This is a genomic window from Pseudomonas sp. KCJK9000, from assembly GCF_046230725.1.
GTDB lineage: Bacteria > Pseudomonadota > Gammaproteobacteria > Pseudomonadales > Pseudomonadaceae > Aquipseudomonas > Aquipseudomonas promysalinigenes.
The window spans coordinates 1-55919 of record NZ_JBJJLN010000017.1; the positions used below are offsets into that span (position 1 = coordinate 1).

The window sequence follows — 55919 nt, forward strand, 5'->3', positions numbered from 1 at the left end:
GGGTTGGGAACAGTTCCGGCAGCAGCGCGCCCATCGGCGCGAAGGTTACCCCCATCAGGAACAACTCGATGGCCAGGAACAGCGCCACGCCAGCGGTGGAGCCCGAGGTCAGCAGTGGCTCCATGGCAAAGCCTGAGGCCACCGCCATCAAAGCACCGACGATCAGCACCGGCTTACGCCCAAAGCGGTCGCTCAGCCAGGCTGACAGGGGGGTCGCCAGGGCCATGAACACCACGGCAAAGCACAGCAGGCCCAGGAAGGTTTCGCGGCTGTAGCCCAGGGTCGTCACGCCGTAGCTCAGCGAAAATACCGTGGAGATATAGAACAGCGCGTAGCACACCACCATCGCAGCTGCGCCTAGCAAAGTCGGCAGCCAGTATTTGGCGAACAGGTCTACTACCGGAAGCTTCACCCGCTCATGGCGAGCAACAGCCTTGGCGAACACTGGGCTTTCCTCCAGTTTCAGGCGGACGTACAGGCCCACCAGCACCAGCGCTGCGCTGAGCAGGAACGGAATGCGCCAGCCCCATTCACGGAACTGTTCGTCACTGAGCAGCATGGCCAGGGTCAGAAACAGGCCGTTGGCCGCAAGAAAGCCGATCGACGGCCCCAGTTGCGGGAACATGCCAAACCAGGCGCGCTTGCCCTGCGGTGCGTTCTCGGTGGCCAGCAGCGCTGCACCGCCCCATTCACCGCCCAGGCCCAAGCCCTGGCCGAAGCGCAGCAGGCAGAGCAGGATCGGTGCCCAAACCCCGATGCTGTCATAGCCCGGCAACACGCCTATCAGCGTGGTCGACACGCCCATCAGTAGCAGTGACGCCACCAGCGTCGATTTGCGCCCGATGCGGTCACCGAAATGGCCGAACAGCGCTGAGCCCAGTGGGCGGGCGAGGAATGCGATGCCGAAGGTGATAAATGCTGCAAGCATCTGCGCGGTGCCCGATTCGGACGGGAAAAACACCGGGCCGATCACCAGTGCGGCGGCGGTGGCGTAGACGTAGAAATCGTAGAACTCGATCGCGGTGCCGATGAAGCTGGCGGTGGCGACTCGCGCAGGTGAGTTGACCGGCGTGGCAGGCGCCTGGGAGTAAGTGCTGCTGGTTGTCATTAAGTAGGTCCCTAACAGTCTGATTGGCTCCAGGGGCATTTGCCTGCAGCACGTGCAAGAAACCTAGGCAGGCAAGGCACGGCATGGCGGGCACCGGAGCGCATTGTTTTTGTGTTCGCTGGCTGACGATAGCCCAGAGGGGATAAGGATGGGAGCGGGTACTGTTTCGGGGTATTGAAGCAGGACCGCGGAGGGCGTCAGTGCAGCGGACTGGCCGAGTGGCGCCGAGTGCGGGTAGCAGGCGTTGCGGCGGGGCTGGGTAAGCGTGACCCGAGTATAGCTACCGGGTCACGGTCCATACCAGTACCTTGCTGGCGCAATTGTCCTCGGTTTCGAGAATTTCCAGGCGATAGCGGCCGATTTTCAGGCAAACCGCACTTTCCGGGATGCTTTCCAAGGCTTCGGTGACCAGCCCATTGAGGGTCTTCGGCCCGCCATCGCACGGCAGGTGCCAGCCCAGGGTGCGGTTGATTTCCCGCAGCGAGGCAGCACCTTCGATAACGAAAGTACCATCAGGCTGGGCATGCACATGGGGGTTGTCCAGGGTCTGCTCGTCTTCGAACTCGCCGACGATTTCTTCGAGGATGTCTTCCAGGGTGACGATACCCAGCACCTCTCCATACTCGTCTACCACTACGCCCAGGCGGCGCTGTTGCTTGTGGAAGTTCAGCAGCTGCATCTGCAGCGGGGTGCTTTCCGGGACGAAGTAGGGCTCGTAGCACGCGCCCAACAGTTGCTCCTGGGTCAGCTCGGCCTTGGGTAGCAGGTGGCTGATGAGCTTGGTGTTGAGGATCGCTTCTACCTGGTTGATGTCGCTGTGGTAGACCGGCAGGCGGGTATGTCGGCTAACGATCAGTTGCTCGATGATGTGCCCAATGGGCTCATCGAGGTTGATGCCGTCCACCTCGTTGCGTGGGACCAGAATGTCGTTGACGGTGACCTTGTCCAGTGACTGCAGGCCGTCCAGCAGGCCATGACGCGGCGCCTCATGGGGGGCGTCCTCGTCGAACTCGTCCTCTTCCTGCGGGTGCAGGGCCACTGCCGTAGGCTGGGCCCGAAACGGCCGCAGTATGAGCTTGGCGATGCCGTCGAACAGGCAAGCCAGCGGTTGCAGCAGAGCCAGAGGAAACGGCCTCAGGCTCAGGCCTAAGCTGATGAAGGCTTGAGGGTTGCGGCGGGCCAGGCGCCGTGGCAGAAACTCGGCGAACACCAGCAACGCTGCCACGGCGGCCAGGCCAGCCAGCCAAAAGCCGTGCTCGCCGCTCTGCCGCTCGCCGATCAGGCAAGCCATGCCCAGCACCAGCAGCTTGCCCAAGCTTGCGCACAGCACCAGGGCTGGCACCGGCAGCGGTGGTTGGCCCTCATCGCCATGGCGCGGTGAGGCGTTGATCAGCAGGCGGGCGGCATCCACGGCGGTGAACAATGCCGACCACAGCAGTGCCAGTGCCAGAATGCCGAGTAGCGGTGCGTACGGCAGGGTGTCCATGGGCGGCCGTCAGATATGCAGGATGAATTCGCGGACCAGCTTGCTGCCGAAATAGGCCAGCATCAGCAGGCAAAACCCTGCCAGGGTCCAGCGGATCGCCTTGTGGCCGCGCCAGCCCAGGCGGGTGCGGCCCCAGAGCAGCACGCTGAACACCACCCAGGCCACGCAGGCCAACAGGGTTTTGTGCACCAAGTGCTGGGCGAACAGGTTTTCAAGGAACAGCCAGCCGGAAATCAGCGATAGCGAGAGCAGGCACCAGCCTGCCCAGAGAAAACCGAATAGCAGGCTTTCCATTGTCTGCAGCGGCGGGAAGTTACGAATTAGCCCCGAGGGGTGCTTGTTCTTCAGTTGGTGGTCTTGCAGCAGCAACAGTAGCGACTGGAACACCGCGATGGTGAATAGGCCGTAGGCCAGAATTGACAGCAGAATGTGCGCGAGGATGCCGGGCTCTTCGTCGATTAGTGGCACCGTGCCGGCTGGGGCGAACTGCGCCAGCAAGGCGGTGATGGCGCCAAGCGGGAACAAGAGCACCAGCAGGTTTTCCACCGGGATGCGCAGGCATGCCAACAGCGTCAAGGCAATGACTGCGGCCGCAATCAGGCCGGCGGCGCTGAAGAAGTCCAGGCTAAGCCCCAGTGGGGTAATCAGCTGGAAGAACAGCGCACCGCCCTGGGCGAGCACGGCAAGGGCGCCAAGCAGGCCCAGCAGGCGTTTGTCGGCCTTGCGACCCTGGGCCAGATGGGAGCCCTGATAGATCGCCGCGGCTATATAGAGGCCGGCGGCGATCAGATTGGGAATGAGGCTGGGTGAGGAGACCATAAGTCCTGGTTGCAGAGCCCTGAAAGAGACGGAGTTTGGCATAGAACGACACCGGCCATCCAGACCGATCGGTAGCGAGGTGTGCGCCGTCGGCTCACTTGGTTATAATCGCCGCCTTGCTGTGCCTGGCGGGTGTGCATTTGCCCCGCAGGCGCCTGACAAACCTCGGCTTTTATTGGGCCTGAAAGGATCACCATGTTCGAAAACCTGACCGACCGCCTGTCACAGACGCTGCGCCATGTCACCGGCAAGGCCAAGCTGACCGAAGACAACATCAAGGACACGCTGCGCGAAGTGCGCATGGCCCTGCTCGAGGCCGACGTTGCCCTGCCGGTGGTCAAGGATTTCGTCAACAGCGTCAAGGAACGTGCAGTCGGCACCGAAGTGTCGCGCAGCCTGACCCCGGGCCAGGCCTTCGTGAAGATTGTCCAGGCTGAGCTTGAAAGCCTGATGGGCGCGGCCAACGAAGACCTCGCGCTCAACGCCGCACCGCCGGCCGTAGTGCTGATGGCCGGCCTGCAGGGTGCAGGCAAGACCACCACCGCCGGCAAGCTGGCGCGCTTTCTCAAGGAGCGCAAGAAGAAGAGCGTGATGGTGGTGTCCGCCGACGTCTACCGCCCGGCGGCGATCAAACAGTTGGAAACCCTGGCCAACGACATCGGCGTGACCTTCTTCCCGTCCGACATCAGCCAGAAGCCGGTGGCCATCGCCGAAGCTGCGATTCGCGAAGCCAAGCTCAAGTTCATCGACGTGGTCATCGTCGACACCGCTGGCCGCCTGCATATCGATGCCGACATGATGGACGAGATCAAGGCGTTGCACGCCGCGGTCAAGCCAGTCGAAACCCTGTTCGTGGTCGACGCCATGACCGGCCAGGACGCCGCCAATACCGCCAAGGCGTTCGGCGAAGCCCTGCCGCTGACCGGTGTGGTGCTGACCAAGGTCGACGGTGACGCCCGTGGCGGTGCTGCGCTGTCGGTGCGTGCCATTACCGGCAAGCCGATCAAGTTCATCGGTATGGGCGAGAAGAGCGAAGCGCTCGAACCGTTCCACCCCGACCGTGTGGCTTCGCGCATCCTCGGCATGGGCGATGTGCTCAGCCTGATCGAGCAGGCCGAGCAGACCATCGACAAGGCCAAGGCCGACAAACTGGCCAAGAAGCTCAAGAAGGGCAAGGGCTTCGATCTCGAAGACTTCCGCGACCAGCTGCAGCAGATGAAAAACATGGGTGGCTTGGGCGGCCTGATGGACAAGCTGCCGAGCATCGGTGGGGTCAACCTGTCGCAGATGGGCAACGCCCAGGGCGCGGCCGAGAAGCAGTTCAAGCAGATGGAAGCGATCATCAACTCGATGACCCCTGCCGAACGTCGCGACCCTGACCTGATCAGCGGTTCGCGCAAGCGCCGTATCGCCCTCGGTTCCGGCACCCAGGTGCAGGATATCGGCCGGCTGATCAAGCAGCACAAACAGATGCAGAAAATGATGAAAAAATTCTCCGCCAAGGGCGGTATGGCCAAGATGATGCGCGGCCTTGGCGGGATGCTGCCAGGTGGCGGCATGCCCAAGCTGTAACACTTGTTTTTGGGCGCCTGCCTGCATCCAGGTGGGCGCCCGAAACCCCCGCTGCGGCGGGGGGACGGCCGCGCGATGCGTGGCTTAACCGGCAAATCTGGACGGTAGGGCATGCCTCTGCCGAAAAAGGCATTTGCAAATGTCCGTATATTCCCTGAGAATATGCGGCCTTTTGGGCACCCGTGTGCCTATTTGGCATTCAGATTTGCAGTACCAGCTGCTGTATGAACTGCAGCACCGACTATAGGAACGATGTTCACATGGTAACCATTCGTCTGGCCCGTGGCGGCTCGAAAAAGCGCCCATTCTACCACCTGACCGTGACCAACTCGCGTAACGCCCGTGACGGCCGTTTCGTTGAGCGCGTAGGTTTCTTCAACCCGATCGCTGCTGGCGCCGAAGTCAAGCTGTCGGTCAACCAAGAGCGCGTCAACTACTGGCTGAGCCAGGGTGCACAGCCGTCTGAGCGCGTTGCTCAGCTGCTGAAGGACGCTGCCAAGGCTGCTGCCTGAGCAGTATGAACGCGACGCCAGAAAAGGCTGACGACCTGATCGTCGTTGGCAAGATTTTTTCGGTTCACGGCGTTCGCGGCGAGGTGAAGGTGTATTCCTTTACCGATCCGATTGAAAACCTGTTGGATTATCCGCGCTGGACGCTTCGGCACGAAGGCAAGGTAAAGCAGGTCGAGCTGGTCAACGGTCGTGGCTCCCAAAAGGGCCTGGTCGTTAAGCTCAAAGGCCTCGATGATCGTGATGAAGCCCGTCTTCTGAGCGGTTACGAAATCTGCATTTCGCGGAGCCTTTTGCCCAACCTGGCTGCTGACGAGTACTACTGGTACCAGTTGGTGGGCCTCAAGGTCATCAACCAGGACGAACATCTGTTCGGCAAGGTCGATCACCTGTTGGAGACCGGTGCGAACGATGTAATGGTGGTCAAGCCCTGCGCAGGCAGCCTGGATGATCGCGAGCGTCTATTGCCCTATACGGCGCAATGCGTGCTCGATGTCGACCTGGAAGCAGGTGTGATGCGGGTTGAGTGGGACGCGGACTTCTAAACGATGGGTAACCTTCGCGTAGACGTCATCACGTTGTTCCCCGAGATGTTCTCGGCCATCACTGAGTACGGCATTACCAGCCGCGCGGTGAAACAGGGGTTGCTTCAGGTGACCTGCTGGAACCCGCGGGACTACACCACAGATCGCCACCATACCGTGGATGATCGGCCGTTTGGCGGTGGTCCGGGCATGGTGATGAAAATCAAGCCTCTGGAAGACGCACTGGTTAGCGCTAGGCAAGCGACTGGAGCATCGGCGAAGGTGATCTATCTCTCGCCGCAAGGCCGCAAGCTGACTCAGCAGGCGGTCAAAGGCCTGGCCGAACAGGAATCTTTGATCCTGATCGCCGGTCGTTATGAAGGCATCGACGAGCGTTTTATCGAGGCTCATGTCGATGAAGAGTGGTCGATTGGCGACTATGTGCTTTCCGGTGGCGAGCTACCGGCCATGGTACTGATCGATGCGGTTACACGGCTGCTGCCCGGAGCTTTAGGGCATGTGGACTCGGCGGAGGAAGACTCCTTCACTGACGGTCTGCTCGATTGCCCGCACTACACCCGGCCTGAGGTGTATGCGGATCAGCGTGTTCCCGACGTGTTGCTAAGTGGCAACCATGCACATATCCGGCGTTGGCGGATGAAGCAGTCCCTTGGTAGGACCTTCGAACGACGCGCCGATCTTCTGGAAAGTCGCTCGCTTTCTGGAGAAGAGAAGAAGCTGCTCGAGGAATATCTCCGCGAGCGGGACGATAGTTAAACGTATCGATGGTGGATCACGTATCCATCTTAGGAGCACAGCATGACCAACAAGATCATCCAGCAGCTCGAAGCAGAGCAGATGAGCAAGGAAATCCCGACCTTCGCACCAGGCGACACCATCGTCGTTCAGGTTAAAGTGAAGGAAGGTGATCGTTCCCGTCTGCAGGCATTCGAAGGCGTTGTCATCGCCAAGCGTAACCGTGGTCTGAACAGCGCCTTCACCGTGCGCAAGATCTCGAGCGGCGTAGGCGTTGAGCGTACCTTCCAGACCTACAGCCCGCAGATCGACAGCCTGGCCGTGAAACGTCGTGGTGACGTGCGTAAAGCCAAGCTGTACTACCTGCGCGACCTGTCCGGCAAAGCCGCTCGCATCAAGGAAAAACTGTCCTGAGTACAGTTTGCCTGGTGGCCTGAGGCCGCCTTGCGAGAAAAAAGCAGCCTTCGGGCTGCTTTTTTGCATTCTGAAACCTGTGAAGAGTGACGCCCATGACCAGTCGAGATCAGGAAATCCAGCGCCGCACCGAGCTTTCGGTGACCCGAGTAACCAAAGCGGTGTTCCCCAACACCACCAACCACCACAACACCCTGTTCGGCGGCACCGCGCTGGCGTGGATGGACGAAGTGTCCTTCATCGCCGCTACGCGCTTTTGCCGGCTGCCGCTGGTGACCGTGTCGACCGACCGCATCGACTTCAAGCACCCGATCCCGGCAGGGTCGATCGTCGAGCTGGTGGGCACAGTGATCAAAGTCGGCAATACCAGCCTGCAGGTGCAAGTCGATGTGTTCGTCGAAAACATGTACCTGGACGGCCGCGAGCGGGCGATTCACGGGGTGTTCAGCTTTGTCGCAATCGACGAAGACAAGCGCCCTGTGCCGGTGTTACCCGGCAGTTGAGCCTCACTGCTCGGGCTGGCCGTCTTGCCGCTGTGGGTCGATCAGCGAAACCAGCGTCCAGCCCGCTTGCGGGGTGAGCGGGGTGTCTGGACACGCGACATGTACCCAGCCGTTGGCGTCGCGGGCGAACAGCAAGGTCGCCCGCTCGCCATGCAGTGCTTGGTACTGTTCCCAGCAGAAAGCTTCAGTGAGCGTAGTGCTGAACAGTTCGCCCCCCAAATGTAGGCGGTTGGCCAGTTGCAGGTAGGTCATCGGGCTTGAACCGAGCAGTTGGCCCCTGTGTTGTTCGCTGGCGCGGTGTTTGTCGCTGCGTTGGTTTTCCAGGCCGCTGGCCAGCACGAACAGCCGTTTGTGGCCAAAATCGTGACGAAACCGTGCGCACGCCAGGGCATTGAGTTCACCTGCTGGGGAGAGCCCCAGCAAATGGCCCAGGCCCACCAGGTCCAGGTGTGCGTCGGCGTGCTGGGATGCCGGGTTGCCGAAGTAGGTCGTCAGGCCATCCATACGTGCCGCCCGGATGTTTTCCCAGCTTGAATCGGTCAGCAGCACGCGGCAACCCAGCTGTTGCAAAGCCTTGGCCAGAGTGCGTGCCGGCGGGTTGGCACCCACCAGCAGAAAGCCACTGGGGGCAGGCTCGGCAACCCTGAGCAGGCGCGCCAGCGGCCGGGCGGTAGCGCTTTGCAGCACCACCGTGCCAATGATCACGGCAAAGGTCAGTGGCACCAGCAGCAAGGCCGAGTGGTGACCGGCTTCATCCAGGCGGATGGCGAACACCGCCGACACCGCCGCGGCAACTATCCCTCGCGGCGCAATCCAGGCCAGCAGCGCGCGTTCACGCCACTTCAACGCGGAACCGGCTGTGGAAACCAGCACATTCAACGGCCTGGCCAGCAACTGAATGGCCAGCAGCAGGACGATGACCGCAGGGCCCAGTGAGAACAAGGCCTGCAGGTCAAGGCGGGCAGCCAGCAGGATGAACAACCCGGAAATCAGCAGGACGCTGAGGTTTTCTTTGAAGTGCAGGATCTGCTGCACATCCACTCCACGCATATTGGCCAGCCACATGCCCATCACCGTGACCGCCAGCAGCCCGGACTCGTGGGCGATCTGATTGGCAGCAATGAAGATGCCCAGCACCGCAGCCAGGGAGGCCAGATTGTGCAGGTACTCTGGAAGCCACTGCTCGCGCATCACCTGGCCCAGCAGCCAGCCACCGGCTGCCCCCAGCGCACTGCCGCACAGGATGACCCCGGCGAAGGTAATCAGGCTCTGGCTCAAGCCCTCACCGCTGCCACTGGCGATAATGAAGCTGTACACCACCACCGCCAGCAAGGCACCGATCGGGTCGATGACGATGCCCTCCCAGCGCAGGATATTGGCGATCGTGGCGTTGGGCCGGACCACGCGCAGCATGGGCACGATCACGGTAGGGCCGGTGACCAGGGTCAGGGCGCCGAACAGAATCGCCAGCGGCCACTCGAATGCAAGCAGCCAGTGGGTGGCGACGGCGATCACCAGCCATGTGGCCAAGGCGCCAAGGGTGACCAGCCGATGCACCACACTGCCGATATCCCGCCACTGCGAAAGATGCAGAGTCAGGCTGCCTTCGAACAGGATCAATGCCACGGCCAGTGAAACCAGTGGCATCAACAACGGGCCGAACAGTGCTTCGGGTGACAGCCAGCCCAGCACCGGGCCGGCAACGATACCGCACAACAGCAGGAACAAAATGGCAGGCAGTTTCAGCCGCCAGGCTAGCCACTGGCAGGCCAGCGCCGCCGCGCCGATGCCACCCACACTCAGAAGTATCTGCTGTTCGTTCATGCGGGCTCCCTATGCCGACGATGTTATGAAAGACTAAGCGCCATTATGTTGTTTGCCACTGTGAATTCATGCCAGCTCTTGACCATCCCCTGATCGACCAGTTCCTCGACGCCCTGTGGCTTGAAAAGGGCCTGTCAGACAACACCCGGGCCTCCTACCGCAGCGATCTGGCCTTGTTCAACGGTTGGCTACAGGAGCGCACGGTGGCGTTGCCGGATGCGGGCCGTGATCTGATTCTCGATCATTTGGCCTGGCGTCTTGACCAAGGCTACAAGCCTCGCTCCACAGCGCGTTTTCTGTCCGGCCTGCGTGGGTTTTTTCGCTATTTGCTGCGGGAAAGGCTGGTTGCTGTCGACCCCACTCTACAGGTGGACATGCCGCAGCTTGGCCGCCCTTTGCCTAAATCCTTGTCAGAAGCCGACGTCGAAGCTCTGCTGCAAGCACCGGAGCTGGGTGAGGCGATTGGCCAGCGCGACCGGGCCATGCTCGAAGTGCTGTATGCCTGCGGCTTGCGGGTGACCGAACTGGTGGGTTTGACCCTTGACCAGGTCAATCTCCGCCAGGGGGTGCTGCGGGTAATGGGCAAGGGCAGCAAGGAACGCTTGGTGCCGATGGGCGAGGAGGCAGTGCTGTGGATCGAGCGCTACATGCGCGATGGCCGCGCCGAGCTGCTCAACGGCCGCCCCAGCGATGTGCTGTTTCCCAGCCAGCGCGGTGAGCAGATGACCCGGCAGACCTTCTGGCATCGCATCAAGCATCACGCTCGGGTAGCCGGTATCGATAAGCCGCTGTCGCCGCATACCCTGCGCCATGCTTTCGCCACTCACCTGCTCAACCATGGCGCCGACCTGCGCGTGGTGCAGATGCTACTGGGCCACAGCGACTTGTCGACCACGCAGATCTACACCCATGTGGCAAAGGCTCGGCTGCAACAACTGCATGCCCAACACCATCCACGTGGATGAATGTTGTTCATGTTCCGCCGACTGGTCCTAGCAGGCCGCTTTATCAGTAGCGTGATGTGATAGTCTTGGGCGGTTTGCATCAAGGGCTGCACGGTCACCGGGTTTTTGCCGCAGCTGACGTTTCCGGCCCTTGTCCGCCTCCAGGAGTTTTCCATGCGCGTGACCCAGTTTTTCGCCGTCGCCATGTTGGCGCTGGCCAGCACCGTTGCCGTTGCCGCGGCCGATAGCAACACCAGCCCCGAGCAGGCCATTCGCAAGTCGTTGCAGAACCTTGAACTCGAAGTGCCCGTGGAGAGCGTCGGCAGCAGCCCGCTCAACGGTCTCTATGAAGTCAAGCTGCAAGGTGGTCGTGTGCTGTATGCCAGCGCTGATGGCCAGTATGTGATGCAGGGCTATCTGTACCAATTGCAGGACGGCAAGCCGGTGAACCTCACCGAGAAGGCCGAGCGCCAGGGTGTTGCCAAGCTCATCAATGGCATTCCTGCCGCCGAAACCGTGGTTTATCCTGCCAAAGGCGAAACCAAGTCGCACATCACCGTGTTCACCGACACTACCTGCCCGTACTGCCACAAGCTGCATGCCGAAGTACCCGAGCTCAACCGCCGCGGTATCGAAGTGCGCTACGTTGCGTTCCCGCGTCAGGGCCTGGGCTCGCCAGGCGATCAGCAGTTGCAGGCGGTCTGGTGTTCCAGCGACCGCCGCGCAGCGATGGACAAGATGGTCGAAGGCAAAGAAATCAAGGCCGCCAAGTGCGCCAACCCGGTCAGCAAGCAGTTCCAGCTTGGCCAGCAGATCGGTGTCAACGGTACGCCCGCCATCGTGCTCGAGAACGGGCACGTCATTCCGGGTTACCAACCGGCACCGCAAGTGGCCAAGCTGGCCTTGGCAGGCGAGCAGGCCGCCAAGTAATTCATACAGTACGCCGTCGTCATGGGGTGACGGCATGTTTCACGGTCGGTGAAGGCACCGGCCGTTCAATGGGGAGTTCACAGTGAAACCGGTCAAAGTAGGCATCTGTGGGTTGGGGACCGTCGGTGGCGGAACCTTCAATGTACTTCAGCGCAACGCCGAGGAGATCGCCCGCCGTGCCGGGCGCGGTATTGAAGTGGCACAGATTGCCATGCGCTCGCAGAACCCGAACTGCCAGATTACCGGTACCCCCATTACCGCTGACGTGTTCGAAGTGGCGAACAACCCGGAAATCGACATTGTCATTGAGCTGATCGGCGGCTACACCATTGCCCGCGATTTAGTGCTCAAGGCCATCGAAAACGGCAAGCACGTGGTCACCGCCAACAAGGCGTTGATCGCCGTGCACGGTAACGAAATCTTCGCCAAGGCCCGCGAGAAGGGCGTCATTGTCGCCTTCGAAGCGGCCGTTGCTGGCGGCATCCCGGTGATCAAGGCAATCCGCGAAGGGCTGTCGGCCAACCGCATCAACTGGCTGGCCGGCATCATCAACGGCACCGGTAACTTCATCCTCACCGAAATGCGCGAAAAAGGCCGTGCCTTCCCCGATGTACTGGCCGAAGCCCAGGCCCTGGGGTATGCCGAAGCCGACCCGACCTTCGACGTGGAAGGCATCGACGCCGCGCACAAGCTGACCATCCTGGCGTCCATCGCCTTTGGCATCCCGCTGCAGTTCGACAAGGCCTACACCGAGGGCATCACCCAGCTGACCACTGCCGATGTGAACTATGCCGAAGCGCTGGGCTATCGCATCAAACACCTGGGTGTGGCCCGCCGCACCGCCGAGGGCATCGAATTGCGCGTGCACCCGACGCTGATCCCAGCCGATCGCTTGATCGCCAACGTCAACGGCGTGATGAACGCGGTGATGGTCAACGGGGACGCGGCAGGTTCCACCTTGTACTACGGCGCTGGCGCCGGCATGGAGCCAACCGCTTCGTCGGTGGTCGGCGACTTGGTCGATGTGGTTCGTGCCATGACCTGCGATCCGGAAAATCGCGTACCGCACCTGGCCTTCCAGCCAGACTCGCTGTCGGCCCACCCGATCCTGCCGATCGAAGCCTGCGAAAGTGCCTACTACCTGCGCATTCAGGCCAAGGACCACCCAGGCGTGCTGGCCCAGGTCGCTAGCATCTTGTCCGAGCGTGGCATCAACATCGAGTCGATCATGCAGAAGGAAGCCGAGGAACAGGACGGCCTGGTACCGATGATCCTGCTGACCCACCGTGTGGTCGAGCAGGGCATCAACGACGCCATCGTCGCTCTGGAAGGCCTGCAGGACGTAGTCGGCAAGGTCGTGCGTATCCGCGTCGAACAGCTGAATTAATTTGCCACTCGGGCCGCTTGGCGGCCCTAGCATCGAAGGTTTGCACCCATGCGCTATATCAGTACCCGCGGCCAGGCACCGGCCCTGAATTTCGAAGACGTGCTGCTGGCTGGCCTGGCCAGCGACGGTGGCCTGTATGTTCCTGAAAACCTGCCACGCTTTACTCAGGAAGAAATCGCTTCTTGGGCTGGGCTGCCCTATCACGAGCTGGCCTTCCGGGTGATGCGCCCGTTCGTCGAAGGCAGCATCGCCGATGCCGACTTCAAGAAGATCCTCGAAGAAACCTACGGCAAGTTCGCCCACGCTGCGGTCGCCCCGCTGCGCCAGCTCAACAGCAACGAGTGGGTGTTGGAGCTGTTCCACGGCCCAACCCTGGCATTCAAGGACTTTGCCCTGCAACTGCTCGGCCGCCTGCTCGACCATGTACTGGCCAAGCGCAACGAGCGCGTGGTGATCATCGGCGCCACCAGCGGTGACACCGGCTCCGCCGCCATCGAAGGCTGCCGCAGCTGCGAGAATGTCGACATTTTCATCCTGCATCCGCATCAGCGTGTGTCGCAAGTGCAACGTCGCCAGATGACCACGCTGTTCGGCGACAACGTGCACAACATCGCCATCGAAGGCAACTTCGATGACTGCCAGGAAATGGTCAAGGCCAGCTTCGCCGACCAGTCGTTCCTCAAAGGCACACGCCTGGTCGCGGTCAACTCGATCAACTGGGCGCGAATCATGGCCCAGATCGTCTATTACTTCCACGCCGCGTTGCAGTTGGGCGGCCCAGCCCGTTCGGTGGCGTTCTCGGTGCCAACCGGCAACTTCGGTGACATTTTTGCCGGTTACCTGGCGCGCAATATGGGCCTGCCGGTCAGCCAATTGATCGTGGCCACCAACCGCAACGACATCCTGCACCGCTTCATGAGCGGCAACCAGTACGTCAAGGAAACCCTGCATGCGACCCTGTCGCCGTCGATGGACATCATGGTGTCGTCCAACTTCGAGCGCCTGCTGTTCGACCTGCACGGGCGCAATGGTGCAGCGCTGGCCGAGTTGATGGCGAGCTTCAAGCAAGGTGGCGGCTTCAGCGTCGAGCAAGACCGTTGGACCGAGGCGCGCAAGCTATTCGATTCGCTGGCCGTCAGTGACGAGCAGACCTGCGAAACCATCGCAGAGGTATTCGCTGCCACTGGTGAAGTGCTCGACCCGCATACCGCCATTGGCGTCAAGGCCGCCCGCGAGTGCCGCCGCAGCCTGGACACACCAATGGTGGTGCTGGGTACTGCGCACCCGGTCAAGTTCCCCGAAGCGGTGGAGAAAGCCGGTGTCGGCAAGGCCCTGGAGCTGCCGGCGCACCTGAGCGACCTGTTCAGCCGGGAAGAACGTTGCACGGTGCTGCCCAATGATCTGAAGGCCGTTCAGGCGTTCGTCAGCCAGCATGGCAACCGCGGCAAGCCGTTGTAAGGGCTTGAGTCTGGCGGCCGCGATGCGGCCGCCAAGACGAGTCTTTGGTTTTTTTGAGAATCGTCCTACATAAGCGCTTGGAAGATTTGCCTAGAGTGACCGCTCCTTGCCCCAAGGAGCTGTTCATGCGCCAGCCCTACGTGCTGATTCACCCTGCACACCCTTCCCATCAAATTCTTCTTCACCAGGCCTGCAACGCCCATGGTTTGTTCAACGTGCGCGTCACACAAGACCTGGCCGATCTGGACACCTGCCTGGCCCGCAAGCCAAACGCCGATTTGCTGATCGTCGAGCATGCCGCGGGCGATGGCCTGGCCTTGCTCGAGCGGGCCAGCAGCAGCCGCGCCGTGTTGTTCGTCGGGCACCCCGACGCGGGTTGCCCCAACCTTGCCGATGAAGCCAGGCGCCTAGGCCTGTGGGTGGTTGCCGATCTCCCTTGGCCACTGCCGGCCGGGCGCTGGCAACAAGCGTTGCAACGTATTCAAACTGTCACTCGCGCAGGGCACGCTCACTGATACCGCCACGGGCAGCGAACTTTCCGCTGCGCTTGCTGGTCAGTTCATTCATGTCCACTAATAAGCGAGTGATCCGGATGGAACGAATCTGCAGACTGCTCAACGACGCCCTTACTCCATATCAGGCCATGCTGGGCGCCCCAGATGCCAATGGCAACCGCCAATTGACCCTGTTTGACGCCCTGGGTGGCACCGCTTTAAAGCGCACCGTCAGTGCCCGTCAGTTACAAGAGCAAACCCTGCTGATCGACCTGGTGGATGGGTTGCATCGAGACCTGCAGATTGTCGAAGGGCGCCTGCAGCCCTGCGTGATCGCTGCCGTGCAGCAGCGTCAGCAGCCTCAGGGAACCTTTGCTTGAGTTACCTTTCCTAAATACCAAGCGCAGTCGGCCGGTGCTCAGCTCCGGTACTGGCCGGTGGGCGCGGTGAGTCCGTCAGGACTTTCGATTGGCCCCGGGCGTCCTCCCCAGCGTCCGGGGTTTCTTTTGTCTGCCGTTCAGCGTTTTTCGAAGAATCTTTTGCTGTCGATCAAGTAAGCTGCCCGCGATTGCGGGTCAAGCCAGCGCGCGTATTGGGCCGGCAGCGTATGCAGCCGTAACGCGGGTAAGAGTTGGTCGATGTGGCTGATTGCAGCATGCCCAAGCGGCGTATCCGAACAGCCCACGTACATGAACTGGTAGCGATCGGTACCTTGGATGGAGTGGAACTGGTAGTCGGCCGGCGAGCCTCCCTGTTGCTGAATCAGGTAGCGTAACTCTGGCCAATAGCCCAGCACCATTTGCAGGCGCCCTAACTGCTGCATCTGCAACAGATTTGCCGTGGCATCATTGCCGTAGTGGCGGCTTAAGGCCGAATCGGGCAGTTGGCGCAAGATCTCATCGACCTGGCTGCTGTAACTGCGTTCGGCGACGATGCCCAGCTTCAACGTCGTGTTGCCTAGCAGGCCTTTGAGATCGAGCTGCTGGTCTTGCAGCCAGTTCTTCAGCAACGCCTGCGAGGTATTGAGCGTCACCACGCCACTGCTGAGCACGCCCAGTGTCGGTTGCGAGAACTGCACGAATTTCGCTCGTTCGGCGGTCCACAGCAGCATGGGATCGCAGGTGAATGTGCGCGGGTCCTGAAGCATCTGCAAGCCGCGCGCGCGGTTTACCCGGACAATGCTATGGTCGTACTCGGGCATCTGCTCGATCAGCAGCGGCAGCATTTGATCAATCACCCCCTGGCCTTTCTCCGTGCCCTCGAACACGGTGAACGGCGGCAGGTCGCGCACCAGCCACAGCAGGCGATCCTTGGCCTGGGCAGGCGCAACTACCTGTGCGAGCAGCAATGCGCAGCACAGCGCCAAAGAGCGCATGGGCAGCAAACTCAGACAGTGCCCGCCTGGCGCAGGCTGGCAATCGCCGCCGGGTCGTAGCCCAGCGCCGCCAACACGCTATCGGTGTGTTCCCCAAGCGTCGGCCCAACCCAATCGGCAGACCCTGGGGTATCGGAAAGCTTTGGAACGATGCCCGGCATCTTGAACGGCTTGCCGTCAGGCAGCCGTGCCTGCAGGAACATTTCGCGGGCCAGGTACTGGGGGTCGTTGAACATGTCTTCGGCCGAATAGATGCGGCTGGCCGGGACCTCGGCGTCGTTGAGTACCGTCAGCATTCGCTCAAGCGGCACGCTGTTGGCCCAGCGGTCGATCACCCCGTACAGCTCGTCGCGCCGTGCGTCGCGGCCATCATTGCTGGCCAGGCTCGGGTCATCGGCCAGGTCCGCGCGGCCAATGGCCTGCATGAAGCGCTTGAAGATGGCATCACCGTTGGCACCTATTTGCACATGTTTGCCGTCGGCGCTGGTGTGGATGGAGGAGGGCGTGATGCCCGGCATGATATTGCCGGTGCGTTCGCGGATGAAACCGAACACGTCGAACTCCGGCACCATGCTTTCCATCATGGCGAAGATAGCTTCGTAGAGGGCTACGTCCACCACCTGGCCCAGGCCGCCGTTGACTTCGCGATGACGCAGCGCCATAAGCGCGCCGATCACGCCCCACAATGCCGCGATCGAGTCGCCAATGGAGATGCCCGTGCGCACCGGCGGGCGGTCGTCGAAGCCGGTGATGTAGCGCAGCCCGCCCATCGATTCACCGACTGCACCGAAGCCTGGCTGATCCTTCATTGGCCCCGTCTGGCCAAAACCCGACAAGCGCACCATGACCAGGCGAGGATTGAGTGCATGCAGCACATCCCAGCCCAGGCCAAGTTTTTCCAGCACGCCAGGGCGAAAGTTCTCGATCAGGATGTCGGCCTCACTCAGTAGCCGCTTGAGCACTTGCTGGCCTTCGGGATGCTTGAGGTTAAGGGTCAACGACTGCTTGTTGCGCGCCTGCACGAACCACCACAGGGAGGTGCCCTCGTACAGCTTGCGCCATTTGCGCAGCGGATCGCCGCCGTCGGGCGACTCGACCTTGATCACATCGGCGCCGAATTCGGCGCAGATCCGCGAGGCGAACGGCCCGGCGATCAAGGTGCCGAGTTCGATGACTTTAAGGCCGGCGAGGGGTTTGCTGGGCGTCGACATTGGGCATCCGTGGCAAGTGTTCAGAGCGGTGGTTTTAGCACAGCTCTGTGGCGCCCGATACTGCTGCGGCGCAAGCGCAGGCAGGATCGGGTAGACTAGGTGACTTTTCTCCAAGCACGAAGCCCCGTCGACCATGGCCCAGCCGTCAACCACTTACAAATTCGAACTGAACCTGACCGATCTTGATCGCGGCGTTTACGAAACCGTCCGCCAGACCATCGCTCGTCACCCTTCGGAAACCGAGGAACGCATGGCCGTGCGCCTGCTGGCCTACGCCTTGTGGTACAACGAGAACCTGTCGTTCGGCCGTGGTCTTTCCGATGTCGATGAAGCGGCGCTGTGGGAAAAAAGCCTGGACGACCGCATTCTGCACTGGATCGAAGTGGGCCAGCCAGATGCCGATCGCCTGACCTGGTGCTCGCGCCGTACCGAGCGCACCAGCCTGCTGGCCTATGGCAGCCTGCGGGTGTGGGAAGGCAAGGTGGTGGGGGCGGTCAAGGGCCTGAAGAACCTGAGCATTGCCGCTGTGCCGCAAGAAGTGCTGGAAGTGCTGGCGACCGACATGCCGCGTACCATCAAGTGGGATGTGATGATCAGCGAAGGCACGGTGTTCGTCACCGACGACCGTGGCCAGCATGAAGTGCAGCTGCAATGGCTGCTCGGCGAGCGTGGTTGAACCGACTGACATTTGACTGCCGAAGACCCCATGCGTATCGAACCCCGCCCATTACCAACGACCCTGCCGTTCCTGGGTAATCTGCCACCGTTGCTGACCCGCCTGTATGCAGCCCGCGGCGTACAGAACGAGGCCGAGCTGGACAAGAGCCTGGCGCGGCTGCTGCCCTACCAGAAACTCAAAGGCATCGAGGCCGCTGTCGACTTGTTGGTCGCTGCCATCGACCTGGGCCAGCGCATCCTCATCGTGGGCGACTTCGACGCAGATGGCGCCACCGCCAGCACCGTAGGGGTGCTCGGCCTGCGCTTGCTGGGCGCAGCCCATGTCGATTACCTGGTGCCCAATCGCTTCGAATATGGCTATGGACTGACACCTGAAATCGTCCAGGTCGCTCTCGAACGTCGGCCAGATTTGCTGGTAACCGTGGACAATGGTATCTCCAGCGTTGAAGGCGTTGCCGCTGCCAAGGCCGCCGGCTTGAAGGTGTTGGTCACCGATCACCACCTGCCGGGCCAACAGTTGCCCGACGCCGATGCCATCGTCAACCCAAACCAGCCTGGCTGCAGCTTCCCCAGCAAGTCACTGGCCGGAGTAGGGGTGATCTTCTATGTGCTGATGGCGCTGCGCGCACGCCTGCGCAGCCTTGGCCGCTACGAGACCCAGGCGCAACCGAATATCGGTGAGCTGCTTGACCTGGTTGCCCTCGGTAGCGTTGCCGACGTAGTGCCGCTGGATGCCAACAACCGCATCCTCGTGCACCAGGGCCTGGAACGTATCCGTGCTGGCCGGGCGCGCCCGGGGCTGAAGGCCATTCTTGAGGTGGCGCGGCGCGACCACCGGCGCATTACCTCCACTGACCTTGGTTTCATCCTCGGCCCACGGCTCAATGCAGCCGGGCGTCTGGACGACATGAGCCTGGGTATCGAATGCCTGCTGTGCGATGACCCGGCTCTGGCCCAGGCCATGGCGCAACAGCTGGATGAGCTGAACCAGGACCGCAAGTCGATCGAGCAGGGCATGCAGCGCGAGGCGCTGGCCCAGCTCAAGGACCTGCCCGTCGAGTCCATGCCGTATGGCTTGTGCCTATTCGATGCCGATTGGCACCAAGGCGTGATCGGGATTCTCGCGTCGCGGTTGAAGGAACGTTACCATCGGCCGACCATCGCCTTTGCCGACGCCGGCGACGGCATGCTCAAGGGGTCGGCACGTTCTGTGCCAGGCTTGCACATTCGCGATGCGCTGGATGCAGTCGCGGCGCGCCATCCGCAGCTGATCAGCAAGTTTGGCGGCCACGCCATGGCGGCAGGCCTGTCCCTGCCTGAAAGCCACTTCCCGGCATTTGCCGCGGCGTTCGACGAAGAAGTGCGCAGGCAATTGCGTGAGGACGATCTGACCGGGCGTCTGCTTTCCGACGGCAGCCTGGCGGTGGAGGAGTTTCACCTCGACCTGGCCAAAGCCTTGCGCAACGCCGGGCCTTGGGGGCAGCATTTCCCCGAGCCGCTGTTTCATGGCGTGTTCCAACTGGTGGAGCAGCGTGTGGTCGGTGAGCGGCACTTGAAAGTGGTGCTCAAAAGCGAGTGCGGCTCCGTTCGGCTGGACGGCATTGCCTTCGGCATCGACCGGGAGGTTTGGCCGAACCCGACGGTGCGTTGGGTGGAGTTGGCGTACAAGCTGGATGTCAACGAGTTCCGCGGTAACGAAAGTGTACAGTTGATGATCGCCCACATGGAGGCGCGCTGAGGGCTTGGGTGTAAGGTTCGAGGTCAAGGGCGGCTGAACGTGGGCGATGCTCGGGTGACCCTCAACCTGGAACGCCGCGCGCACCTTTGGGCGTAACCCAGCGATTGCACGGAACCTTTACCCCCACCAATCTGGTCTAGTCTGGTTAATGACCGGCACCGGGCCAAGGATGTGCTTCTGAGCGTCCGGGCCGGATCACCATTGGAGTCCTTGGGAGGTGCCCTCATGAGCCTGCTGCTCGAGCCTTACACCCTGCGTCAGCTGAAGCTGCCCAACCGCATCGCGGTCTCGCCGATGTGCCAGTATTCTTCGGTCGATGGCCTTGCCAATGACTGGCATCTCGTACACCTGGGCAGCCGCGCTGTGGGTGGTGCGGGCCTGGTCATCAGCGAAGCCGTCGCAGTGACTGCCGATGGTCGCATCACTGCCGAAGACCTTGGCCTGTGGAACGACGATCAGATCGCGCCGTTGCAGCGCATTACCCGTTTCATCACCGCCCAAGGCGCCGTGCCGGGCATCCAGTTGGCCCATGCTGGGCGCAAGGCCAGTACCTTCAAGCCTTGGCTGGGCAAACACGGTAGCGTGAAGATCGAGGACGGTGGCTGGCAGCCGGTGGGGCCGTCAAAGATCGCGTTCGACCCACAGCACACACCGCCGCGCGAGCTGAGCAAAGACGAGATTCAAGAGGTGGTTGAAGCATTCGTTGCCTCGACCGAGCGGGCACTAAAAGCTGGTTTCAAGGTGGTCGAAATCCATGCCGCCCACGGTTATTTGCTGCACCAGTTTCTCTCACCGCTGAGCAACCAGAGGCGCGACGAATACGGCAGTTGCTTCGAAAACCGCATTCGCCTGACCCTGCAAGTGGTCGAAGCCGTGCGCAAGGTCTGGCCTGCAGAGCTGCCGCTGTTCGTGCGTGTCTCGGCAACCGATTGGGTCGAGGATGGCTGGAACCCGGACGAAACCGTAGAACTGGCGCGCCGTCTGCGGCTGCTGGGTGTCGACCTGATCGACGTGTCCTCAGGTGGCACCTCGGTCAATGCCGAAATCCCTACAGGCCCTGGTTATCAGACCCGCTTCGCCGAGCGTGTGCGCAAGGAGGCCGAGATTGCCACGGGCACCGTCGGCATGATCACCGAGCCGGCGCAGGCCGAGCACATTCTGCGCACCGGGCAGGCAGATTTGATCTTCCTCGCGCGGGAGCTGCTGCGTGACCCTTACTGGCCGCTGCACGCCGATGACGACCTGGGCGGTAACAAGGCCACCTGGCCTGCGCAGTACCAACGGGCGACCAGCCGGGCCAATCCGATTCATGAGTCGGATCTGCGCGATTAGGTTTTTTACTGAGGGTTCAAGGCTGTAGTGGGGCGGTGTGGCGCAAATCGAGCGCCGCCCACGCGGTGCTCGAAGCTCGTTGGCATCGAGCACCCCATGGCCCAGCCGCCCCGCCCCGTCAGTGCTTGATCATCACATGCCGCACGCAGGTGTAGTCTTCCAGCCCGTACATCGACATATCCTTGCCATACCCGGAATGCTTTTGCCCACCGTGGGGCATTTCGCTGACCAGCATGAAGTGGGTATTGACCCAAGTGCAGCCATACTGCAAGCGCGCCGCCAGCCGGTGGGCACGGCCGGTGTCGCGGGTCCATACCGATGATGCCAGGCCATAATCGGAGTCGTTGGCCCATTCCAGCGCCTGTTCCTCGGTGTTGAAGCGCGTGACCGATACCACCGGGCCGAACACCTCGTTGCGCACGATCTCGTCATCCTGCAAGGCGTCAGCCAGCACGGTGGGCGCGAAAAAGAAGCCGTCCCCCGCAATGGCGTTGCCGCCGGTCACCAGGCGTATATGGGGCTGGGCGATGGCGCGCTGGACCAAGCCTGCGACCTTGTCGCGGTGCTGGGCACTGATCAGAGGGCCCAGTTCGGTATCCTCGGCATCCTGCACGCCCACCTTGAGGCTGGAAACCGCCTTGCCCAACTGCTCGACGAAGCGGTCATAGATACCCGATTGCACGTACAAGCGGCAGGCTGCGGTGCAATCCTGGCCGGCGTTGTAGAAGCCAAAAGTACGAATACCCTCGATGGCCGCCTCGACATCGGCGTCGTCGAATACGATAACCGGTGCTTTGCCGCCCAGTTCCATGTGCATGCGTTTCACGCTGCTGGCGGTGGCGCCGATGATGTGGGCACCGGTAGGTATGGAGCCTGTCAGGGACACCATGCGTACCTTGGGATGAGTCACCAGTGGGTTGCCCACCGTTTGCCCACGGCCGAACAGAATGTTGAGCACCCCAGGTGGCAGCAGCTGCTGGGCCAGTTCGCCCAGGCGCAGGGCGGTCAGCGGAGTCAATTCGGAGGGCTTGATGACCACGGTGTTGCCTGCCGCAAGGGCCGGGGCGATCTTCCAGGCCAGCATCATCAATGGGTAGTTCCAAGGTGCGATCGAAGCGACCACACCTAGAGGGTCTCGGCGGATCATCGACGTATGGCCCGGCAGGTACTCACCTGCCGCCGAGCCGCCGAGACAGCGCGCGGCACCGGCAAAATAACGGAACACATCGGCGATGGCAGGGATTTCATCGTTCAGGGCTGCGGCGAACGGTTTGCCGCAGTTCTGCGATTCCAGCCGGGCCAGCTCTTGGCCATGGGCCTCGATGGCATCGGCGATTGCCAGCAGCGCCATCGAGCGCTCTTTGGGGCTGGTCTGCGACCAACCAGCAAAAGCCTGGTCGGCGGCTCGCACGGCGGTATCGACCTGTGCCTCGGTGGCCTCGTTGATCTGTGCCAGGGCGCTACCCTCGGCGGGGTTGAGCACAGTCCATGCCGGGCCTTCGCCGGCTACCAGATGACCGTTGATCAGCATTTTGACTTGCATCGGGGGCTCCTTATGGGTCACTTGCCACTGCCCGCAACGCTTTCGCCGCCACGGGTCAGGTAATAGGCACCGAGAATCGGCAGCATGGTCACCAGCATTACCAGCATGGCAACTACGTTGGTCACTGGCACATCGCGTGGGCGGCTGAGTTGGTTGAGCAGCCAGATCGGCAAGGTGCGTTCGTGGCCGGCTGTGAAGGTTGTCACGATGATTTCGTCGAACGACAGGGCGAAGGCCAGCATGCCACCGGCAAGCAGTGCCGAACCCAGGTTGGGCAGGATGATGTAGCGCAAGGTCTGCCAACCGTCGGCACCCAGGTCCATGGACGCCTCGATCAAACTTTGCGAGGTGCGCCGCAGGCGGGCAACCACGTTGTTGTAGACGATCACCACACAGAAGGTGGCGTGGCCGACCACGATGGTGAATACCCCAGGCTCTATGCCCAGGCTTTTGAACGCCGAAAGCAGCGCAATGCCGGTGATGATGCCAGGCAGGGCAATGGGCAGGATCAGCAGCAGCGAGATGCTCTCTTTGCCGAAGAAGTTGCGCCGGTACAGTGCCGCCGATGCCAGGGTGCCGAGCACCAAGGCTATCAGCGTGGCAAGGCCAGCCACCTGCAGCGACAGTTTGATTGCGTCGAGCACATCGGGGCGGGCGAAAGCTGCGCTGAACCACTTGAGGGTGAAACCTTTTGGCGGGAAGCTGAACGCTGCGTCCTCGGTATTGAACGCATACAGGAAAATGATCAGGATCGGGAAGTGCAGGAACAGCAAGCCGCCCCAAGCCGCCACGCGCAGGCCCATGGATGCTTTTTCACAGTGCATCGAATGCCCCCAGACGTTTGACGATCGACAGGTAAACCGCGATCAGGACGATCGGCACCAAGGTAAAAGCTGCGGCCATTGGCATGTTGCCGATCGCACCCTGCTGGGCATAGACCATGCTGCCGATGAAGTAGCCTGGCGGGCCGATAAGTTGCGGCACGATGAAGTCACCCAGGGTCAGCGAGAAGGTGAAGATAGACCCGGCGGCAATACCTGGGATCGACAGCGGCAGGATGACCTGGAAGAACGTCTGGCCTGGCTTGGCACCCAAGTCTGCCGAGGCTTGCAGCAACGATGGCGGCAAGCGTTCGAGCGAGGCCTGGATCGGCAGGATCATGAACGGCAGCCAGATGTACACGAATACCAAGAAACGCCCCAGGTGCGAGGTCGACAAAGTACTACCGCCCACGCCTGGTACCGCCAGAATGGCTTGCAGCAGGGCATCCAGATGCAACTGCTGGACGAACCACTGGGCTACCCCACCTTTTGCCAGTAGCAGGGTCCAGGCGTAGGTCTTGACGATATAGCTCGCCCACATCGGCATCATCACGGCGATGTAGAAAAACGCTTTGGTCTTGCCGCGGGTGTAGCGCGCCATGTAGTAGGCGATGGGGAAGGCCAGCACAGCGCTGGCCAGGGATACCGCCACAGCCATGGCCAAGGTACGCAGGATGATGTCGAAATTCGACGGGTTCAGCAGCGCGACGAAATTGCTCAGGGTCAGCTGCGGGGTGACCGTCATGCTGAAGTCGTCGAAGGTGTAGAAGCCTTGCCACAAAAGACCCAGCAGCGAGCCCAGATAGATGGCGCCGAACCAGGTCAATGGCGGAATCAACAGCAATGCCAGGTAGAGGTTGGGGCGCCGGTACAACAGGTCGCTGAGCTGGCGCATGTCAGTGGTCCTGGCCCACGAGGGTTTCCTCAAGCGCAGTCATTGCCTCGCGTGGCCAGCGCACCTGTACTGGCTGGCCGACCTGCAAGGGCTGGCTTTGCACCTGCCAGCGGTCGTTGGCTTGGCTGACAGCGATCAACTGGCCGCTGCTCAGCTGCACCTCATAGCGCGTGGCACTGCCCTGGTACTGAACGTCGCGCAGCACGCCCGCTAGCTGAACCTCCTGCACTTGCCCAGGTTGATCCACCAGGCGGATATGCTCGGGGCGAATGGAAAACGGCGTGCGCCTGCCGCAAAGTTGTTCGGCAAGATCACCGCGGATTACGTTCGAAGTGCCGACGAACTCGGCCACGAAGGTGGTGGCAGGCTTCATGTAGAGGTTGCGTGGCGTGTCGACCTGCTCGATGCGCCCACGGTTGAATACTGCCACCCGATCCGACATCGAAAGCGCTTCGGTCTGGTCGTGGGTGACGAAGATGAAGGTGATGCCAAGCTGGCGTTGCAGTTTCTTGAGCTCGCCCTGCATCTGTTCGCGCAGCTTCAGGTCCAGTGCGCCAAGCGGTTCATCGAGCAACAGCACCCGTGGCCGGTTGACCAACGCGCGGGCCAGGGCCACGCGCTGGCGCTGGCCGCCGGAAAGCTGTGCCGGCCTGCGCTCGCCATAGCCTGCCAGGGCGACCATGTTCAGCGCTTGCTCGGCACGGGCCAGGCGTTCGGCTTTGGCCACGCCTTTGACTTTGAGGCCGTAGGCGATGTTGTCGCGCACGTTCATGTGCGGGAACAGCGCGTAGTCCTGGAATACCGTGTTGACGTCACGTTGATAGGGCGGCAGCCCTGCAGCCTCGACGCCATGGATACGAATAGAGCCGCTGTTTGGTTGCTCGAAGCCTGCGATCAGGCGCAGGCAAGTCGTCTTGCCCGAGCCGGAAGGGCCAAGCATGGAGAAGAATTCGCCATCTTCGATGTCGATGCTGACCTGGTCGACAGCCTTGACCTCGCCGAAGGTGCGGCAAACCTGGGTGAACTGAACGGCTAGGGGCATACGCAGGTTCCGGAAAAATAGCTGTCTGCTGTTCGGGCCGCTTCACAGGTACAGCGCCAGCCTTGCATGAGGCGCCGTCCCTGTGAGAGCGAGTATTTGGTCTGCCGGTGCCGGCCTCTTCGTAGCTGCACCCGCCCCTACAGGGTTGGGCACCTCAAAACGTGCGCAGCCCTCGTGGGAAGGGGGGCTTGAGAAGAGGCCCCTCCAGTTAGCGCCCGCCCATGATCGCAATGTAGTCCTGGGTCCAGCGGCTGTAAGGCACGAACTTGCCGCCTTGGGCCTGTGGCGTCTTCCAGAAGGCGATCTTGTCGAAATTGTCGAAGCCGTTGGTCTTGCACCCTTCGGCGCCCAGCAGTTCGCTGCCGGTGCAGGCGGCAGGTACCGCCGGCAACGAGCCGAACCATGCTGCTACATCGCCCTGTACCTTCGGCTGCAGCGACCAGTCCATCCACTTGTAGGCGCAATTGGGATGCTTGGCTTCACTGTGCAGCATGGTGGTGTCGGCCCAGCCAGTGGCGCCCTCCTTGGGTATGGTCGAGGCCACCGGCTGGTTCTCGGCCTTCAGGCCATTGACCATGTAACCCCAGGAACTGGTGGCGACCACGCCCTCGTTTTTCACATCGCTCATCTGCACCGTTGCATCGTGCCAGTAACGGTGGATCAGGGGTTGCTGTTGGCGGAGCAGTTCAAGCACTGCCTTGTACTGTGTTTCGTCGAGCTCGTACGGGTCCTTGATGCCTAGCTCTGGCTTGGCGGATTTCAGGTATAGCGCGGCGTCAGCGATATAGATTGGCCCATCGTAGGCTTGCACACGGCCTTTGTTGGGTTTGCCATCGGGCAGCGCTTGCGGCTCGAACACCACCGCCCAGCTGGTCGGTGCCTGTTTGAAGGTGTTGGTGTTGTACAGCAGCACGTTCGGGCCCCACTGGTAGGGCGTGCCGTACACCTGTTTATCGACCACGTACCAACCTCCGTTCTGCAGGCGCGGGTCGATGGTCTTCCAGTTGGGGATCAGCGCTGTGTTGATCGGTTGTACCCGCTTGCCGGCGATCAGGCGCAGCGAAGCATCGCCCGAGGCGGTGACCAAGTCATAGCCACCTTTGGCCATCAGGCTGACCATCTCGTCTGAGGTGGCTGCGGTCTTCACGCTGACTTTGCACCCGGTTTCCTTTTCAAACCCGGTGACCCAGTCATAGGCTTTGTCGCTTTCACCGCGCTCGATGTAGCCGGGCCAGGCGACGATGTCCAGCCGGCCTTCGCCGGCGCCCAGTGCCTTGGGCATCTCGGCAGCCTGCAGGCCGGCGCTGGCCGACAGCGCGCCGATGACAGCGCCGAGCAATGCGGTGTTGTGCACTGACATGGTGTTCCCTCTTGTTGGAGATTTTGGTCGCAGCAGTTGTCAACGAAGCAGTGAAGCGATGAAGAGCGTAGGCGCCTGGGGCAGCGGCCGACGAAGACGAGTCTAGTAGGCTTTTTGCCAGCTAAAGCAACATCTGGAAGCAAATCCTTCAGTGGCGGTTCACGGCTCAGGCCTTAATCTCGGCTTTCCTTTGCGTACCGTGGAGATGTGCACATGAACACTCGAGGCCTGCTCGACCAATTGCTCAAATCCGGCCAGGAGCTGCTCAACAAGCAGTCTGGTGCGGCCAAACCAGCGGCCGGTGGCGGTAGCCTCGGCGGTTTGCTCTCCGGCGTCGGCGGTGGCGCATTGGGGGCTGGTGCCCTGGGCATGCTGTTGGGTAGCAAAAAGGCGCGCAAGTATGGCGGCAAGGTACTGACCTATGGCGGCTTGGCTGCGCTCGGCGTGCTGGCCTACAAAGCTTATGGCAACTGGCAGGCTCAGCAGGGTGCGGGCCAGCAGGCCGAACCACGGACCCTCGACCGACTGCCTGCGGCGCAGGCGGAACAGCACAGCCAGGCAGTGCTGCGCGCGCTGGTGGCGGCTGCCAAGTCCGATGGCCATATCGACGAGCGCGAGCGCACGCTCATCGAGGGTGAGTTCACCCGTCTGGACAGCGACCGGGAGTTGCAGCAATGGCTGCACGCCGAGTTGAACAAACCGCTCGACCCGGCCGAAGTCGCCCGCGCTGCGCAAACCCCAGAGATGGCGGCCGAGATGTATCTGGCCAGTGTAATGATGGTCGATCAGGAAAATTTCATGGAGCGCGCCTACCTCGACGAGCTGGCCCGTCAGCTGCAGCTAGACCCGGCCCTGCGTCAGGAATTGGAAAACCAGGTACGGCTCGCCGCAGGCCAATGAACCCGTCAGGCTTGTTCTTAAACAAAACAGGCCTGATTACCGTGCATTCCAGCCGCAAAAGCGTAGGAAGGGTGGGCTATACTTCGGCGATTTTTCCCGCTCGTTGTGAATTCCTGAGGGCTGAATGTGAAGAACTGGACCTTGCGCCAACGGATCCTGGCAAGTTTCGCCGTGATCATCGCCATCATGCTGCTGATGATCGTGGCCGCCTACTCGCGGTTGGTGACCATCGAAAGCGCCGAGGAAGCGGTAGGCAAAGACAGCATTCCAGGGGTCTACTACAGCTCAATGATCCGCAGCGCATGGGTCGACAGCTACGTTACCAGCCAACAATTGGTGGGCCTGTCCAACCACCGCGAGCTCACCCAGGCGGACCTCGAACTGTTCAAAAGCTTCGACGATCGCCTCAAGCAGTACATGGCCAGCTACCAAGGCACCATCAAGGACGCACAAGATCAGCAAAGCTTCGATACCTTCATCAAACTCGAAGAAAACTACCTGAAGGCGGTTGGGCAAGTACTCGATGCCTATCGCCAGCACGACTACAGCCAAGCGCAGCGGCTGATCAGCGAGACGCTCACGCCAGCTTGGGTGGATGGTCGCAAGCACCTCAATACCGTTATCGAGCGCAACCGCCAGTCTGCAGACGCCGCCACCCATGAAATAGTCAACGCCGTCAACACCGCCAAGGGCAGCATGGTGGTCTCGCTGCTGCTGGCAATCGTTGCTGCTGGTATCTGTGGTTTGTTGCTGATGCGGGCCATTACCGCCCCGGTACAGCGCGTGGTATATGCCCTCGATAAACTGCGTTCCGGCGATCTGAGCGTGCGCCTGAGCCTGGATCGCAAGGACGAGTTCGGCGCCATCGAAAGCGGTTTCAACGAAATGGCCGAGGCTTTGGCCAATCTGGTGGCCCAGGCCCAGCGCTCGTCGGTGCAGGTCACCACGTCGGTCACTGAAATCGCCGCCACCTCCAAGCAGCAGCAAGCCACTGCCACTGAAACGGCTGCCACCACTACCGAGATCGGCGCCACCTCGCGTGAAATCGCCGCTACCTCACGGGACCTGGTGCGCACCATGACCGAGGTTACCAGCGCCGCCGACCAGGCATCGAGCCTGGCTGGCTCCGGCCAGCAGGGCCTGGCGCGGATGGAAGAAACCATGCACCAGGTGATGGGGGCCGCCGATCTGGTCAACGCCAAACTGGGGATCCTCAACGAAAAAGCCAGCAATATCACGCAGATGGTGGTCACCATCGTCAAGGTGGCCGACCAGACCAACCTGCTCTCGCTCAATGCGGCCATCGAGGCGGAAAAGGCGGGTGAATATGGCCGCGGCTTCTCGGTGGTCGCCACCGAGGTTCGGCGCCTGGCCGATCAGACAGCGGTCGCCACCTACGACATCGAGCAGATGGTGCGGGAGATACAGTCGGCGGTGTCGGCCGGGGTGATGGGCATGGACAAGTTCTCCGAAGAGGTGCGCCGCGGCATGTTCGAGGTGCAGCAGGTGGGTGAACAATTGAGCCAGATCATTCACCAGGTCCAGGCTCTGGCGCCCCGAGTATTGATGGTCAACGAAGGCATGCAGGCCCAGGCCACCGGTGCCGAACAGATCAACCAGGCGCTGGCCCAGCTCAGCGATGCCAGCACGCAAACGGTGGAGTCACTGCGCCAGGCCAGTTTTGCCATCGATGAACTGAGCCAAGTGGCTGCCGGCCTGCGCGGTGGTGTATCGCGCTTCAAAGTCTGAGTGCCATGAACCACCTGCATGCCCAGCCGACAGCCGCACCCAGCGCCAAGGGCACACTGTATCTGCAGTTTCGCCTCAACCAGCAGCGTTTTGCCCTGGACGTTCGCCAAGTGATAGAGGTGCTGCCCCGGCGCACCTTGAAACCGATTGCCCAGGCGCCGGCTTGGGTCGCCGGCATACTGGCGCATCGCGGCAACCTGGTGCCTGTGGTCGACCTCAGCGCATTGAGCTTCGCCCAGCCCGCCGCCGAGCGTGCCAGTACCCGCCTGGTACTGGTGCGTTACCGCGGTGAGCATGTGCTGGGGCTGATTCTCGAGCAGGCCACAGAGACCCTGCGTTGCCAGGCGGACGAGTTCCAACCGTATGGCCTGGATGGCGGCAACGCGCCGTACCTGGGCCCGGTGCGTCAAGATGCCCAGGGCTTGTTGCAACGCATCGAGGTGGATGACCTGCTGACCGACGCTGTGCGCGCATCGTTGTTCCCCGGTGCGCCAGGGCAGGTATTGCCATGAACGCGCAACGGTTCTTCCGCTACCTGCAGGAGCGCATCGGCCTGGATGTAGAGTCGGTGGGCGTGGCAATGGTCGAACGGGCCCTGAGCCAGCGTTGTGTGGCGATTCAGGCCGCCAACCTCGATGATTATTGGGTACGCCTGCAGCAATCGCCCGATGAGCAGCAGGCGCTGATCGAGGCCGTGATCGTTCCGGAAACCTGGTTCTTCCGCTACCCCGAATCGTTCAGCGCTTTGGTAGGGCTGGCCCACAAACGCTTGGCCGAATTGGCTGGCGAGCGGCCATTGCGTCTGCTCAGCTTGCCGTGCTCCACCGGCGAAGAGCCGTACTCGCTTGCCATGGCGTTGCTCGACGCGGGCCTGAACCCCCTCGATTTTCACATCGACGGGATCGACATCAGCCCAACTTCGGTTGCCAAAGGCGTGAAGGGGTCATATGGGCGCAACTCGTTCCGTGGCAGCGAGCTGTCGTTCCGCGAGCGCCACTTCCACATGTGCGATGACGGCCATCAGCTGGATCAGAGGGTACGCCGGCAAGTCAGCCTCAGTGTGGGCAACGTGCTCGATCCGGCGCTCGCCAACCGCAATGGCCAGTACGACTTCGTGTTCTGCCGCAACCTGCTGATCTACTTCGACCTAGCCACCCAGCAGCGGGTGTTCGAGGTGCTCAAGCGCCTTGCGCAACCCCAGGGGGTGCTTTTCATTGGCCCTGCCGAGGGCAGCCTGCTGGCGCGATTGGGGATGCGGCCTTTGGGTATCGCGCAGTCGTTTGCCTACGTGCGGCAAGCGGCCGATGCACCACCAGCGCCGGCCCTGCCGATCAAGCCTGTTGCCCAGCCTATTACCCCAAGCCGTCCGACGCCTATACCCGCTTGGCCGGTGCGTGCCACTGGGCCTGCGCCAGCACCCGTGCAGCCACGTGAGAGCGAGAGCGAGTTACTGGCCTCCATTGCCAGGCAGGCCAATGCCGGCGACAGCTCCCAGGCCCGTGCCAGTTGCCAGCGCTACCTGCGGCAATTCGCGCCGACAGCCCAGGTTTACTATTGGCTGGGGCTGCTCAGCGACACTGAAGGTGATGCACAGCAAGCGCTTACACATTACCGCAAAGCCCTTTATCTGGAGCCTCAGCATCCTGAGGCATTGCTGCACCTGGCCACGCTGTTGGCTGCCCAGGGTGACGATGTTGGGGCCCGTCGCCTGCAGGAACGGGCGGCGCGAGTTGGCCGGGAGTCTGAACGATGAAAGATGAACACGCGGTCGAGCTGATGGCCGTGGACGACGAACGTATTGACGATTGTTGGAACCGCATTGGTGTACACGGCAACAAAGCGTGTCCGCTGCTGGCACGACACATTCATTGCCGCAATTGCGAAGTCTATTCGGCGGCGGCCACGCGCCTGCTCGACCGTTATGCGTTGATCGACGCTGACCTGGCCCACGTAGATGCGCCTGCCGAACCCTGTGCTGGCCGTTCGCTGCTGCTGTTCCGTCTGGGCGAGGAGTGGCTGGCTATGGCCACCGCCTGCCTGGCCGAGATCGCCCCTGTGCAACCTGTGCATTCGCTGCCGCACCAACGTTCGCGGGTACTGAAAGGGGTAGCCAACGTGCGCGGTGCGTTGGTGCCATGTCTGTCCCTGGGTGAGCTGCTTGGGGTCGACCGGGTTTCGGACCCTGCGCAGAGCGGCCGGTCCATGCCGCGCATGTTGATCCTGGCGGCGTCAGGCGGGCCTGTGGTGCTGGCGGTCGACGAGATCGACGGTATTCACCGCCTCGATAGCGCGCTGCTGGGTGCCGATGAGGATGCCGCACCCTTCACAGCCGCAGTGCTGCAGTGGCGCGGGCGCAGTGTGCGGGTGCTGGACGACCAGCAATTACTGTCTGCCGTGCAGCGGAGCCTGTCATGACCCCAGAGCAAATGCGCGACGCATCGCTGCTCGAACTGTTCAGCCTGGAGGCTGAAGCTCAGACTCAGGTACTCAGTGCTGGGCTTATGGCGCTGGAGCGCGACCCGGCCCAGGCCGACCAGTTGGAAGCCTGCATGCGTGCGGCGCATTCGCTCAAAGGTGCTGCGCGCATTGTCGGCATCGATGCCGGTGTGAGTGTTGCCCATGTCATGGAAGATTGCCTGGTCGCGGCTCAGGAAGGCCGATTGCTATTGCGTGCCGAACACATCGATGCCTTGCTGCGTGGCACCGATTTGCTGATGCACATCGCCACGCCCGGCGACCCAAACGGCGAGGCGCTGGTGCCGGCGTTCCTCCAGCAGATGGCCAGCTTGCTGGACCCCGGCGCTGCGCCGGCTGCGCCGCCCTTGGCGCCTACTGTGCCCGATGCCCCACTGTCCCCCCCAGCCTCGGCGCTGCCGGCCATTGAAGCCGAGGCTGAGGCTGCGGTGCCGCGCAAGTCCGGCAAACGCGCCGGGGAGGGCGGTGAGCGAGTGTTGCGCGTGACCGCCGACCGCCTGAACAGCCTGCTCGACCTGTCGAGCAAGTCGCTGGTCGAAACCCAGCGACTCAAGCCTTACCTGGCCACCTTGCAGCGCCTAAAACGCATGCACGGGCAAGGCATGCGGGCGCTGGACGGCTTGAAAACACAGCTTGAAGCCAGCGGCCAGAGCCCCGAAGTACTCGACGCGCTGGCCCAGACCCAGCGCCTGCTGCTGGAAACGCAGCAGATCCTGCAGCAGCAGGCTGCCGACCTGGATGAATTCGGCTGGCAGGCCAGCCAGCGTGCCCAATTGCTCTATGACACGGCTTTGGCTTGCCGTATGCGCCCCTTTGCCGATGTTCTCACCGGGCAAAGCCGCATGGTCCGCGACCTGGGCCGGTCGCTGGGTAAGCAGGTGCAATTGCAGATCGAAGGTGAGAAAACCCAGGTCGATCGCGATGTGCTGGAGAAGCTCGAAGCACCGCTGACCCATTTGCTGCGTAATGCGGTAGACCATGGCGTCGAGCTGCCTGAGCGGCGCTTGCTGGCGCGCAAGCCGGAAACAGGCACCATCCGCCTGCGTGCTTCGCACCAGGCCGGGCTGCTGATGCTGGAACTGAGCGACGACGGTGCCGGTATCGACCTTGAGCGCCTGAAACGCAATATCGTCGAGCGCGGCCTGTCGCCAGCCGACACCGTGGCGCAGATGAGCGAAGAGGAGCTGCTCAGTTTCCTGTTCCTGCCCGGCTTCAGCCTGCGTGACAAGGTCACCGAGGTGTCGGGGCGTGGCGTCGGCCTGGACGCGGTGCAGCACATGGTGCGCGAACTGCGCGGCTCGATCGGGCTGAGCCAGGTGCCGGGCCAGGGTTGCCGTTTCCAGCTTGAAGTGCCGCTGACCCTGTCGGTGGTGCGCAGCCTGGTGGTGGAGGTGGGCGACGAGGCTTACGCGTTCCCGCTGGCGCACATCGAGCGCACGCTGGAAGTGGCGGCCGATGACATCGTACAAATCGAAGGCCGCCAGCACTTCTGGCACGAGGGTCGCCACATCGGCCTGGTCGCGGCAAGCCAGTTGCTCAATCGACCGACAGTGCAAGGCGAGGCGAGCAGCCTGAGGGTGGTGGTGATCCGTGAACGCGAGCAGCTCTATGGCGTTGCCGTGGAGCGCCTGGTGGGCGAGCGGGTGCTGGTGGTCATGCCGCTGGACCCGCGCCTGGGCAAGGTTCAGGACATCTCTGCCGGGGCGCTGCTGGACGACGGCTCGGTGGTATTGATCGTGGATGTCGAAGACCTGCTGCGCTCGGTCGAAAAACTGCTGAGCACCGGCCGCCTGGAACGCATCGAGCATGGCGTACAGGGCGCGCGAGGTGCCAGCCGCAAGCGCGTTCTGGTCGTGGACGATTCGCTCACCGTGCGCGAGCTGCAACGTAAGCTGCTGAGCAACCGAGGCTACGACGTGGCAGTGGCGGTGGATGGCATGGATGGCTGGAATGCCCTGCGCAACGAAACCTTCGACCTGCTGATCACCGACATCGATATGCCGCGCATGGATGGTATCGAGCTGGTCACCCTGGTGCGTCGCGACCAACGGTTGCAGTCGTTGCCGGTGATGGTGGTGTCGTACAAGGATCGTGAGGAAGATCGTCGACGCGGCCTCGATGCTGGCGCCGACTACTATTTGGCGAAGGCTAGCTTCCACGACGATGCGTTGCTCGATGCCGTGGTGGAACTGATCGGGAGTGCTCAGGGATGAAAGTTGCCATCGTCAACGATATGCCCATGGCCGTAGAGGCGTTGCGTCGAGCACTGGCGTTCGAGCCTGCCCATCAGGTGGCCTGGGTGGCCGGCAATGGTGCCGAAGCCGTGCGCAAGTGCGCCGAGGACACCCCAGACTTGATTCTCATGGATCTGATCATGCCGGTGATGGACGGCGTGGAGGCTACCCGGCGCATCATGGCCGAATCCCCCTGCGCCATCGTCATCGTCACCGTCGATCGCAAGCAGAACGTGCACCGGGTGTTCGAAGCCATGGGCCACGGCGCGCTGGATGTGGTCGACACTCCGGCACTCGGGGCTGGCGATGCGCGCGAGGCTGCAGCACCTTTGCTGCGCAAGATCCTCAACATTGGTTGGCTGATCGGCCAGCAGCGCTGCGGGCCGAGCAAGCCGGTGTCGGCGCCGATGCGCGAGGCCTCACGGCGCTGCGCTCTGGTGGCAATCGGTTCGTCCGCAGGGGGGCCGGCTGCGCTGGAGGTATTGCTCAAGGGGCTGCCACGCGATTTCCCGGCCTCGATCGTGCTGGTCCAGCACGTTGACCAGGTGTTCGCTGCGGGCATGGCCGAGTGGCTGGCCAGCGCCAGCGGGTTGCCCGTGCGCCTGGCGCGCGAAGGCGAGCCGCCACAGCCTGGGCAAGTGCTGCTGGCAGGCACCAATCACCACATCCGGCTGCTACAGGGCGGCCAGTTGGCCTACACTGCCGAGCCGGTCAATGAAATCTACCGGCCTTCTATCGATGTGTTTTTCGAGAGTGTGGCGCGTTACTGGAACGGCGAAGCGGTGGGTGTACTACTCACCGGTATGGGCCGTGATGGCGCCCAAGGCCTGAAGCTGATGCGCCAGCACGGCTTCATGACGATTGCTCAGGACCAGGCCAGCAGCGCCGTCTATGGTATGCCCAAGGCCGCTGCGGCGATTGACGCAGCGGTAGAAATCCGCCCGCTCGAGCGAATTGCCGGGCGCTTGATGGAAATCTTTGCAAAATGACGATACGTATAGAATCGCGTCAGCCAGGCCATGGTGATCGGGTGACGTCCGATGATTGATCTACCGATCGAGGGTTTCACGACACCGGACGAGAATTCGGCCATGGTGCTTCTGGTAGACGACCAGGCGATGATCGGTGAAGCGGTGCGACGTGGCCTGGCCCAGGAAGACAACATCGACTTCCACTTCTGTTCCGACCCGCACCAGGCGGTGGCACAGGCCATGCGCATCAAGCCTACGGTCATCCTGCAGGACTTGATCATGCCTGGCCTGGACGGCCTGACCCTGGTGCGCGAGTACCGCAACAACCCGGCCACCCAGGACATTCCGATCATCGTCCTGTCGACCAAGGAAGACCCGCTGGTCAAGAGCGCAGCGTTCGCCGCCGGGGCCAACGATTATCTGGTCAAGCTGCCCGACAACATCGAACTGGTGGCGCGCATCCGCTACCACTCGCGCTCCTACTTGACCCTGCTGCAGCGCGACGAGGCCTACCGCGCCCTGCGCGTGAGCCAGCAGCAGTTGCTCGACAGCAACCTGATGTTGCAGCGCCTGATGAATTCCGACGGCCTGACCGGGTTGTCCAACCGTCGCCATTTCGATGAGTACCTGGAGCTTGAATGGCGCAGGGCAATGCGTGAACAGCAGCAATTGTCGCTGCTGATGATCGATGTCGACTACTTCAAAGTCTTCAACGACAGCTTCGGCCACCTGGCTGGTGACGAGGCGTTGCGCCAGGTGGCCGAAGCCATTCGCGGCTCCTGCTCGCGTCCGACCGACTTGCCGGCGCGCTACGGCGGCGAAGAGTTCGCCCTGGTGCTACCCAATACTTCGCCCGGCGGGGCGCGGCTGGTGGCCGAAAAACTGCGCCAGAGCGTGCTCGCGCTGAACATTGCGCACAACGCGCCGGCAGCCAACTCGCGCCTGAGCGTGAGCATCGGGCTGGCCACCCAGGTCCCGGCCATCGGCAGCCATTGCCGGCAACTCATTTCAGCGGCAGACAAGGGTTTGTATCTGGCCAAGAACAGCGGGCGCAACCAGGTCGGTATCGCCTGAGGCGGATGCGGCTGCCCAACGGGCTGCCGCCGCTCCCTGGATCGGTTATACTCGCGGGCTTTTCACCGAATTCGCACGAGTAGCCAGCCCATGGAAATCCAACCGATTCTGAACACCATCAAGGACCTCACCGAGCGTTCCCTGTCCATTCGGGGGTATCTTTGACTACGATCACAAGCATGACCGCCTGATCGAAGTCAACCGCGAGCTCGAAGACGCCGCTGTCTGGAACAAGCCAGAATACGCACAGGCCCTGGGCCGCGAGCGTGCCATGCTGGCCCAGGTGGTAGAGACCCTGGACAACATGGCCAACGGCCTGGCCGACTGCAAGGACCTGCTCGACATGGCCGTCGAGGAGGGTGATGAAGGCGCCGTCAGCGATGTCGTGACCGAACTGCAAGCCCTGGAAGAATCCCTGGCCCAGCTCGAGTTCCGTCGCATGTTCAGCGGCGAGATGGACATGAACAACGCCTACCTGGACATCCAGGCCGGCTCCGGTGGCACCGAGGCGCAGGACTGGGCCAACATCCTGCTGCGCATGTACCTGCGCTGGGCCGACAAGCGTGGTTTCGACGCCACCATCATCGAGTTGTCCGAAGGCGAAGTTGCCGGCATCAAGGGTGCCACCGTGCACATCAAAGGTGAGTATGCCTTCGGCTGGCTGCGCACCGAGATCGGCGTGCACCGCCTGGTGCGCAAAAGCCCGTTCGACTCCGGCGCCCGTCGCCATACTTCGTTCTCGGCCGTGTTCGTGTCCCCCGAAATCGACGACAAGGTCGAGATCGAGATCAACCCGTCCGACCTGCGCATCGACACCTACCGTTCCTCCGGTGCCGGTGGTCAGCACGTGAACACCACCGACTCGGCGGTGCGTATCACCCACGTACCGACCAATACCGTAGTGGCTTGCCAGAACGAACGCTCCCAGCACGCGAACAAAGACACCGCCATGAAAATGCTGCGGGCCAAGTTGTACGAGCTGGAAATGCAAAAACGCAACGCCGCCTCCCAAGCCCTTGAAGACAGCAAGTCGGACATCGGCTGGGGCCACCAGATCCGCTCCTACGTGCTGGATGACTCGCGTATCAAGGACCTGCGCACTGGCGTGGAGCGCAGTGATTGCCAGAAGGTCCTGGATGGCGACCTTGACCAGTACCTGGAAGCGAGCCTCAAGCAGGGGCTGTAAGCCGCACACCACTGCCGCGCTACCTGGTTAGTTGCCGGTAGCGCGTGCCCTGCCCGACAAGGGCAACGAATACCTGATGGAAACTATGACGACATGAGCGACCTCAAGACCGAATCGCAAGACCTGCAACAGGAAGAAAACGCCCTGATCGCACTGCGCAAGGAAAAACTTGCCGCAGAGCGCGCCAAGGGCAATGCCTTCCCCAACGACTTCCGTCGCGACAGCTACTGCAACGACCTGCAGAAGCAGTACGCGGACAAGACCAAGGAAGAGCTGGAAGCAGCCGCGATCCCGGTCAAGGTTGCCGGCCGCATCATGCTCAACCGTGGCTCGTTCATGGTCATCCAGGACATGACCGGCCGCATCCAGGTCTACGTCAACCGCAAGACCCTGCCGGAAGAGACCCTGGCCGCCGTCAAGACCTGGGACCTGGGCGACATCATCAGCGCCGAAGGCACCCTGGCCCGCTCCGGTAAGGGCGACCTGTACGTCGAGATGACCAACGTGCGCCTGCTGACCAAGTCGCTGCGCCCACTGCCGGACAAGCACCACGGCCTGACCGACACCGAGCAACGCTACCGCCAGCGTTACGTCGACCTGATGGTCAACGAAGAAACCCGCCACACCTTCCGTGTACGTTCGCAGGTGATCTCGCACATTCGCAAGTTCCTCATCGAGCGTGACTTCCTCGAAGTCGAAACGCCGATGTTGCAGACCATTCCAGGTGGGGCTGCGGCCAAGCCATTCGAAACCCACCACAACGCCCTGGACATGGCGATGTTCTTGCGGATCGCGCCGGAGCTGTACCTCAAGCGCTTGGTCGTCGGTGGTTTCGAGAAGGTCTTCGAGATCAACCGCAACTTCCGCAACGAAGGCGTTTCGACCCGGCACAACCCTGAGTTCACCATGCTCGAGTTCTACCAGGCCTACGCCGACTACCGCGACAACATGGACCTCACCGAGGAACTGTTCCGCGAGCTGGCGCAGTTGGTACTGGGCAGCACCGACGTGCCGTACGGCGACAAGGTCTTCCACTTCGGTGAGCCATTCGCCCGGCTGTCGGTGTTCGACTCGATCCTCAAGTACAACCCGGAGCTGACCGCTGCCGACCTGCAGGACGTCGACCGTGCCCGCGAGATCGCCAAGAAAGCCGGCGCCAAGGTGCTCGGTCACGAAGGCCTGGGCAAGCTGCAGGTGATGATTTTCGAAGAGCTGGTCGAGCACAAGCTGGAGCAGCCGCACTTCATCACCGAGTACCCGTTCGAAGTATCGCCGCTGGCCCGCCGCAATGACGAAAACCCCGCCGTGACCGATCGCTTCGAGCTGTTCATCGGTGGCCGTGAAATCGCCAACGCCTACTCCGAGCTCAACGATGCCGAAGATCAGGCCGAGCGCTTCCTGGCCCAGGTGGCCGAAAAGGACGCCGGTGACGATGAGGCCATGCACTACGACGCCGATTTCGTTCGCGCGCTGGAGTACGGCATGCCGCCGACGGCTGGTGAAGGCATCGGCATCGACCGTCTGGTGATGCTGTTGACCAACTCGCCATCGATCCGCGACGTCATCCTGTTCCCGCACATGCGCCCACAGGCCTGAGTCGTTCCAATCAGCCGCCTCTCGAGGCGGCTTTTTCTTGCCTGAAGCTTTATGTTGTCCGTACCGGCTTGCCCGCGGCTGAAGCCACCCCAACACCGGCTGCGCACGCCCAGAAGGCTTTGCGGTCCTTGTAGGAGTGGCTTTAGCCGCAAATAGTCCAGCACTGTCGAACACTGTTCACGAGGTACCCCCTGTGACACCCGCAATGCCTCATCAGGGCGCCGCCGGCATCGCCACCGCCGTCGCCGAAAGCGTGCAGTACCAAGGGCGCAAGACCGCCCGTCAAGGCAGCGAACAACGCCGCCAGCTCATTCTCGACGCGGCCATGCGTATTGTGGTGCGCGATGGCGTGCGGGGCGTGCGCCATCGTGCCGTGGCCGCCGAGGCGGGCGTGCCGCTGTCGGCCACCACCTACTACTTCAAAGACATCGAGGACCTGCTGACCGATACCTTCGCCCAATATGTCAAACGCAGCGCCGACTATATGGCCAAGCTGTGGGCCAATACCGAAGTCGTGCTGCGCCAGCTGCTGGCCCAGGGTGATGGCAGCGTGCAGTCGCGTGCGCGACTGGTTGACGAAATCGCGCGGATGACGGTCGATTACGTTCAGCGCCAGTTGCTCAACCGTCGCGACTTCATGATGGCCGAGCAGGCCTTCCGGCAAGAGGCATTGCTGTGCCCGCGTTTGGCAGAGCTGGTGTGTGCCCATGAGCAGATTCTGCTGCATGGCGCTCGCCAATTGCTTCAAGTGGTGGGTTCGCAGCAGCCGGAGCAGGACGCCCAGATGTTGACGGCGATTATCGAGCAGATGGAATATCAGGGCCTGCTCAAGGATGCCGATGCGCAAGCCGATGGGCAGATGCTCGCTATGCTTACCCGTTACCTGCACCTGGTGTTGGCATCGGCCTGAGCACAGACCGAATTTTCAAGGAGAACCTGATGAAAGCCTGGCGTGTGGTGTTGTTGACGTTGTCATTCCTCCTGCTGGGCGGTTGTCTGGTGACCTTCCACGAGCCGCTGCCGAGCAACCAGGTAGCGCCCAAGGCCCTGCTCGGCAAATGGAGCAGCAAGGACGCCTGGGGCGAACCTTTGAAGCTAACCATCAGCCGCATGGGTGACGGAGCCTACAAAGCGGTGGCCAAGGCCCAGGGCAAGGCGGCCGAGCAATACACCTTCACCGTCTCGCGCCATGGCAACCGCTGGTACCTGTCGGCTGGCGTACCCAAGGGGCAGGGTGGCAACTTTGTGATAGGCGGGTTCGATATCGTCGATGGCAAAGAACTGGTGCTGTATAACCTTGACGTCGAGCAGGTGCGCCAAGCGGTTGAGAACAAGGAGCTTTCCGGGCATAACACCCAAGTCGCGGATGAAAATGAGCACGGCGTGCTGATCGACAGCCCGTCACCACGTGTGCTGGCATACCTGGATGACCCGGCGAACTCTGACCTGTTCGTGGAAGTGGCGCGCTTCCAGCGCGCCGGCAAATGACCCCGTGACCGGTACCGGTATCTTGTTCGAGAAAGGAGCCTAAGTGGACGAATACCAGCAAACCATCCGAGCCCTGTCTGACCGCATCGTCACGGCGCAGACGCCGATCCGGGTTCTGGATGCGGTGAAGTGGGATGAAAACATTCGCCAGGGCTTTCTCAAGGCCAAGGGCAAGGAGCCACCCGCTGTCGATCGCGCTTACTACCAGGCTCGCCCGCTGGCGTTCGACTCCAGTGCGGTGAAGGCCGAGTTCCAGGCCATCGAGCGTGACATCATTCGTCAGCTCGGCCAGTTCAACCCGGTCGGGCAAATCATGAAGCGCATGTGCCGCGAGTACCGCATGGTGGTGCGCATGCTCGAAGCCCGTGGCACCGAAGATTTCGGGCTGATCTCCCAGGAACTGTACGGCGCTGCTTCCGACGCTTTCCATGCCGGTGACCCAACCCTGGCTGACCTGGGGCTGATGCTTTCGGACTACCTGAACAATATCGACGGGCGTGGCGATCTCAAGGACGAGCCGAAGAACCTCACTGCCAAACAGGCCGTAGACATTCTTCAGGGCCGCCTGAACAAAGTGTTCGGCGAAGCCGAGGAAACCATCCGCGTGTTCGAGTCTGACGGCATCGTCGCCGATGCCGCCGCAGGTGCCGACTACATCAAGGTGCGCGCCGATGCCATGTTCAACAACCGCGACGTGCGTGCGCTGGAGGTTCACGAAGGCCTGGTGCATGTCGGAACCACCCTCAACGGCCTGAACCAGCCTATCTGCACTTTCCTGGCCAAGGGGCCGCCCTCCTCGACAGTGACCCAGGAAGGCCTGGCCATCCTGATGGAAGTGATCGCGTTCGCTTCCTACCCCAGCCGTCTGCGCAAATTGACCAACCGCACCCGGGCTATTCACATGGTCGAGGAGGGTGCCGACTTCCTTCAGGTGTTCGACTTTTTCCGCAGCCAGGGTTTCGAGATCGAGCAGAGCTACAGTAACGCCAGCCGTGTGTTCCGCGGTTCGGTGCCTGATGGCCTGCCGTTCACCAAGGACTTGTCCTACCTCAAGGGCTTCATCATGGTTTACAACTACATTCAATTGGCCGTGAGGAAGGGCAAGCTCGAGCAGATCCCGCTGTTGTTCTGTGGCAAGACCACCCTGGAAGACATGCGTACCCTGCGCCAATTGGTCGAAGAGGGGCTGGTAGAGCCGCCCAAGTACCTGCCGGAACAGTTCCGTGACCTCAACGCACTTTCGGCCTGGATGTGCTTCTCCAACTTCCTCAACCACCTGAGCCTCGATCGCATTGAAGCTGATTACGCAAATATTCTGTAACCGCTGGCGCCTGCTCGCTCTGACATTGTTCATGCTTGGCCTGGGCGGCTGCAGCAGCTTGTTGTTCTACCCAGAACCCGGCCAGGCATTCACCCCAGCGCGGGCCAAGCTTGAGTACCGCGATATCAGCCTGACCACCGCCGATGGTGTGCGCCTGCACGGTTGGTGGCTACCGGCCAAGGCCGGCGTGCCAGTCAAAGGGACGGTGCTGCACCTGCACGGCAATGGCGGCAACCTGCCAGGCCACCTGGGCGGCAGCTACTGGCTCCCGGAGCAGGGTTATCAGGTGTTGATGATCGATTATCGGGGCTATGGCCTTTCCGAAGGCTCACCGAGTCTGCCTGAGGTTTACCAGGACATAGAAGCGGCGATGGTTTGGCTGGACCAGGCCCCCGAAATCAAGGGCAAGCCTCTGGTGCTGCTCGGCCAGAGCCTGGGCGGGGCCATGGCCATCCACTATCTGGCGCAGCACCCCGATCAGCGTCAGCGTTTCAGCGCCTTGGTGTTCGATGGCGTGCCTGCCAGTTACCGTGAAGTTGGGCGCTACGCGTTAAGTACCGCGTGGTTCACCTGGCCACTGCAGGTGCCGTTGTCCTGGTTGGTGCCCGATGGCGACAGTGCAATCCGTTCGATCGGGCAACTGAGCAGCCCGCCGAAGCTGTTCTTTCACAGTATCGACGATGCCCTGGTGCCGATGGACAGTGGCATCCGCTTATATCAACAAGCACTGCCACCGCGGGTATTGCAGCTGACCCGGGGCGACCACGTGCAAACGTTCGCGGACCCGGTGTGGCGCCAGGTGATGCTGCGCTTTCTCGATGACCCCAGCCATTTCAACGGCCTGCGGCGGCTTGCCGAAGTACCCAACTACCCTGACGAGAGCAATACCCAATGAGTGAAGAACGCAACGCCATCCCGCTGATTCTGACCGGCGTCGGCAGCATCATCGTGACGGTGGGGGCCCTCTGGTACTACGGCTATCTGCATTTCGCCAAGCCTGAAGATGCACTGCTGTTGCAGGATTTCACCATGCTCAAGACCATCCCAGGCGAGGATTACAAGGTTTCGCTGGATCCAGCGCCTCAGTTGGCTCAGTGCGTGGACGGGGTACTGGTGCTGTTCGATACCGAACAGAAGGGTTTGACGGGCGTGTTGGTCGACAGCCGTAAGCGCGCAGTGCGCTGCATGGGCGAACAGACGCCACAGCAGGTGCAGTAAGAGACTAGGGCGGTGGTTGGCTGGGGCCTGTGAAGCGCCCTTTGGCCTGATACAGCGCAGGTGCAGTGCTCGACCTGTCAGCGTCCACCTCGCTCAGGACTGAGCAAAAAAAATCCGATACCCGTTTGCTGGTATCGGATTTTTTTTTCAGATCCCCGGCTCGGGCTCAAGGGTTCAAATCAACCACATCGAGCCGCGAAGCTGGGGGCTGGGATTTGCCACACCTTATTGCTTGGCTTGGCTCATCGAGCGAGGTGCGACCGGCTGGTTGTCGTTGGAGATGGTCACTTCAACGCGGCGGTTCTGCGCACGGCCCGAGTTGCTGGAGTTATCGGCTACCGGATACTCCTTGCCATAGCCCTGGGCGACGATGCGGGCTGGGTCGACACCTGCGCGTACCAGGGCCATGCGCACGCTGTTGGCACGGCGCTCGGACAGGCTCTGGTTGTAGCTGGCCGAGCCGACGCTGTCGGTGTAACCCTCGACGATCACCTTGCGCTCAGGGTTTTCCTGGAGGAACTGAGCCAGTTTGGTGACGTTCGGGTAGGCGTTGCTCTTGAGTTCGGCTTTGTTGAAGTCGAACAGCACATCGCCGAAGGTCACCAGGGTGCCACGGTCGGTCTGCTTGGCATTGAGGCTGTCTTGCAGCTTGGCAATCTGTGCATCGCGAGCGTCGAGCTTGGCCTGGGCGCGTTGGGCCGCGGCATTTTTCAGCTCGCCTTCAGCAGTGCGCAGAGCGATGGTCTGCTTGGCGACTTCGACGCGCTGATTGGTCAAGTAGGCCAGCTGATCGACCTTCTTCTCGTCCTCACGGTCCATGTAGGCCTTGTCGGCCTTGTTCAGCCAGTCCTGGGCATCCTTGGTTTCCAGCGCGGCAACTTTGCTGGCCTGCGGGTCGCTTTGCAGGGCCGAGAAGTTGGTGCGGGCCGATTCCAGGTTAGGGTTCGGGTCGTGGGAGCAGGCAGCGAGACCGACGCTCAGGGCCAGCAGGGCGGGGATCATGACGTAATTGCGCATAGTGTTCATCCTTTGATCGATTGCGAAGGCTTAAGGGGCGTGGCAGCGTTCACTGAGCGCTACGCATGCCTTCCTGGCGTACATCCTGAACACCCTGGCGGGCGTCCTGCACGGCCTTCTGGGCCTTGGCTGCCTGGGCCTTGCGCTCGGCTACGCGGGCATCCCATTCAGCCTGCTCGGCCAGCATCTTGGCTTTTTCGTAGTTCTTGTCGTGCATGGCGATTTCCGCCTGCTTGAACTTGTCCTGAGCCGATTTCATTTCCACAGCAGCGTACTCGGTGCCGCCGGCACTGACGGCCGAGTTAACGGCCGATTGGGTGACAGCGTACTGTTCGGTCGGCGGATTACCTGCACAGCCCGCCAGTACCAGGCTGCTGCCCAGTGCCAGGGCGGCCAGTTTGAGCCCGCGCAGGTTGGAGAATGAAGGTTTAGCAGTGCGGCTGTTCATGGTGGTCAGCTCCATTGGATCACTCCTGATAACGATATCCGTAGCAGTCCATCGCTAATCCCCGACCATGCTCCATTGCAGGTGTGCAGGGTTTTAGCGTGATGGCTATTGGCTGGGACTTGATCTTTTTTTGAATAGTTCAGAAAAAAATTCCCACGACTGGGTATGTTTTTCTGACTGACCGGTCAGTGTGCTTTGCCTGGAACTTTCAATGATTGCAGGGGTATCCCAGGCTGATTGCGAGCCTGGGATCCGACCCTGGCCGCTCAGCGGCCGTTGTCTTCGCCAGTGTTGCTGAGCGTGTGCAAGTGCTGTCGTGACAGCGCTAAAAAGCGCGGGGTAGGGCCGACATCTTCGTACATCGGGTCGCCTTCTTCATCGGTAGCGATGACCTTGCGACCCTGCACGTACGGGAAGCTGGCTTCCAGCTCCTCCAGTGCGGCTGCCACCAGTTCACCGAGTAGTTCCTCGGCGGTGCGCTTGGGGTACATGTCGATTAAAGCCGCCAGGCGTGCCTCGGACTCAAGGTCCAAGTGCAAAGCATGGCCGGTGGGGCTCAGGGTGCCGGCGGCATTCTGTTCCCAGTGTTGGGCGAGTTCGCGGATTTTCATGATGACCTCTATCAACGCCGTAGAAGGCTGCTTCACATCGGACTGCTACGCCTTGACTTTAGTTTGCTTCACGCGATCACGGCTTGCCTTTGAGACTCGGCAGTGGGCACTCTTGGCCTAGTGCTGTTTTCTGAATGGAGCGTGGGCGAACCGCGTTCAAGAGAGGGCCAATGACTGATATCGATGTGCGCTTGCGTGAAGATGTCCATGTGTTGGGGGAGTTGCTAGGCGACACCATTCGCCAGCAGCACGGTGAGGCGTTCCTGCAAAAGATCGAGGATATCCGCCACAGTGCCAAGGCCGACCGCCGAGGGCCGGGCGAGCAGTTGAGCTCGACCTTGGCCGACCTTGCCGAAGAGGACCTGCTGCCGGTTGCGCGGGCCTTCAACCAGTTTCTCAACCTGGCCAACATGGCCGAGCAGTACCAACTGATCCGTCGCCGCGATGCCGGCCAGCCTGAGCCCTTCGAAGCGCGGGTACTGCCCGAACTGCTGGCGCGTCTCAAGCAGGCCGGGCACAAGGATGACGCACTGGCCCGGCAGTTGGCCAAACTCGATATCCAACTGGTACTCACCGCACACCCCACCGAAGTTGCCCGACGCACGCTGATCCAGAAATACGACGCCATTGCCGCCCAACTGGCGGCGCAGGACCATCGCGACCTGACGCCGGCCGAGCGCCAGCAGGTGCGTGAGCGCCTGCGCCGGCTGATTGCCGAGGCCTGGCACACCGAAGAGATCCGCCGTACGCGGCCAACCCCAGTGGACGAGGCCAAATGGGGCTTCGCAGTCATTGAGCATTCGCTCTGGCAGGCCATTCCCAATCACTTGCGCAAGGTCGACAAAGCGCTGTTCGAGGCCACCGGCCTGCACCTGCCGCTGGAGGCGGCACCCATTCGTTTCGCCTCCTGGATGGGCGGTGACCGCGATGGCAACCCCAATGTCACCGCCGCCGTCACCCGGGAAGTGTTGTTGCTGGCGCGCTGGATGGCCGCAGACCTGTTCCTGCGCGACGTCGACGCGCTGGCGGCGGAGCTGTCCATGCAGCAGGCAAGCCCCGCCTTGCAAGCTCGGGTGGGTGAAAGCGCCGAGCCATACCGGGCGGTGCTCAAGCAATTACGCGATCGCCTGCGCGCGACCCGAGCCTGGGCCCACACTGCGCTCAGCAGCAGCCAGCCGCCCAGCGCCGACGTGCTGGTGGACAATCGCGACCTGATTGCACCCCTTGAGCTGTGCTATCAGTCACTGCATGCATGCGGCATGGGCGTGATCGCCGATGGCCCGCTGCTCGACAGCCTGCGCCGGGCGGTGACCTTCGGCCTGTTCCTTGGTCGTCTGGATGTGCGCCAAGATGCAGCCCGGCACCGTGACGCGATGGCCGAAATTACCGATTACCTGGGTTTAGGCAGTTACGCCGAGTGGGACGAAGAGCGTCGTATCGAATTCCTGCAAGCCGAACTGAAAAACCGCAGGCCACTGCTGCCAGCGCATTTCAAGCCCCAGGCCGAAACCGCCGAAGTCCTTGCCACTTGCCGTGAAATCGCGGCTGCGCCAGATGCTTCTTTGGGCTCCTACGTCATTTCCATGGCCGGCGCGGCCTCCGATGTGCTGGTTGTGCAATTACTGCTCAAAGAAGCTGGCCTGACGCGGCCGATGCGTGTGGTGCCTCTGTTCGAGACCTTGGCCGACCTGGATAACGCCGGCCCTGTGATGCAGCGCCTGCTCGGTCTGCCGGGCTATCGCACTAGCCTTCGCGGGCCGCAGGAAGTGATGATCGGCTACTCCGACTCTGCCAAGGATGCAGGCACCACGGCGGCCGCCTGGGCCCAGTACCGCGCCCAGGAAAACCTGGTGCGTATCTGCCGCGAGCATCAGGTCGAGTTGCTGCTGTTCCACGGCCGCGGGGGCACTGTCGGCCGTGGCGGCGGCCCGGCCCATGCCGCGATTCTGTCGCAGCCACCTGGCTCGGTCGCAGGGCGCTTCCGTACCACCGAGCAGGGTGAGATGATCCGTTTCAAGTTCGGTTTGCCGGGTATTGCCGAGCAGAACCTGAACCTGTACCTGGCTGCCGTGCTCGAAGCTACCCTGTTGCCGCCCCCGCCGCCTGAGCCGGCCTGGCGGGCGCTGATGGATCAACTGGCAGCCGATGGCGTGAAGGCCTATCGCGGCGTGGTGCGTGAGCACCCTGACTTTGTCGAGTACTTCCGCCAGTCTACCCCCGAACAGGAATTGGGCCGCCTGCCATTGGGCAGTCGCCCGGCCAAACGCCGCGCCGGTGGCATCGAAAGCCTGCGGGCGATACCGTGGATCTTCGGTTGGACTCAAACGCGGCTGATGCTGCCGGCCTGGCTTGGGTGGGAGACTGCGCTTGGCAATGCCTTGGCCCGCGGCCAAGGCGAGCTGCTGGGGCAAATGCGTGAGCGCTGGCCATTTTTCCGCACCCGTATCGACATGCTGGAGATGGTGCTGGCCAAGGCCGACGCGGAAATTGCCAAGGCCTACGACGAACGTCTAGTGCAACCGCAACTGCTGCCTTTAGGTGCGCATCTGCGCGACCTATTGTCGCAGTCCTGCCAGGTGGTATTGGGGCTTACCGGGCAGTCGGTGCTACTGGCCCACAGCCCAGAGACCCTGGAATTCATCCGTCTGCGCAATACCTATCTGGACCCACTGCACCGCCTTCAGGCCGAGTTGCTGGCCCGCTCGCGTAGCCGTGAAGCCGCTCTGGATAGCCCATTGGAGCAGGCCTTGCTGGTGACTGTCGCCGGCATTGCCGCCGGGCTGCGCAATACCGGTTGAGGCCCGTTGGCCACAACGGTGCACCCGAGCACTTCATGGGCCAACACAGTGCAGAAAAGGTGGTTGCGCCTGGCGCAACCACCCGTCCACAGGCCCTCGAATGACGCGTCGTTGCAACTTTCGGGCGCTTGTCTGGCTGCCGGGCGCTGTGTATCTTGAGCAGCCTTCTGACCGATTTATAGGTCATACCCGATTTTCCGGACTTGGCCCTGGTCGCCGAATCCACTGAAATTCATAAAAAAATTTGAGGAGCACGAGATGCGTGTAATTCTGCTGGGAGCTCCCGGGGCCGGTAAAGGTACTCAGGCAAAGTTCATCACCGAAAAGTTCGGTATTCCACAGATCTCCACTGGTGACATGCTGCGTGCCGCTGTCAAGGCTGGTACCCCACTGGGCCTGGAGCTGAAGAAAGTCATGGATGCCGGCCAACTGGTGTCCGATGAGCTGATCATCAGCCTGGTCAAGGAGCGCATCGCCCAGCCGGATTGCGCCAACGGCTGCCTGTTCGACGGCTTCCCACGTACCATTCCGCAGGCCGAAGCCATGGTCGCTGCAGGTGTCGACATCGACGCAGTGGTCGAAATCGCCGTGGACGACGAAGAAATCGTTGGCCGTATGGCTGGCCGCCGTGTGCACCTGGCTTCGGGCCGCACCTACCACATTCAGTACAACCCGCCGAAAGTGGAAGGCAAGGACGACGTCACCGGCGAAGACCTGATCCAGCGCGACGACGACAAAGAAGAAACCGTACGCCATCGCCTGTCTGTCTACCATAGCCAGACCAAGCCGCTGGTGGACTTCTACCAGAAGCTTTCGGCCGCCAACGATGGCAAACCGAAGTACAGCCACATCGAAGGCGTCGGTTCGGTCGAAGCGATCACTGCCAAGGTGCTGGCAGCGCTGAGCTGATCCGCTACCTTGCGTCACAACGGCCCGCTTGCGGGCCGTTGTCGTTTATACTGCCGGCCTTTCCCTTAGCACCTGGATACCCGTTCGATGACCACCCTGTTGGCCCTGGATACCGCTACCGAAGCCTGTTCCGTCGCATTGCTGCATGACGGCGAGGTAACCAGCCATTATGAGGTGATCCCACGTATGCACGCGCAGAAGCTGCTGCCGATGATCAAGCAGCTGCTGGCCGATTCTGGCGTGGCCCTCAGTGCCCTGGATGCCATTGCCTTCGGCCGAGGTCCGGGCGCATTCACTGGGGTGCGCATCGCGATCGGCGTGGTCCAGGGCCTGGCGTTCGCACTGGAGCGCCCGGTGGTGCCGGTGTCGAACCTGGCCGCTTTGGCCCAGGGCGCTTTGCGCGAGCACGGTGTGCAGCAGGTAGCCGCTGCCATTGATGCGCGGATGGATGAAGTCTATTGGGGCTGTTACCAGGCCCATGCCGGCGAAATGTGTCTGCAAGGCAGCGAGGCCGTCTTGCCACCCGAACGCGTGGCCTTGCCTGCCGGCAGTGGCGGCGACTGGTTCGGCGCAGGTACTGGCTGGTGCTATGCCGAGCGCCTGGCGGTCAGCGCCAGTTCCAGTGACCCAGCTGCGCTGCCCAATGCGCTGGACATCCTGAGCCTGGCCCGCTTTGCCTGGGCACGGGGCGAAGCAGTGGCTGCCGAGCAGGCGCACCCTGTCTACCTGCGCGACAATGTGGCGACCCCAAAGGCGCGCTGACGGCTATTCGTCGGTTATCGCTGCTGACGATAAACCTTCAGCGCAAACTGTGGTCCAGTTATCAATCGAGCATTAGCGACGGGGCTCGGTTGATGCTAAATTGCCACCACTGGTCCTGAGTGCTCATCTCATGCGTATCGACGGTTTCTCCTCACAGTCCTACCCGGTCAAGCGCACGCCGCGTAAGGCCGTGGTGCGCGATGAGAGCGTCGAAGATGCCGATCTGGTCGAAGAAAACGAAGTGCCCATGGAGGCTACTACTCGCCGCCGCTCGGCTGGCGTGCCAGCTCGCCAGCAGGACATGGTGTTCCCACGAGCTCGGGATCGCCGCACGGCCACCGCATTGGCCAGCTACTTGAGCACTGCCGGTTTTACCGACTGGGACATGGAAGTGATAGGGCTCGACCTGTACATTTGACGGATGAATCCGTCCCCTCTGCCTTATTTCCTGGGTTGTCCGTCCTGGAGCGAAAGCGCCTGGCGCGACTACCTGTACCCAGCCGACGCCAGCACCAACGAGATGTTGGGCTACTACAGCCAGGTATTCAACGCAGTCGAAGGCAATACCACCTTCTACGCCCGCCCAGCGCAGCGCACCATTGCGCGCTGGGCGCAGGTCATGCCTGCACACTTTCGCATCACCGCCAAGTTCCCCCGAGACATCAGCCATGAGGGTGACCTGCGTGATCAGCTTGAATCGGCCTTTGATTTCACCCGTTTGCTGGCGCCGCTGGGGCAGCGAGTAGCGCCGTACTGGTTGCAGCTGTCGGCCAGGTTCGGCCCCGCACGGCTAGGCGAGCTCGGCCAGTTTCTGGACCAGGTCGGCGTACCGGTGGCGGTGGAGGTGCGCAACCACGCCTTCTTTGCCAAGGGCGAGGAAGAGCGGTCGCTCAACCGTCTGCTGCACGAGCGGGGTGTCGAGCGCATTTGCCTGGATTCTCGCGCGCTGTTCAGTTGTCTATCGCGCGACCCTGCCGTCCTGCATGCGCAGTCGAAAAAGCCCAAGGTCCCTGCGCGCCCCGCCGCCTTCACCCAGCACCCGCAGGTGCGCTTTATCGGGCATCCGCAATTGGCCGCCAATGAGGGGTTTCTCACCCCGTGGGTCGACAAGGTCGCCGGCTGGATCGAGCAAGGGCGGAGCCCCTATGTCTTTCTCCATACCTCGGATAATCGCCTGGCCGCCGCGCTTGCTCAGCGCTTTCACCAGCGCTTGATGGCTCGCTTGCCGGGGCTTGCGCCTTTGCCTGAATTGCCGCGCGCACCTGAGGTCGAACAACTGGGGCTACTCTGACCCTTACCTGCCGCCCCGGAGATTGCGACCATGGATGTACAGACCTTGCGAGCCGAAGCGTTCAAGGCATTGCACGAGCGCGACGGCGCATTCGTCATTGCCAACCCCTGGGATGCCGGTTCCGCCAAGTTGCTGGCCAGTCTTGGCTTCGAAGCTTTGGCCACCACGAGTGCAGGCCTGGCGTTCAGCCTCGGGCGAGCGGATGCCGAAGGTGCGTTGTGCCTGGATGAAACCTTGGACAACGCTGGCCTGATCGTCGATGCCACACCGTTGCCGGTGGCTGCCGACCTGGAAAATGGCTTCGGCGACCAACCCGAGGACTGCGCCCACGCCATTGTGCGCGCTGCCGAGACAGGGTTGGTCGGCGGCTCGATCGAAGATGCCAGCGGCCGCGCCGAAGCGCCTATCTACGATTTCGAACTGGCCGTAGCGCGGGTTCGGGCCGCCGCGCAGGCCGCGCGCAGCCTGCCATTTCCGTTCACCTTGTGTGCCCGTGCTGAAAACCTGCTGCACGGGCGCATGGACTTGGACGACACCATCAAGCGCTTGCAAGCCTTCGCCGAGGCGGGTGCTGACGTGCTTTATGCACCGGGGTTGCGCAGTGTCGATGAAGTGCGTGCTGTGGTTCAGGCGGTAGCGCCCAAGCCTGTCAATGTACTGATGGGGTTGGCCGGTGTGCCGCTTTGCGTCAACCAGTTGCAGGACCTGGGCGTGCGCCGCATCAGCGTGGGCTCTTCGCTGGCCCGTGCAGCGCTGGGCGCCTTCCACCGTGCGGCATTGGAAATACGCGACCAGGGCACCTTCAATTACGCTGAGCAGGCGCTGCCGTTCGCACAGCTCAACGCTCTGTTCCACCGCTGAGCCATGCGCGTTTTCATGCTGCTGTGTAGCCTGCTGGTGCTAACGGCGGGCTTCGCCTGGCAGCTTGGCTGGCGCCTTCCCGATGCCTGGAACCCGTGGGCACCACTGGATGTGCGCCAACCACCCAACTGGTTGACCCACTACAAGCTGTCGCGCTTGCGCGGCGACCCAGCCCTGTGCCGCCAGACCCTAGAGACCTCCGGCCTTCGCTACCGAGCGCAGGCCGACAGCCCGGCTTCGGCCAACTGCCCGCTTGAGAACGTGTGGCGCATCGAGCAAGGGCAAGCCAGGCTGAGCAGCAGTTTTCTCGCCAGTTGCCCGCTGGCTGTGGCCTATGCCTTGTTCGAGCGCCACGGCCTGCAGGTGGCGGCGGAGCAGGTTTTCGGCCAGCCTGTGGTTCAGGTGGATCATTTGGGCAGCTTTGCCTGCCGCAATATCTATAACCGCAAGCAAGGGCGCCTGAGCGAGCACGCTACGGCCAACGCCCTGGATATCAGCGGCTTTCGTCTGCAAGGTGGCCAGCGCATCGTGTTGGCTCAGGATTGGCAGGCGGGAGGGCAGAAAGGCGACTTTCTGAGGCGAGTGCATCGGGCGGCGTGCGACAGTTTCAGTACGGTCCTGGGGCCGGACTACAACGCTGCTCATCACAACCACTTTCATCTGGACATGGGGCGCTGGCAGGTCTGCCGCTGACCTCAGGCGTGTACGCGAACGTTGTTCAACACCACCGGGCGCGCCCAATGCATGTCGAACTCCAATTCATTCTGCTGCTTGGCCAGGGTCGCCTCGTCAAACGGCTCTGGCGCGGGGTCGAGCAGGTCCCTTTCCAATTCAGCGATTGGCAGGTGTAGCGGGCGCGGTGAGGGGGCCGGGCCTGGTTCTGCCGGCGGGTGGCCTTGGCTCATGACGATAGGGCGCAGCCAGTTGTTGCTGATGTCGAGTTGGCGTTGTTGCTGAATCATCTCGGCCACAGTGAATGGCTCTGGCGCCGGTTCCAGCAAGTTGGCCTCAAGCTCGGCCTTGGGCAGAAACAGCGGCTCGGGCGGTGCAACGACGGTTTCCTGTACGGGGCAGGCACATTGGGTTTGGATCAGGGCCAACGCCTTGGCTGCGCCGATCGGTTCCCCAGTCTGCTTGTCGCACTGCTCCATGGCCTGGATGACGCTGTCCGGCTCCAGCGCTTGCTGGTCGGCCATGGCGCGGGCAAAGAAATCCTGCCACAGGTGGCTAACGCCGCCCAGTGCCTGGGTATTCTGCCGACCGTAGTTGCCGACAGGCGACAAGTAGGTCAAACCGATGGGAAGTGTATCTGTCATGGCAGTCGCGCGCGTTGTGCTCTGGCAGAATAGCGGGATATTGCCTGTATCGGCCGGGGCCGGTGATACATGAAGGGCTTGTTTACATTTTTCGAGTGCAGGTTGAAATGCAAGAGCAGGAGCAGGGCACAGGACTTAGGGTTGAGGCGCTGGCGCCGCAGTACGCTGCCCAGGCGGCCAGTTGGGCCGCGCGCCTGGGTTTGCCGCTGGAGGACGAGCGTGCCGAATTCGCCGTACAGGTGGGCGCTGAGGGCTTGCAGATCCAGCAATTAGGGCCGCAGGCGCCAGGGCCGGTGCGGGTCGACTTCGTCGGGGGGCAAGCGGCGCATCGGCGGCTGTTCGGCGGTGGCAACGGGCAGATGATCGCCAAGGCCGTTGGTATTGCCCAAGGTGTGCGGCCGCAGGTGCTGGACGCTACCGCAGGCCTTGGCAAGGACGCATTCGTGCTGGCCAGCCTGGGCTGCCAGATGACCCTGATCGAGCGCCAGCCATTGATCGCAGCGCTGCTTGAAGACGGCCTGGCGCGGGCCCGGGGCGATGAACAGGTCGGCGCCATCGTGGCCCGCATGCGTCTGTTGACCGGCAATGCCATCGAGCAGATGCGCGCCTGGGAAGGGGAGGCGCCGCAGGTGATCTACCTTGACCCGATGTTCCCGCACCGTGACAAGAGCGCCTTGGTGAAAAAGGAGATGCGAGTCTTCCGACCGCTGGTGGGTGATGACCTGGATGCCCCGGCCCTGCTCGAGGCAGCCTTGGCGCTGGCCAGCCACCGAGTAGTGGTCAAGCGCCCGCGCAAAGCACCGATCATCGAAGGGCCCAAGCCGAGCCATAGCCTGGAAGGCAAGTCGAGTCGGTATGACATCTATCCGAAAAAAGCGTTGAAGGCGTGACCGCCTGAACCGGCCTATGCGCGGCTGAAGTCGCAGCTACACGAGCCCTGTAGCAACGTCAGCCGCCAAAGGCCGGTTCAGCATGACTCAGGCTTCGAAAGCCCGGATGAACAACCCGACCACCTCACGTACATGGGCCTCGGCCTCGTCGCCCTCCAGCGGCCCCGCACATCCCAGCAGCAAACGATAATCCGGCGCGCCTTTGATAAGGCAGAAAAAGTGCTCGGCGGCCTGTAACGGGTTAGCGATGCGCAGCAAGCCGCGTTCGTCGATCTCGCGCAGCAGCGCCTCCATACCTGCTAGCACCCGTTTGGGCCCCGCCTCGTAGAAAAACTGACCGAAGGCTGGGTCCTGGCTGCCCAGCGCGATGATCAGGCGGCTGAGCTTGACTGCTTCGTCGCTGCAGATCAGCGCTTGGAAATTGCGCCCGATATTGAGCAGCACCTCCTGCACAGGGGCGCCGGCGGGGTATTCGAATATCAGGTCGGGCAACTGGTTCTGGCAGGTCGCCATGACCGCCGAGCCAAACAGCGTCTGCTTGTCGGTGAAGTGGCTGTAGACCGTGAGTTTTGAAACACCTGCCGCCGCAGCGACCGCATCCATGCTGGTGTTGGCATAGCCAAGGCTGAGGAACAGGGCCTTGGCAGCTTCGAGGATGGCCTCGCGCTTGGCCAGGTCCTTGGGCCTGCCCGGGCCGTTGAGTGCGTCGTTGGACATTGGGATCCGCATCTGGTTGAAGGGGCGACCATCTTACCGGCTCAGACGTCTTGCGGCTGTAGCTCGTGACCGTCGTTAAGGTCGATTTTCTTTCCGACGTCGGCTTCCCGGCCTCGGTTCCCTGATTTAATATACTCGCCAGTATAAATATTCCAATACGTACCCGCGAAAGGATTTCCCATGTTGCGCCAAGTCCTGTCACTTGCTCTGCCCGCAGCTGCCGCGCTGATGCTCGCGGCGTGCGGCCAGGAAGCCGCCGCGCCTGCTGCACCACGCCCGGCGCTGGTGGTCCAGCCGCACGCTGCCGCCGCCGTTGCCGACAGTTATCCTGGCGAAGTGCGCGCGCGGCTGGAGCCGGCGCTGGCTTTTCGCATTGGCGGCAAAGTCAGCAAGCGCTTGGTGGAGGAGGGGCAGCGGGTCAAGGCCGATCAGCCTTTGGCTGAGCTCGACCCACAGGATGTGCGCCTGCAACTTGAGGCCAGCCGTGCTCAACTGGCAGCGGCTCAGGCCAACCTGTCGCTGGTACGTACCGAGCGTGACCGCTACCTGAAGCTGCGGGATCGGCAGATGGTCAGCCATTCCCAGTATGACAACGCGGAAAACCTTTATCGCGCCGGCCTTGCCCGCCTCAAGCAAGCCAAGGCCGAATACGACGTGGCCGGCAACCAGGCTCAATACGCGGTCTTGCGTGCACCGCAGGCGGGCGTGATCGCCCAGCGTCAGGTTGAAGTGGGGCAGGTGGTCGCTGCCGGGCAAACGGTATTCACCCTTGCCGCTGACGGTGAGCGCGAAGTGGCCATTGCGCTGCCGGAACAACAGTTTGCAGGTTTTGCCGTAGGCCAGCCCGTCAGCGTGGAACTGTGGTCGCGCCCTGGTGAGCGGTTCCCAGGGCGTATTCGCGAGCTTTCGCCCTCAGCCGACCCGCGTTCGCGCACCTTCGCTGCACGCATCGCTTTCTCGTCCGCCAAGGTGCCTGCCGAGCTCGGGCAGAGCGCGAGGGTGTTCGTTGCCCATGAAGGCGTGACAGCGCTCGCAGTGCCGCTCTCGGCCGTCACCGCGCAAAACGGCCAGGCCTACGTATGGCGGGTCAACCAGGACAGCCGCCTGGAGCGCGCGGTGGTGCGCCTGGGTGCTTATGGCAGCGACAGCGTGCCGGTGCTCGAAGGCCTCGGCCCCAATGACTGGGTGGTCGCCGCAGGGGGCCATGTACTGCGCGAGGGCCAGGAAATACGCCCCGTGGACCGAACCAATCGCCTAGTGAACCTGACGGCCAAGGAGTAAGTCCCGATGGGTTTCAATCTATCTGCCTGGGCGCTGCGTAATCGCCAGATCGTCCTTTTCCTGATGATTCTGCTGGCTGCCGT

The 55919-nt window shown here is 62.1% G+C and carries 56 protein-coding genes (1 of these 56 running past the window's edge); 40 read left to right on the forward strand and 16 right to left on the reverse strand.

Annotated features, from left to right (window positions below):
• The 3 genes from ACK59H_RS10000 to ACK59H_RS10010 form a co-directional block, all read right to left on the reverse strand.
• On the reverse strand, positions 1–1108 hold a 1108-nt coding region (locus tag ACK59H_RS10000; protein WP_409264424.1), incomplete at its 3' end, for an MFS transporter.
• Between the two features lie 280 nt (positions 1109–1388).
• Positions 1389–2594: a transporter associated domain-containing protein gene (locus ACK59H_RS10005; protein WP_060479329.1), complete on the reverse strand. Its 1206-nt coding sequence runs from the start codon at positions 2592–2594 to the stop codon at positions 1389–1391.
• 9 nt (positions 2595–2603) lie between these two features.
• Entirely contained in the window at positions 2604–3413 is an 810-nt protein-coding gene (locus ACK59H_RS10010) for a cytochrome c biogenesis protein CcsA (protein WP_060479328.1), read from the reverse strand.
• Positions 3414–3608: 195 nt separating this feature from the next.
• Between ACK59H_RS10010 and ffh the strand changes: the two genes are divergently transcribed.
• From ffh to ACK59H_RS10040, 6 genes are all read left to right on the forward strand, one after another.
• The gene (gene ffh / locus ACK59H_RS10015) at positions 3609–4985 is read left to right on the forward strand and encodes a signal recognition particle protein (protein ID WP_060479327.1); all 1377 of its coding nucleotides are present in this window, start codon (positions 3609–3611) and stop codon (positions 4983–4985) included.
• A 260-nt stretch (positions 4986–5245) separates the two neighbouring features.
• A complete protein-coding gene (rpsP, locus tag ACK59H_RS10020; protein ID WP_003259424.1) occupies positions 5246–5497 on the forward strand; it encodes a 30S ribosomal protein S16 in 252 nt (83 codons plus the stop codon).
• Positions 5498–5502: 5 nt separating this feature from the next.
• On the forward strand, positions 5503–6039 hold the full coding sequence (gene rimM / locus ACK59H_RS10025; protein WP_060479326.1) for a ribosome maturation factor RimM: 537 nt from the start codon (positions 5503–5505) through the stop codon (positions 6037–6039).
• Positions 6040–6042: 3 nt separating this feature from the next.
• Positions 6043–6795 carry a tRNA (guanosine(37)-N1)-methyltransferase TrmD gene (trmD, locus tag ACK59H_RS10030; protein ID WP_008094486.1) on the forward strand — a complete coding sequence of 251 codons (753 nt, stop codon included), beginning with the start codon at positions 6043–6045 and terminating at the stop codon, positions 6793–6795.
• Between the two features lie 42 nt (positions 6796–6837).
• On the forward strand, positions 6838–7188 hold the full coding sequence (gene rplS / locus ACK59H_RS10035) for a 50S ribosomal protein L19 (RefSeq protein ID WP_023629812.1): 351 nt from the start codon (positions 6838–6840) through the stop codon (positions 7186–7188).
• A gap of 95 nt (positions 7189–7283) precedes the next feature.
• A complete protein-coding gene (locus tag ACK59H_RS10040) occupies positions 7284–7691 on the forward strand; it encodes an acyl-CoA thioesterase (protein WP_060479325.1) in 408 nt (135 codons plus the stop codon).
• 3 nt (positions 7692–7694) lie between these two features.
• Here ACK59H_RS10040 and ACK59H_RS10045 read toward each other — a convergent pair whose 3' ends face one another.
• Complete coding sequence (locus ACK59H_RS10045) at positions 7695–9515, reverse strand: sodium:proton antiporter (RefSeq protein WP_060479324.1); 1821 nt, start codon at positions 9513–9515, stop codon at positions 7695–7697.
• A gap of 68 nt (positions 9516–9583) precedes the next feature.
• On the opposite strand from ACK59H_RS10045, the gene xerD reads away from it, so the two are divergent.
• The 6 genes from xerD (at position 9584) to ACK59H_RS10075 (ending at position 15108) form a co-directional block, all read left to right on the forward strand.
• A complete protein-coding gene (gene xerD / locus ACK59H_RS10050; RefSeq protein ID WP_060479323.1) occupies positions 9584–10480 on the forward strand; it encodes a site-specific tyrosine recombinase XerD in 897 nt (298 codons plus the stop codon).
• A 153-nt stretch (positions 10481–10633) separates the two neighbouring features.
• Positions 10634–11389 (forward strand): thioredoxin fold domain-containing protein, encoded by a 756-nt coding sequence (locus ACK59H_RS10055; protein WP_060479322.1) that lies wholly within the window; start codon positions 10634–10636, stop codon positions 11387–11389.
• 82 nt (positions 11390–11471) lie between these two features.
• Positions 11472–12776 (forward strand): homoserine dehydrogenase, encoded by a 1305-nt coding sequence (locus ACK59H_RS10060; protein ID WP_186477754.1) that lies wholly within the window; start codon positions 11472–11474, stop codon positions 12774–12776.
• Between the two features lie 48 nt (positions 12777–12824).
• Complete coding sequence (gene thrC / locus ACK59H_RS10065; RefSeq protein WP_060478407.1) at positions 12825–14234, forward strand: threonine synthase; 1410 nt, start codon at positions 12825–12827, stop codon at positions 14232–14234.
• A gap of 125 nt (positions 14235–14359) precedes the next feature.
• Positions 14360–14749, forward strand: a complete 390-nt coding sequence (locus ACK59H_RS10070; RefSeq protein ID WP_060478406.1) for a hypothetical protein — start codon at positions 14360–14362, stop codon at positions 14747–14749.
• A 77-nt stretch (positions 14750–14826) separates the two neighbouring features.
• Positions 14827–15108, forward strand: a complete 282-nt coding sequence (locus ACK59H_RS10075) for a DUF3509 domain-containing protein (protein ID WP_060478405.1) — start codon at positions 14827–14829, stop codon at positions 15106–15108.
• A gap of 137 nt (positions 15109–15245) precedes the next feature.
• Here the strand turns inward: ACK59H_RS10075 and ACK59H_RS10080 are convergent, their stop codons facing one another.
• Complete coding sequence (locus tag ACK59H_RS10080) at positions 15246–16103, reverse strand: TIGR02285 family protein (protein ID WP_060478404.1); 858 nt, start codon at positions 16101–16103, stop codon at positions 15246–15248.
• 11 nt (positions 16104–16114) lie between these two features.
• Entirely contained in the window at positions 16115–17314 is a 1200-nt protein-coding gene (locus ACK59H_RS10085; RefSeq protein WP_060478403.1) for a CaiB/BaiF CoA-transferase family protein, read from the reverse strand.
• 133 nt (positions 17315–17447) lie between these two features.
• Here ACK59H_RS10085 and ACK59H_RS10090 point away from each other — a divergent pair, with 133 nt between their 5' ends.
• The 3 genes from ACK59H_RS10090 (at position 17448) to ACK59H_RS10100 (ending at position 21062) form a co-directional block, all read left to right on the forward strand.
• The gene (locus tag ACK59H_RS10090; protein ID WP_060478402.1) at positions 17448–17990 is read left to right on the forward strand and encodes a YaeQ family protein; all 543 of its coding nucleotides are present in this window, start codon (positions 17448–17450) and stop codon (positions 17988–17990) included.
• Positions 17991–18020: 30 nt separating this feature from the next.
• Positions 18021–19730: a single-stranded-DNA-specific exonuclease RecJ gene (recJ, locus tag ACK59H_RS10095; RefSeq protein WP_060478401.1), complete on the forward strand. Its 1710-nt coding sequence runs from the start codon at positions 18021–18023 to the stop codon at positions 19728–19730.
• A 225-nt stretch (positions 19731–19955) separates the two neighbouring features.
• Entirely contained in the window at positions 19956–21062 is a 1107-nt protein-coding gene (locus tag ACK59H_RS10100; protein ID WP_060478400.1) for an NADH:flavin oxidoreductase/NADH oxidase, read from the forward strand.
• 118 nt (positions 21063–21180) lie between these two features.
• Here the strand turns inward: ACK59H_RS10100 and ACK59H_RS10105 are convergent, their stop codons facing one another.
• The 5 genes from ACK59H_RS10105 to ydcS all read right to left on the reverse strand — a co-directional run bounded on the left by ACK59H_RS10105 (position 21181) and on the right by ydcS (position 26723).
• The gene (locus ACK59H_RS10105) at positions 21181–22605 is read right to left on the reverse strand and encodes a gamma-aminobutyraldehyde dehydrogenase (RefSeq protein ID WP_060478399.1); all 1425 of its coding nucleotides are present in this window, start codon (positions 22603–22605) and stop codon (positions 21181–21183) included.
• A gap of 17 nt (positions 22606–22622) precedes the next feature.
• Positions 22623–23429 (reverse strand): ABC transporter permease, encoded by an 807-nt coding sequence (locus ACK59H_RS10110; protein WP_060478398.1) that lies wholly within the window; start codon positions 23427–23429, stop codon positions 22623–22625.
• On the reverse strand, positions 23419–24321 hold the full coding sequence (locus ACK59H_RS10115; protein WP_060478397.1) for an ABC transporter permease: 903 nt from the start codon (positions 24319–24321) through the stop codon (positions 23419–23421). Before ACK59H_RS10115 ends, ACK59H_RS10110 begins: the two co-directional genes overlap by 11 nt.
• Position 24322: 1 nt before the next feature.
• On the reverse strand, positions 24323–25363 hold the full coding sequence (locus ACK59H_RS10120; protein WP_060478396.1) for an ABC transporter ATP-binding protein: 1041 nt from the start codon (positions 25361–25363) through the stop codon (positions 24323–24325).
• Between the two features lie 208 nt (positions 25364–25571).
• Positions 25572–26723, reverse strand: a complete 1152-nt coding sequence (ydcS, locus tag ACK59H_RS10125; protein WP_060478395.1) for a putative ABC transporter substrate-binding protein YdcS — start codon at positions 26721–26723, stop codon at positions 25572–25574.
• Positions 26724–26936: 213 nt separating this feature from the next.
• Between ydcS and ACK59H_RS10130 the strand changes: the two genes are divergently transcribed.
• From ACK59H_RS10130 to ACK59H_RS10200, 15 genes are all read left to right on the forward strand, one after another.
• Positions 26937–27623, forward strand: coding sequence for a tellurite resistance TerB family protein (locus ACK59H_RS10130; RefSeq protein WP_060478394.1), 687 nt, complete (start codon positions 26937–26939; stop codon positions 27621–27623).
• Between the two features lie 126 nt (positions 27624–27749).
• A complete protein-coding gene (locus ACK59H_RS10135) occupies positions 27750–29372 on the forward strand; it encodes a methyl-accepting chemotaxis protein (protein WP_060478393.1) in 1623 nt (540 codons plus the stop codon).
• A 5-nt stretch (positions 29373–29377) separates the two neighbouring features.
• Positions 29378–29884: a chemotaxis protein CheW gene (locus tag ACK59H_RS10140; protein WP_060478392.1), complete on the forward strand. Its 507-nt coding sequence runs from the start codon at positions 29378–29380 to the stop codon at positions 29882–29884.
• Positions 29881–31125, forward strand: coding sequence for a CheR family methyltransferase (locus ACK59H_RS10145; RefSeq protein WP_409264425.1), 1245 nt, complete (start codon positions 29881–29883; stop codon positions 31123–31125). The genes ACK59H_RS10140 and ACK59H_RS10145 overlap by 4 nt, the downstream gene beginning before the upstream one ends.
• Positions 31122–31787: a chemotaxis protein CheW gene (locus ACK59H_RS10150; protein WP_060478390.1), complete on the forward strand. Its 666-nt coding sequence runs from the start codon at positions 31122–31124 to the stop codon at positions 31785–31787. Before ACK59H_RS10145 ends, ACK59H_RS10150 begins: the two co-directional genes overlap by 4 nt.
• A complete protein-coding gene (locus ACK59H_RS10155) occupies positions 31784–34060 on the forward strand; it encodes a hybrid sensor histidine kinase/response regulator (RefSeq protein ID WP_060478389.1) in 2277 nt (758 codons plus the stop codon). Before ACK59H_RS10150 ends, ACK59H_RS10155 begins: the two co-directional genes overlap by 4 nt.
• Positions 34057–35070 (forward strand): chemotaxis response regulator protein-glutamate methylesterase, encoded by a 1014-nt coding sequence (locus tag ACK59H_RS10160; RefSeq protein WP_060478388.1) that lies wholly within the window; start codon positions 34057–34059, stop codon positions 35068–35070. The genes ACK59H_RS10155 and ACK59H_RS10160 overlap by 4 nt, the downstream gene beginning before the upstream one ends.
• Positions 35071–35121: 51 nt before the next feature.
• Positions 35122–36126, forward strand: coding sequence for a PleD family two-component system response regulator (locus tag ACK59H_RS10165; RefSeq protein WP_060478387.1), 1005 nt, complete (start codon positions 35122–35124; stop codon positions 36124–36126).
• Between the two features lie 90 nt (positions 36127–36216).
• Positions 36217–37312, forward strand: a protein-coding gene (prfB, locus tag ACK59H_RS10170; protein WP_155500272.1) for a peptide chain release factor 2 whose coding sequence is annotated in 2 segments (ribosomal slippage) — positions 36217–36288 and positions 36290–37312 — 1095 coding nt in all. Because the reading frame shifts where the segments join, the coding sequence is not laid out codon by codon here.
• A gap of 93 nt (positions 37313–37405) precedes the next feature.
• On the forward strand, positions 37406–38908 hold the full coding sequence (gene lysS, locus ACK59H_RS10175; protein WP_060478386.1) for a lysine--tRNA ligase: 1503 nt from the start codon (positions 37406–37408) through the stop codon (positions 38906–38908).
• 205 nt (positions 38909–39113) lie between these two features.
• Positions 39114–39818, forward strand: a complete 705-nt coding sequence (locus ACK59H_RS10180) for a TetR/AcrR family transcriptional regulator (protein WP_060478385.1) — start codon at positions 39114–39116, stop codon at positions 39816–39818.
• Positions 39819–39847: 29 nt separating this feature from the next.
• Positions 39848–40396 (forward strand): hypothetical protein, encoded by a 549-nt coding sequence (locus ACK59H_RS10185; protein ID WP_060478384.1) that lies wholly within the window; start codon positions 39848–39850, stop codon positions 40394–40396.
• A 43-nt stretch (positions 40397–40439) separates the two neighbouring features.
• Entirely contained in the window at positions 40440–41717 is a 1278-nt protein-coding gene (locus ACK59H_RS10190; protein WP_060478383.1) for a flavohemoglobin expression-modulating QEGLA motif protein, read from the forward strand.
• A gap of 31 nt (positions 41718–41748) precedes the next feature.
• Positions 41749–42612, forward strand: a complete 864-nt coding sequence (locus ACK59H_RS10195) for an alpha/beta hydrolase (RefSeq protein WP_155500273.1) — start codon at positions 41749–41751, stop codon at positions 42610–42612.
• Entirely contained in the window at positions 42609–42935 is a 327-nt protein-coding gene (locus ACK59H_RS10200; protein ID WP_060478381.1) for a hypothetical protein, read from the forward strand. Before ACK59H_RS10195 ends, ACK59H_RS10200 begins: the two co-directional genes overlap by 4 nt.
• Positions 42936–43160: 225 nt before the next feature.
• Here the strand turns inward: ACK59H_RS10200 and ACK59H_RS10205 are convergent, their stop codons facing one another.
• The 3 genes from ACK59H_RS10205 to ACK59H_RS10215 form a co-directional block, all read right to left on the reverse strand.
• A complete protein-coding gene (locus ACK59H_RS10205) occupies positions 43161–43952 on the reverse strand; it encodes an OmpA family protein (protein WP_060478380.1) in 792 nt (263 codons plus the stop codon).
• 49 nt (positions 43953–44001) lie between these two features.
• On the reverse strand, positions 44002–44415 hold the full coding sequence (locus ACK59H_RS10210; RefSeq protein ID WP_060478379.1) for a DUF4398 domain-containing protein: 414 nt from the start codon (positions 44413–44415) through the stop codon (positions 44002–44004).
• A 251-nt stretch (positions 44416–44666) separates the two neighbouring features.
• A complete protein-coding gene (locus ACK59H_RS10215) occupies positions 44667–45011 on the reverse strand; it encodes a hypothetical protein (protein ID WP_060478378.1) in 345 nt (114 codons plus the stop codon).
• A 170-nt stretch (positions 45012–45181) separates the two neighbouring features.
• Here ACK59H_RS10215 and ppc point away from each other — a divergent pair, with 170 nt between their 5' ends.
• The 7 genes from ppc to ACK59H_RS10250 all read left to right on the forward strand — a co-directional run bounded on the left by ppc (position 45182) and on the right by ACK59H_RS10250 (position 52325).
• Positions 45182–47809 (forward strand): phosphoenolpyruvate carboxylase, encoded by a 2628-nt coding sequence (ppc, locus tag ACK59H_RS10220; RefSeq protein WP_060478377.1) that lies wholly within the window; start codon positions 45182–45184, stop codon positions 47807–47809.
• Positions 47810–48067: 258 nt separating this feature from the next.
• On the forward strand, positions 48068–48718 hold the full coding sequence (adk, locus tag ACK59H_RS10225; protein WP_060478376.1) for an adenylate kinase: 651 nt from the start codon (positions 48068–48070) through the stop codon (positions 48716–48718).
• An 87-nt stretch (positions 48719–48805) separates the two neighbouring features.
• Positions 48806–49480, forward strand: a complete 675-nt coding sequence (tsaB, locus tag ACK59H_RS10230; protein WP_060478375.1) for a tRNA (adenosine(37)-N6)-threonylcarbamoyltransferase complex dimerization subunit type 1 TsaB — start codon at positions 48806–48808, stop codon at positions 49478–49480.
• 130 nt (positions 49481–49610) lie between these two features.
• Positions 49611–49898 (forward strand): hypothetical protein, encoded by a 288-nt coding sequence (locus ACK59H_RS10235; protein WP_060478374.1) that lies wholly within the window; start codon positions 49611–49613, stop codon positions 49896–49898.
• 3 nt (positions 49899–49901) lie between these two features.
• A complete protein-coding gene (locus ACK59H_RS10240) occupies positions 49902–50771 on the forward strand; it encodes a DUF72 domain-containing protein (RefSeq protein ID WP_060478373.1) in 870 nt (289 codons plus the stop codon).
• A 30-nt stretch (positions 50772–50801) separates the two neighbouring features.
• The gene (locus ACK59H_RS10245; RefSeq protein ID WP_060478372.1) at positions 50802–51632 is read left to right on the forward strand and encodes an isocitrate lyase/phosphoenolpyruvate mutase family protein; all 831 of its coding nucleotides are present in this window, start codon (positions 50802–50804) and stop codon (positions 51630–51632) included.
• A gap of 15 nt (positions 51633–51647) precedes the next feature.
• Positions 51648–52325, forward strand: coding sequence for an extensin family protein (locus tag ACK59H_RS10250; protein ID WP_409264426.1), 678 nt, complete (start codon positions 51648–51650; stop codon positions 52323–52325).
• Between the two features lie 2 nt (positions 52326–52327).
• Here the strand turns inward: ACK59H_RS10250 and ACK59H_RS10255 are convergent, their stop codons facing one another.
• Positions 52328–52948 carry an energy transducer TonB gene (locus ACK59H_RS10255; RefSeq protein WP_409264427.1) on the reverse strand — a complete coding sequence of 207 codons (621 nt, stop codon included), beginning with the start codon at positions 52946–52948 and terminating at the stop codon, positions 52328–52330.
• Positions 52949–53055: 107 nt separating this feature from the next.
• On the opposite strand from ACK59H_RS10255, the gene ACK59H_RS10260 reads away from it, so the two are divergent.
• Positions 53056–53838: a class I SAM-dependent methyltransferase gene (locus ACK59H_RS10260; protein WP_060478369.1), complete on the forward strand. Its 783-nt coding sequence runs from the start codon at positions 53056–53058 to the stop codon at positions 53836–53838.
• 87 nt (positions 53839–53925) lie between these two features.
• Here ACK59H_RS10260 and ACK59H_RS10265 read toward each other — a convergent pair whose 3' ends face one another.
• On the reverse strand, positions 53926–54567 hold the full coding sequence (locus tag ACK59H_RS10265) for a TetR/AcrR family transcriptional regulator (RefSeq protein ID WP_409264428.1): 642 nt from the start codon (positions 54565–54567) through the stop codon (positions 53926–53928).
• Between the two features lie 168 nt (positions 54568–54735).
• Here ACK59H_RS10265 and ACK59H_RS10270 point away from each other — a divergent pair, with 168 nt between their 5' ends.
• The gene (locus tag ACK59H_RS10270) at positions 54736–55836 is read left to right on the forward strand and encodes an efflux RND transporter periplasmic adaptor subunit (RefSeq protein ID WP_060478367.1); all 1101 of its coding nucleotides are present in this window, start codon (positions 54736–54738) and stop codon (positions 55834–55836) included.
• 6 nt (positions 55837–55842) lie between these two features.
• A protein-coding gene (locus ACK59H_RS10275) for an efflux RND transporter permease subunit (protein ID WP_060478366.1) crosses the window boundary here: on the forward strand, positions 55843–55919 show its 5' portion. It continues 2989 nt past the right edge of the window; 77 of the gene's 3066 nt are visible here — the first part of the coding sequence; it begins with the start codon at positions 55843–55845; its stop codon lies off the right edge, out of view.

Bases quoted from the DNA above. Each gene is read 5' to 3' on its own strand.
- ACK59H_RS10005 (WP_060479329.1), bottom strand. From the start codon at position 2,594: ATGGACACCCTGCCGTACGCACCGCTACTCGGCATTCTGGCACTGGCA.
- ACK59H_RS10010 (WP_060479328.1), bottom strand. From the start codon at position 3,413: ATGGTCTCCTCACCCAGCCTCATTCCCAATCTGATCGCCGCCGGCCTC.
- ffh (WP_060479327.1), top strand. From the start codon at position 3,609: ATGTTCGAAAACCTGACCGACCGCCTGTCACAGACGCTGCGCCATGTC.
- rpsP (WP_003259424.1), top strand. From the start codon at position 5,246: ATGGTAACCATTCGTCTGGCCCGTGGCGGCTCGAAAAAGCGCCCATTC.
- rimM (WP_060479326.1), top strand. From the start codon at position 5,503: ATGAACGCGACGCCAGAAAAGGCTGACGACCTGATCGTCGTTGGCAAG.
- trmD (WP_008094486.1), top strand. From the start codon at position 6,043: ATGGGTAACCTTCGCGTAGACGTCATCACGTTGTTCCCCGAGATGTTC.
- rplS (WP_023629812.1), top strand. From the start codon at position 6,838: ATGACCAACAAGATCATCCAGCAGCTCGAAGCAGAGCAGATGAGCAAG.
- ACK59H_RS10040 (WP_060479325.1), top strand. From the start codon at position 7,284: ATGACCAGTCGAGATCAGGAAATCCAGCGCCGCACCGAGCTTTCGGTG.
- ACK59H_RS10045 (WP_060479324.1), bottom strand. From the start codon at position 9,515: ATGAACGAACAGCAGATACTTCTGAGTGTGGGTGGCATCGGCGCGGCG.
- xerD (WP_060479323.1), top strand. From the start codon at position 9,584: ATGCCAGCTCTTGACCATCCCCTGATCGACCAGTTCCTCGACGCCCTG.
- ACK59H_RS10055 (WP_060479322.1), top strand. From the start codon at position 10,634: ATGCGCGTGACCCAGTTTTTCGCCGTCGCCATGTTGGCGCTGGCCAGC.
- thrC (WP_060478407.1), top strand. From the start codon at position 12,825: ATGCGCTATATCAGTACCCGCGGCCAGGCACCGGCCCTGAATTTCGAA.
- ACK59H_RS10070 (WP_060478406.1), top strand. From the start codon at position 14,360: ATGCGCCAGCCCTACGTGCTGATTCACCCTGCACACCCTTCCCATCAA.
- ACK59H_RS10075 (WP_060478405.1), top strand. From the start codon at position 14,827: ATGGAACGAATCTGCAGACTGCTCAACGACGCCCTTACTCCATATCAG.
- ACK59H_RS10080 (WP_060478404.1), bottom strand. From the start codon at position 16,103: ATGCGCTCTTTGGCGCTGTGCTGCGCATTGCTGCTCGCACAGGTAGTT.
- ACK59H_RS10085 (WP_060478403.1), bottom strand. From the start codon at position 17,314: ATGTCGACGCCCAGCAAACCCCTCGCCGGCCTTAAAGTCATCGAACTC.
- ACK59H_RS10090 (WP_060478402.1), top strand. From the start codon at position 17,448: ATGGCCCAGCCGTCAACCACTTACAAATTCGAACTGAACCTGACCGAT.
- recJ (WP_060478401.1), top strand. From the start codon at position 18,021: ATGCGTATCGAACCCCGCCCATTACCAACGACCCTGCCGTTCCTGGGT.
- ACK59H_RS10100 (WP_060478400.1), top strand. From the start codon at position 19,956: ATGAGCCTGCTGCTCGAGCCTTACACCCTGCGTCAGCTGAAGCTGCCC.
- ACK59H_RS10105 (WP_060478399.1), bottom strand. From the start codon at position 22,605: ATGCAAGTCAAAATGCTGATCAACGGTCATCTGGTAGCCGGCGAAGGC.
- ACK59H_RS10110 (WP_060478398.1), bottom strand. From the start codon at position 23,429: ATGCACTGTGAAAAAGCATCCATGGGCCTGCGCGTGGCGGCTTGGGGC.
- ACK59H_RS10115 (WP_060478397.1), bottom strand. From the start codon at position 24,321: ATGCGCCAGCTCAGCGACCTGTTGTACCGGCGCCCCAACCTCTACCTG.
- ACK59H_RS10120 (WP_060478396.1), bottom strand. From the start codon at position 25,363: ATGCCCCTAGCCGTTCAGTTCACCCAGGTTTGCCGCACCTTCGGCGAG.
- ydcS (WP_060478395.1), bottom strand. From the start codon at position 26,723: ATGTCAGTGCACAACACCGCATTGCTCGGCGCTGTCATCGGCGCGCTG.
- ACK59H_RS10130 (WP_060478394.1), top strand. From the start codon at position 26,937: ATGAACACTCGAGGCCTGCTCGACCAATTGCTCAAATCCGGCCAGGAG.
- ACK59H_RS10140 (WP_060478392.1), top strand. From the start codon at position 29,378: ATGAACCACCTGCATGCCCAGCCGACAGCCGCACCCAGCGCCAAGGGC.
- ACK59H_RS10145 (WP_409264425.1), top strand. From the start codon at position 29,881: ATGAACGCGCAACGGTTCTTCCGCTACCTGCAGGAGCGCATCGGCCTG.
- ACK59H_RS10150 (WP_060478390.1), top strand. From the start codon at position 31,122: ATGAAAGATGAACACGCGGTCGAGCTGATGGCCGTGGACGACGAACGT.
- ACK59H_RS10155 (WP_060478389.1), top strand. From the start codon at position 31,784: ATGACCCCAGAGCAAATGCGCGACGCATCGCTGCTCGAACTGTTCAGC.
- ACK59H_RS10160 (WP_060478388.1), top strand. From the start codon at position 34,057: ATGAAAGTTGCCATCGTCAACGATATGCCCATGGCCGTAGAGGCGTTG.
- ACK59H_RS10165 (WP_060478387.1), top strand. From the start codon at position 35,122: ATGATTGATCTACCGATCGAGGGTTTCACGACACCGGACGAGAATTCG.
- lysS (WP_060478386.1), top strand. From the start codon at position 37,406: ATGAGCGACCTCAAGACCGAATCGCAAGACCTGCAACAGGAAGAAAAC.
- ACK59H_RS10180 (WP_060478385.1), top strand. From the start codon at position 39,114: ATGCCTCATCAGGGCGCCGCCGGCATCGCCACCGCCGTCGCCGAAAGC.
- ACK59H_RS10185 (WP_060478384.1), top strand. From the start codon at position 39,848: ATGAAAGCCTGGCGTGTGGTGTTGTTGACGTTGTCATTCCTCCTGCTG.
- ACK59H_RS10195 (WP_155500273.1), top strand. From the start codon at position 41,749: ATGCTTGGCCTGGGCGGCTGCAGCAGCTTGTTGTTCTACCCAGAACCC.
- ACK59H_RS10200 (WP_060478381.1), top strand. From the start codon at position 42,609: ATGAGTGAAGAACGCAACGCCATCCCGCTGATTCTGACCGGCGTCGGC.
- ACK59H_RS10205 (WP_060478380.1), bottom strand. From the start codon at position 43,952: ATGCGCAATTACGTCATGATCCCCGCCCTGCTGGCCCTGAGCGTCGGT.
- ACK59H_RS10210 (WP_060478379.1), bottom strand. From the start codon at position 44,415: ATGGAGCTGACCACCATGAACAGCCGCACTGCTAAACCTTCATTCTCC.
- ACK59H_RS10215 (WP_060478378.1), bottom strand. From the start codon at position 45,011: ATGAAAATCCGCGAACTCGCCCAACACTGGGAACAGAATGCCGCCGGC.
- ppc (WP_060478377.1), top strand. From the start codon at position 45,182: ATGACTGATATCGATGTGCGCTTGCGTGAAGATGTCCATGTGTTGGGG.
- adk (WP_060478376.1), top strand. From the start codon at position 48,068: ATGCGTGTAATTCTGCTGGGAGCTCCCGGGGCCGGTAAAGGTACTCAG.
- tsaB (WP_060478375.1), top strand. From the start codon at position 48,806: ATGACCACCCTGTTGGCCCTGGATACCGCTACCGAAGCCTGTTCCGTC.
- ACK59H_RS10235 (WP_060478374.1), top strand. From the start codon at position 49,611: ATGCGTATCGACGGTTTCTCCTCACAGTCCTACCCGGTCAAGCGCACG.
- ACK59H_RS10240 (WP_060478373.1), top strand. From the start codon at position 49,902: ATGAATCCGTCCCCTCTGCCTTATTTCCTGGGTTGTCCGTCCTGGAGC.
- ACK59H_RS10245 (WP_060478372.1), top strand. From the start codon at position 50,802: ATGGATGTACAGACCTTGCGAGCCGAAGCGTTCAAGGCATTGCACGAG.
- ACK59H_RS10250 (WP_409264426.1), top strand. From the start codon at position 51,648: ATGCTGCTGTGTAGCCTGCTGGTGCTAACGGCGGGCTTCGCCTGGCAG.
- ACK59H_RS10255 (WP_409264427.1), bottom strand. From the start codon at position 52,948: ATGACAGATACACTTCCCATCGGTTTGACCTACTTGTCGCCTGTCGGC.
- ACK59H_RS10260 (WP_060478369.1), top strand. From the start codon at position 53,056: ATGCAAGAGCAGGAGCAGGGCACAGGACTTAGGGTTGAGGCGCTGGCG.
- ACK59H_RS10265 (WP_409264428.1), bottom strand. From the start codon at position 54,567: ATGCGGATCCCAATGTCCAACGACGCACTCAACGGCCCGGGCAGGCCC.
- ACK59H_RS10270 (WP_060478367.1), top strand. From the start codon at position 54,736: ATGTTGCGCCAAGTCCTGTCACTTGCTCTGCCCGCAGCTGCCGCGCTG.